The 56,894-nt window shown below is 75.4% G+C and carries 47 protein-coding genes (2 of these 47 running past the window's edge); 25 read left to right on the top strand and 22 right to left on the bottom strand.

Annotated features, from left to right (window positions below):
- A protein-coding gene (locus OH807_RS07745; RefSeq protein WP_406195559.1) for an alpha-ketoglutarate-dependent dioxygenase AlkB crosses the window boundary here: on the bottom strand, positions 1-553 show its 5' portion. It extends 89 nt beyond the left edge of the window; 553 of the gene's 642 nt are visible here — the first part of the coding sequence; the start codon lies at positions 551-553; the stop codon falls past the left edge of the window.
- A 264-nt stretch (positions 554-817) separates the two neighbouring features.
- On the opposite strand from OH807_RS07745, the gene OH807_RS07740 reads away from it, so the two are divergent.
- From OH807_RS07740 to OH807_RS07720, 5 genes are all read left to right on the top strand, one after another.
- On the top strand, positions 818-1,411 hold the full coding sequence (locus OH807_RS07740) for a DinB family protein (protein WP_406195556.1): 594 nt from the start codon (positions 818-820) through the stop codon (positions 1,409-1,411).
- A 735-nt stretch (positions 1,412-2,146) separates the two neighbouring features.
- Positions 2,147-2,530 (top strand): hypothetical protein, encoded by a 384-nt coding sequence (locus tag OH807_RS07735; protein WP_406195553.1) that lies wholly within the window; start codon positions 2,147-2,149, stop codon positions 2,528-2,530.
- A 55-nt stretch (positions 2,531-2,585) separates the two neighbouring features.
- Entirely contained in the window at positions 2,586-3,884 is a 1,299-nt protein-coding gene (locus OH807_RS07730; protein ID WP_406195550.1) for a hypothetical protein, read from the top strand.
- Positions 3,885-3,966: 82 nt separating this feature from the next.
- A complete protein-coding gene (locus OH807_RS07725; RefSeq protein ID WP_406195547.1) occupies positions 3,967-4,353 on the top strand; it encodes a roadblock/LC7 domain-containing protein in 387 nt (128 codons plus the stop codon).
- Between the two features lie 145 nt (positions 4,354-4,498).
- Positions 4,499-4,873, top strand: coding sequence for a hypothetical protein (locus OH807_RS07720; RefSeq protein WP_406195544.1), 375 nt, complete (start codon positions 4,499-4,501; stop codon positions 4,871-4,873).
- Between the two features lie 115 nt (positions 4,874-4,988).
- Here OH807_RS07720 and OH807_RS07715 read toward each other — a convergent pair whose 3' ends face one another.
- From OH807_RS07715 to OH807_RS07690, 6 genes are all read right to left on the bottom strand, one after another.
- Positions 4,989-5,384, bottom strand: coding sequence for a DUF6188 family protein (locus OH807_RS07715; protein WP_406195541.1), 396 nt, complete (start codon positions 5,382-5,384; stop codon positions 4,989-4,991).
- A gap of 143 nt (positions 5,385-5,527) precedes the next feature.
- Positions 5,528-6,655 (bottom strand): NUDIX hydrolase, encoded by a 1,128-nt coding sequence (locus OH807_RS07710; protein ID WP_406195538.1) that lies wholly within the window; start codon positions 6,653-6,655, stop codon positions 5,528-5,530.
- A 126-nt stretch (positions 6,656-6,781) separates the two neighbouring features.
- Positions 6,782-7,840: an SGNH/GDSL hydrolase family protein gene (locus OH807_RS07705; RefSeq protein WP_406195535.1), complete on the bottom strand. Its 1,059-nt coding sequence runs from the start codon at positions 7,838-7,840 to the stop codon at positions 6,782-6,784.
- Between the two features lie 144 nt (positions 7,841-7,984).
- Entirely contained in the window at positions 7,985-9,136 is a 1,152-nt protein-coding gene (locus tag OH807_RS07700) for a glycosyltransferase (RefSeq protein WP_406195532.1), read from the bottom strand.
- Positions 9,133-10,368, bottom strand: coding sequence for a glycosyltransferase family 4 protein (locus tag OH807_RS07695; RefSeq protein ID WP_406195529.1), 1,236 nt, complete (start codon positions 10,366-10,368; stop codon positions 9,133-9,135). Before OH807_RS07695 ends, OH807_RS07700 begins: the two co-directional genes overlap by 4 nt.
- A 134-nt stretch (positions 10,369-10,502) precedes the next feature.
- Positions 10,503-10,694 (bottom strand): YegP family protein, encoded by a 192-nt coding sequence (locus OH807_RS07690; protein WP_406195526.1) that lies wholly within the window; start codon positions 10,692-10,694, stop codon positions 10,503-10,505.
- 247 nt (positions 10,695-10,941) lie between these two features.
- Between OH807_RS07690 and OH807_RS07685 the strand changes: the two genes are divergently transcribed.
- Positions 10,942-13,398 carry a choice-of-anchor A family protein gene (locus tag OH807_RS07685; protein WP_406195523.1) on the top strand — a complete coding sequence of 819 codons (2,457 nt, stop codon included), beginning with the start codon at positions 10,942-10,944 and terminating at the stop codon, positions 13,396-13,398.
- Positions 13,399-13,440: 42 nt separating this feature from the next.
- Here the strand turns inward: OH807_RS07685 and OH807_RS07680 are convergent, their stop codons facing one another.
- On the bottom strand, positions 13,441-14,799 hold the full coding sequence (locus OH807_RS07680) for an MFS transporter (RefSeq protein ID WP_406195520.1): 1,359 nt from the start codon (positions 14,797-14,799) through the stop codon (positions 13,441-13,443).
- Between the two features lie 177 nt (positions 14,800-14,976).
- Positions 14,977-15,885: an aminoglycoside phosphotransferase family protein gene (locus OH807_RS07675; protein WP_406195517.1), complete on the bottom strand. Its 909-nt coding sequence runs from the start codon at positions 15,883-15,885 to the stop codon at positions 14,977-14,979.
- 294 nt (positions 15,886-16,179) lie between these two features.
- Here OH807_RS07675 and OH807_RS07670 point away from each other — a divergent pair, with 294 nt between their 5' ends.
- Positions 16,180-16,797: a HEAT repeat domain-containing protein gene (locus tag OH807_RS07670; protein ID WP_406195514.1), complete on the top strand. Its 618-nt coding sequence runs from the start codon at positions 16,180-16,182 to the stop codon at positions 16,795-16,797.
- Positions 16,798-16,862: 65 nt separating this feature from the next.
- Positions 16,863-17,300: a hypothetical protein gene (locus tag OH807_RS07665; RefSeq protein ID WP_406195511.1), complete on the top strand. Its 438-nt coding sequence runs from the start codon at positions 16,863-16,865 to the stop codon at positions 17,298-17,300.
- A 162-nt stretch (positions 17,301-17,462) separates the two neighbouring features.
- Here OH807_RS07665 and OH807_RS07660 read toward each other — a convergent pair whose 3' ends face one another.
- The gene (locus OH807_RS07660; RefSeq protein WP_406195508.1) at positions 17,463-17,975 is read right to left on the bottom strand and encodes a hypothetical protein; all 513 of its coding nucleotides are present in this window, start codon (positions 17,973-17,975) and stop codon (positions 17,463-17,465) included.
- Positions 17,976-17,981: 6 nt separating this feature from the next.
- Between OH807_RS07660 and OH807_RS07655 the strand changes: the two genes are divergently transcribed.
- The 3 genes from OH807_RS07655 (at position 17,982) to OH807_RS07645 (ending at position 21,730) form a co-directional block, all read left to right on the top strand.
- Positions 17,982-18,233: a hypothetical protein gene (locus tag OH807_RS07655; RefSeq protein ID WP_406195505.1), complete on the top strand. Its 252-nt coding sequence runs from the start codon at positions 17,982-17,984 to the stop codon at positions 18,231-18,233.
- Positions 18,234-18,406: 173 nt separating this feature from the next.
- The gene (locus OH807_RS07650) at positions 18,407-21,523 is read left to right on the top strand and encodes a DEAD/DEAH box helicase (protein WP_406195502.1); all 3,117 of its coding nucleotides are present in this window, start codon (positions 18,407-18,409) and stop codon (positions 21,521-21,523) included.
- A 9-nt stretch (positions 21,524-21,532) separates the two neighbouring features.
- Positions 21,533-21,730 (top strand): hypothetical protein, encoded by a 198-nt coding sequence (locus tag OH807_RS07645; protein WP_406195499.1) that lies wholly within the window; start codon positions 21,533-21,535, stop codon positions 21,728-21,730.
- Between the two features lie 45 nt (positions 21,731-21,775).
- On the opposite strand, the gene sph is transcribed toward OH807_RS07645, so the two are convergent.
- Together sph and OH807_RS07635 are read right to left on the bottom strand one after the other, a co-directional pair.
- Positions 21,776-22,810, bottom strand: a complete 1,035-nt coding sequence (sph, locus tag OH807_RS07640) for a sphingomyelin phosphodiesterase (protein ID WP_406195495.1) — start codon at positions 22,808-22,810, stop codon at positions 21,776-21,778.
- A gap of 72 nt (positions 22,811-22,882) precedes the next feature.
- Positions 22,883-24,979 carry an MMPL family transporter gene (locus OH807_RS07635; RefSeq protein WP_406195492.1) on the bottom strand — a complete coding sequence of 699 codons (2,097 nt, stop codon included), beginning with the start codon at positions 24,977-24,979 and terminating at the stop codon, positions 22,883-22,885.
- A 246-nt stretch (positions 24,980-25,225) separates the two neighbouring features.
- On the opposite strand from OH807_RS07635, the gene OH807_RS07630 reads away from it, so the two are divergent.
- Positions 25,226-26,068, top strand: a complete 843-nt coding sequence (locus OH807_RS07630; RefSeq protein ID WP_406195489.1) for a chitosanase — start codon at positions 25,226-25,228, stop codon at positions 26,066-26,068.
- On the opposite strand, the gene OH807_RS07625 is transcribed toward OH807_RS07630, so the two are convergent.
- Positions 26,053-27,132, bottom strand: coding sequence for a deoxyribonuclease IV (locus OH807_RS07625; protein WP_406195487.1), 1,080 nt, complete (start codon positions 27,130-27,132; stop codon positions 26,053-26,055). The two genes, OH807_RS07630 and OH807_RS07625, sit on opposite strands and share 16 nt — an antisense overlap.
- Before the next feature lie 279 nt (positions 27,133-27,411).
- On the opposite strand from OH807_RS07625, the gene OH807_RS07620 reads away from it, so the two are divergent.
- The 3 genes from OH807_RS07620 (at position 27,412) to OH807_RS07610 (ending at position 31,337) form a co-directional block, all read left to right on the top strand.
- The gene (locus tag OH807_RS07620) at positions 27,412-28,728 is read left to right on the top strand and encodes a cytochrome P450 (RefSeq protein WP_406195484.1); all 1,317 of its coding nucleotides are present in this window, start codon (positions 27,412-27,414) and stop codon (positions 28,726-28,728) included.
- Between the two features lie 354 nt (positions 28,729-29,082).
- A complete protein-coding gene (locus OH807_RS07615) occupies positions 29,083-30,177 on the top strand; it encodes a nitrous oxide reductase family maturation protein NosD (protein ID WP_406195482.1) in 1,095 nt (364 codons plus the stop codon).
- A gap of 128 nt (positions 30,178-30,305) precedes the next feature.
- Positions 30,306-31,337, top strand: a complete 1,032-nt coding sequence (locus OH807_RS07610) for a methyltransferase (protein ID WP_406195480.1) — start codon at positions 30,306-30,308, stop codon at positions 31,335-31,337.
- A gap of 82 nt (positions 31,338-31,419) precedes the next feature.
- Here the strand turns inward: OH807_RS07610 and OH807_RS07605 are convergent, their stop codons facing one another.
- Together OH807_RS07605 and OH807_RS07600 are read right to left on the bottom strand one after the other, a co-directional pair.
- Positions 31,420-32,133 (bottom strand): class F sortase, encoded by a 714-nt coding sequence (locus OH807_RS07605; protein WP_406195478.1) that lies wholly within the window; start codon positions 32,131-32,133, stop codon positions 31,420-31,422.
- Positions 32,134-32,284: 151 nt separating this feature from the next.
- Positions 32,285-32,659: a hypothetical protein gene (locus tag OH807_RS07600; protein WP_406195476.1), complete on the bottom strand. Its 375-nt coding sequence runs from the start codon at positions 32,657-32,659 to the stop codon at positions 32,285-32,287.
- Positions 32,660-32,971: 312 nt separating this feature from the next.
- On the opposite strand from OH807_RS07600, the gene OH807_RS07595 reads away from it, so the two are divergent.
- The 9 genes from OH807_RS07595 (at position 32,972) to OH807_RS07555 (ending at position 49,514) form a co-directional block, all read left to right on the top strand.
- On the top strand, positions 32,972-33,412 hold the full coding sequence (locus OH807_RS07595; protein WP_406195474.1) for a PPOX class F420-dependent oxidoreductase: 441 nt from the start codon (positions 32,972-32,974) through the stop codon (positions 33,410-33,412).
- A gap of 136 nt (positions 33,413-33,548) precedes the next feature.
- Positions 33,549-34,412: a hypothetical protein gene (locus OH807_RS07590; RefSeq protein ID WP_406195470.1), complete on the top strand. Its 864-nt coding sequence runs from the start codon at positions 33,549-33,551 to the stop codon at positions 34,410-34,412.
- 446 nt (positions 34,413-34,858) lie between these two features.
- On the top strand, positions 34,859-36,223 hold the full coding sequence (locus tag OH807_RS07585) for an MFS transporter (protein ID WP_406195468.1): 1,365 nt from the start codon (positions 34,859-34,861) through the stop codon (positions 36,221-36,223).
- A 269-nt stretch (positions 36,224-36,492) separates the two neighbouring features.
- On the top strand, positions 36,493-37,827 hold the full coding sequence (locus OH807_RS07580) for a non-ribosomal peptide synthetase (protein WP_406195465.1): 1,335 nt from the start codon (positions 36,493-36,495) through the stop codon (positions 37,825-37,827).
- Between the two features lie 309 nt (positions 37,828-38,136).
- Positions 38,137-41,271, top strand: coding sequence for a non-ribosomal peptide synthetase (locus tag OH807_RS07575; RefSeq protein WP_406195463.1), 3,135 nt, complete (start codon positions 38,137-38,139; stop codon positions 41,269-41,271).
- 100 nt (positions 41,272-41,371) lie between these two features.
- Positions 41,372-42,553 carry an acyl-CoA dehydrogenase family protein gene (locus tag OH807_RS07570; RefSeq protein ID WP_406195460.1) on the top strand — a complete coding sequence of 394 codons (1,182 nt, stop codon included), beginning with the start codon at positions 41,372-41,374 and terminating at the stop codon, positions 42,551-42,553.
- Positions 42,554-42,593: 40 nt separating this feature from the next.
- Entirely contained in the window at positions 42,594-44,483 is a 1,890-nt protein-coding gene (locus OH807_RS07565) for a non-ribosomal peptide synthetase (RefSeq protein WP_406195458.1), read from the top strand.
- A 73-nt stretch (positions 44,484-44,556) separates the two neighbouring features.
- Positions 44,557-46,587, top strand: coding sequence for a non-ribosomal peptide synthetase (locus tag OH807_RS07560; protein WP_406195456.1), 2,031 nt, complete (start codon positions 44,557-44,559; stop codon positions 46,585-46,587).
- The gene (locus OH807_RS07555) at positions 46,584-49,514 is read left to right on the top strand and encodes a condensation domain-containing protein (RefSeq protein WP_406195453.1); all 2,931 of its coding nucleotides are present in this window, start codon (positions 46,584-46,586) and stop codon (positions 49,512-49,514) included. Before OH807_RS07560 ends, OH807_RS07555 begins: the two co-directional genes overlap by 4 nt.
- A 110-nt stretch (positions 49,515-49,624) precedes the next feature.
- On the opposite strand, the gene OH807_RS07550 is transcribed toward OH807_RS07555, so the two are convergent.
- The 7 genes from OH807_RS07550 to OH807_RS07520 all read right to left on the bottom strand — a co-directional run bounded on the left by OH807_RS07550 (position 49,625) and on the right by OH807_RS07520 (position 54,988).
- Positions 49,625-49,957, bottom strand: coding sequence for a TcmI family type II polyketide cyclase (locus OH807_RS07550; RefSeq protein WP_406195450.1), 333 nt, complete (start codon positions 49,955-49,957; stop codon positions 49,625-49,627).
- 4 nt (positions 49,958-49,961) lie between these two features.
- On the bottom strand, positions 49,962-50,417 hold the full coding sequence (locus OH807_RS07545; protein ID WP_406195448.1) for an SRPBCC family protein: 456 nt from the start codon (positions 50,415-50,417) through the stop codon (positions 49,962-49,964).
- Between the two features lies 1 nt (position 50,418).
- Positions 50,419-50,682, bottom strand: coding sequence for an acyl carrier protein (locus OH807_RS07540; protein ID WP_406195445.1), 264 nt, complete (start codon positions 50,680-50,682; stop codon positions 50,419-50,421).
- 129 nt (positions 50,683-50,811) lie between these two features.
- Positions 50,812-52,053: a beta-ketoacyl synthase N-terminal-like domain-containing protein gene (locus OH807_RS07535; protein WP_406195443.1), complete on the bottom strand. Its 1,242-nt coding sequence runs from the start codon at positions 52,051-52,053 to the stop codon at positions 50,812-50,814.
- Positions 52,054-52,058: 5 nt separating this feature from the next.
- Positions 52,059-53,315, bottom strand: coding sequence for a beta-ketoacyl-[acyl-carrier-protein] synthase family protein (locus OH807_RS07530; protein ID WP_406195441.1), 1,257 nt, complete (start codon positions 53,313-53,315; stop codon positions 52,059-52,061).
- The gene (locus OH807_RS07525; protein WP_406195439.1) at positions 53,312-53,746 is read right to left on the bottom strand and encodes a cupin domain-containing protein; all 435 of its coding nucleotides are present in this window, start codon (positions 53,744-53,746) and stop codon (positions 53,312-53,314) included. Before OH807_RS07525 ends, OH807_RS07530 begins: the two co-directional genes overlap by 4 nt.
- 75 nt (positions 53,747-53,821) lie before the next feature.
- Positions 53,822-54,988 carry a SchA/CurD-like domain-containing protein gene (locus tag OH807_RS07520; RefSeq protein WP_406195437.1) on the bottom strand — a complete coding sequence of 389 codons (1,167 nt, stop codon included), beginning with the start codon at positions 54,986-54,988 and terminating at the stop codon, positions 53,822-53,824.
- A gap of 342 nt (positions 54,989-55,330) precedes the next feature.
- Here OH807_RS07520 and OH807_RS07515 point away from each other — a divergent pair, with 342 nt between their 5' ends.
- On the top strand, positions 55,331-56,894 hold the 5' portion of the coding sequence (locus OH807_RS07515) for an FAD-dependent oxidoreductase (protein ID WP_406195434.1). The gene runs 62 nt beyond the window's last position; the window shows 1,564 of its 1,626 coding nt (coding positions 1-1,564); it begins with the start codon at positions 55,331-55,333; its stop codon lies beyond the right edge, outside the window.

Here is a 56,894-nt window from a genome sequence, read left to right as displayed (position 1 = left end):
GGCACGACCCGCCCATGACCAGCAGGTCCCCGTGCCCGACCAGGTGCCGCACCACCGGCCCGCCGCCGCCCCGGGGCCGCAGCAGCAGCGCCCGCGGCTCGCCCACCGAGAGGATCGCCACCATGGTGTCCTCGCGCGCGCCGCGCCCGATCCGGTCCCCGTGCCAGGCCACGCTGTCCCGGCCGTCCCGGTAGTAGCAGAGCCCCAGCGTGCGGAACGGCTCGCCCAGCTCCGCCGCGTAGTGCGCACTCAGCGCCGTGCGGGCCGTGCCGAGCAGCGGGTGGGGCGGCTCGTCGCCAGCCCCGTACGAGGCGAGCAGCCGCGGGACGGCCACCACCCGCTCGTACATCTCCCGCTGCTCCGCCCGCCAGGGCACCTCGGCGGCGAGGCGGTCGAACAGGAGGTCCGCCCCGGTCACCCACCCGGGCAGCACGTCCACCCAGGCGCCCGCCCCGAGCAGCTGCCGCCGCAGGCCGCCGAGCGGGCCGAGCGCGATCCCGCGCCGGTCGGTGTCGTCGAACAGCGAGGGCTGGAGGTGAACGGTGCCGTGCATGGGGCCAGCCTACGCCTTGAATCGAACACATGCTCGAACGAAGGGGTGGCCGACCGCCGGTTTCCGGTGTCACCGGCCGCGGTGGTTGTCAGCTGGTCGCGCAGACCGTCACCACGACTCGACCAACCGGTGGCAGATGCGGTGACCCGCGCGAGGCGAAGCCCCGGCTCGCGGAGCGTTCTCCGGTGGCGACTGCCGTGGCCGGGCACGTCCGGGCGGGCAAAGGCGGTGCGCGACGACCCCCCGGTCAGCAGACTGGTCCGCATGACAACTGCCAGGGGCCCCAAGGAAGACTTGCGGATCTACCTCCAGGACGCCCGCGACGTGCTGCTCTGGAAGCTCGAAGGGCTTTCGGAGTACGACGTCCGCCGCCCGCTGACCCCGACCGGCACCAACCTGCTGGGCCTGGTCAAACACCTGACCGGGGCCGAGGCCGTCTACTTCGGCGCGACCTTCGGGCGCCCCTTCACCGGCCCGCCGCTCTGGATCACCGGGGACGCCGAGCCCAACGCCGACCTCTGGGCCACCCCCGACGAGAGCCGCGAGGAGATCGTCGGGTGGTACCGGAGGGCGTGGGCGCACTCGGACGGGACGATCGGCTCGCTGCCGCTCGACGCCACCGGCCGGGTGCCCTGGGGCAACCGCAACGAGGTGACTCTGCACGGCTCGCTGGTCCATATGATCTCGGAGACCCAGCGCCACGCCGGCCACGCCGACGTCGTCCGCGAACTCATCGACGGCACCACCGGCCAGCGCCCGGACGGCGAGAACACCGCCCCCGGCGACCGGGCCTGGTGGCAGGCCCACCACGACCGGGTCGAACGGGCCGCCAAGGAGGCCGCCGGCTCCCGGGGGTGAGGTCCGCGGGGTGCCGTTCGATTTCTGACCAGGCGTGATGTGCTGCTACTGTTCTTCCCGTCGAGAGGAAACGTTCTCTCGGCCAGGCGTCAGTGGTGCTACTGGAGCACGTCCTACTTTCAGTAGGAAGAGTCCGTTCGACCCGGGCCTGGCGCTCCACCCGGAGGGGCCGTTCCGCATCGGAACGGCCCCTCCGCCGTTTCCGCATCGTCTCCCGCCGTGTCCCGTCGCGCCCCTCGTCGTTTCCTGTCATGGGCGCCGGCCGTGGTGCTCCCTGTCGTGCCTGCGGGTGCGCCGCCGTCGGGCCGCGGTCGGCGGGCGGTGCGCAACCCCCTCGGTCGCCGTCCGGGCGCGCCGCATGTGCCGGTGTGTTCGCGCGTGCCGAGGTCGCCGGTGCCGGTCGCCCGAACTCCGGCGCAGCTGCTCGCTCCTTAGCGCAGTCGCCGGCCGAAACCTTCCGGCGTGGCCGACAACCGGCCAAGGTCCCGCTCCAGGTGGGCCGATGGTGCCCGGCCGGCCTCGCCTCCGGCCAGTGGGTTTCGGTACACGTCCCAAACTGACGAGTCGTCACAGCTTGGCCGAAAGTAGCTGCCATAGATGTGAATATGCCATTGGAATGTTCGTCATACGGAATCCGCCAGTAGCCTTCCGTGTCGAACCCGCCACTGCTCGTGGTGGTCCGGTCGGCGCCGGCCTCGTGCGCCCGGCTGTCCCGAACCCTCCGAAGGAGCCCGAGTGCCGGGTATCGACGAATGCCTGTCCGGGGCGATGGCGATCGCCGGCGCCCGTGCAGCCAGCCTCATCGACTGGAGCAGCGGACTCGCCCTCGGTAGTGCCGGCGTCAGCCCCACCGGCGACCACGAGACCTCGGCCGCAGAGGCAACGGACTTGGTTCGGGCGGCGGTTGAGAGCGAGACCTTCACCGTGGCGGAGGACCGGCGCTCGCCGTTGCAGGACATCATCCTCACTGCGGGGCGCAGTTACCACCTGATCTGCTTCATCGACACCGTCTTCGACAGTCCGCTCGTCCTGCACCTCTGGCTGGACCGGACGGAGGGCAATCTCGCCGCGGCCCGCTACCGCCTCCAGGCGCTCGCCGAGGAACTGGTGCTCGGATGACGGGCGCCGGGACGAATCCGCGGACGAACGCGCCGGTCGGCCACGGGCGGTCGTGGTGAACGCGGCGGAGGCCGTGACGGCCTGTTCGGTTCAGACGGTCGGGTCTGCCGCCGGCAGCCTCGGCCCCGCCGGGCATCGCGGCCCCGGCGGCGGCAGTGTCCCCGTCGGCGGCAGCGGCCGCGTCGGCGGGAGCAGGCCCGCCGCAGGCGGCCGGCCCGACGGCGCGGCCTGGGCCGCCGCCGCCGGGGCGGCCGGGGTCGTCGAAGCCTGCCGTGCGGTCGAGCAGTTGGCCGCCGAGCGGGCGACCGGTGTGCTCCGGGCCCCCGCCGGCGCGGTCTACCTGGCCGGCGGCCTGGTGGTGCACGCGGAGTCCGACCGGGCGCCCGGCCTGGCCGCGCTGCTCGCCGGCTGCGGGCGGATCGGGGCCGACGCCTGGCGGGAGACCGTCCGCACCTACGGCCCACAGGGCCGGGTCGGCACCGCCCTGGTCGAACAACACCACTTCACCCGGGCGGAGTTGGAGCTCTGCCAGCTCGTGACCCTCTACGACGCCGCGTACTTCGTGTTCGGCGCCGCCCGCGCCTCCGCCGGCCCGTGGTCCTTCGAACCGGGGGCCCGGCACTGGCTCGGACCGGTGGTGGGGGTGAGCGTCCGGCGGCTGCGCGGGGAGGTGGAGCGCCGGCGCCGGCTGCTCGAAGCCATCTGGCCGTGGCCGCAGCTCGACACCGCGCCGGTCCGTCCGCTCGCCGTGCAGGAGCGGTGCGCCGCCGGCCAGGGCGGCCGGTCGGGCCGGGCCAAGCCGCCGAGCCGCCGCCAGCGCGAACTGCTCGACCACGCGGACGGGCGAAGAACCCCGGTGGAGCTGGCCCGGCTGCTCGGCCGGTCGGCGTTCGCGACCACGGCCGACGTCCGCCGCCTCGCCGCGGCAGGACTGCTCGCGACTCCCGGGCGCAGTGCGCCACGGCATGCGGCCCAGGTGCCCGCCCAGGGCCGCCCCGCCGCAGGCCGTCCGCCGGCCGGTCCGCCGCCGACGGGTTCGTCGGCGGTAGGTCTGCCGCCGGTAGGTCTGCCGCCGACGGGTTCGCCGGTGGTCGGTCCGCCGCCGGCCGGTCCGACGGCGGTGGGTCTCCCGGCACCCGGCCGGGCCGGCGGCGGGCTGCACCGCCGGATTCCGGGGGCCGCCCTGGCCGCGCTGCTCCCGTCGGGTGCCCGCTCCACCGGCCCCTCGCCCCCCGTGCGGCCGCCGACCCCGGTCCACCCGCCGACCCCGGCGGCGGCCCACCCGCTGACCGTTCCCGACCCGGACATCGCGCTGCTGACCCGGGTCCGAACCCTTCTGGAGGCCCGACTTTGAACCACTCCCCGCCCGCTACCCCGTTCTCGCGGCCATGAGGCGGGCGCTCAAGCAGCGTGTCGGAAGGAGACAACTGATCGCCTTGGAGACCGAGCTGCTGGCCGAACTGCGTGCTCTCAAGCACCGGGTCCCGCACCTCGCGGGCGGCCTCGTGGCCAGTGTGGACGGCCTGCTGGTCGCGCACGACACCCACGGGGCCGAGCCCACCGGGCTGGCCGCGATGACCGCCGCCTCACTCGGCCTGGCCCAACGGCTCGCCGACACCACCGGGCAGGGGGAGTTCCGGGAGTCGCTGGTGCGCGGCGAGCACGGGTACGTGGCCACCTACGCGGCGGGCGGCAGCTGCGTCCTCACGCTGTTGGCCCACCCCGACGTCAACGTCGGCCGCCTGCACCTGGAGGCCCGCCGCTCCGCCCAGCGCATCACCGCGCTGCTCAGCGACGCGCTGACGCCGAAGGAGTCCCTGTAGAGCCGCCCGCCCCGCCCCGACGACCCAGGCCGACCCGACGGTCCCGACCGTTTCGGCGATCCACCGCACCCCACCGACCGACGTACCCGGCCGATCTCCCGATCGGCCCCTCGACCGACCCTTCCGAAGACACTGGAGAACTGACATGACGGACGCAGCAGGCGCGCTCAAGCAGACCATGACCGCGATCGAGGGCGCCCTCGGCGCCGCCCTCGTCGACTACAACAGCGGGATGGCCCTCGCCACCCTCGACGGCCCCGGCGGATTCGACCTCAACGTGGCCGCCGCCGGGAACACCGACGTCGTCCGGGCGAAGATGCGCACGATGGACATGCTCGGGCTGCAGGACGGCATCGAGGACATCCTCATCACCCTGAGCAGCCAGTACCACCTGATCCGCCCGCTCACCGGCCGCAGCGGCAAGGGCCTGTTCCTCTACCTCGCGCTGGACAAGGGCCGCGCCAACCTGGCGATGGCCCGCCACCAGCTGACGAAGATCGAGAACGATCTGGAGGTCTGACCACGGACCGGACGGCGGCCGGGCTGCCCCCGGCCCGACCGTCCGGTGGACGGGCCCCGCGCCGCGCGGGGCCCGTCCCGCTCCTCCGGCCCTGCCGCCGGGTGGCACGATCCGCTCACTGCCCCGGCGTTGCCGGCTCCGCCGTCCAGGCCACCTCGCCGCCCGCCAGTCCGGCGCAGACGGCGCCCTCGGCCGTGCCCACGCTCCAGGGCGCGACCCGTGCGTGCGGCGGCACCGAGAGCACGGCGCCACCCTCGAACGTCAGCTCCAGGCCGCCCGCCATGGTCACCCGCGCCGCATCGACGGCCCGCCCGACCAGGCCGAGCAGGGCGGGGGAGGGGCGGAAGGTGAGGGCGGGGAAGAAGTGCTCCACCTCGGACGGCGCGGCGAACACGAACGTGTGCGCCGCCCGGACGGTCACCGGCCCGTCGAGGGTGAGGTCGAGCCGGCCGCCGCCGCTGACCGCGACCACACGCCGCCCGGACAGTGCCTCTCCGATCGCGTTCTGCATGGCCCCAGTCTGGACCAGGAAGGCCCGCCCGGTCCGCGGACCGGCCCGTCCGCTCTCGGCCTCTCGGCCTGTCGGCCTGTCGGGGGCCGTCCGGGCCCGTGGGCCGGTCGGGCCCCGCACCGCAGCCGCACCGCAGCCTTGGCTCAGCCGGCCGGCCGTCCGCCGACCAGCTCGGCCGGACCGCCCGGGCGGTCGCGGGCGGCGAGCGCGGCCGCCGTCCGGGCCCAGGACGACGCGGACAGCAGGGCCCGCGCCTCCACCGGTGTGCAGAGCCGCCACTCGACCAGCTCGTCCTCGGCGAGCGCGATCGAGGCGAGCTGCCCGTCCGTCACCGTGCCGCCGTCGAACACGTACACCAGGACGGCCGTGTCCCGCCCGGTCGCCGGTTCGGCCGTCCGCCCGGGCAGCCAGTCGAGGGCCAGCAGCCGGCCCGGTGCACACTCCCAGCCCAGCTCCTCGCGGACCTCCCGCCGGGCCGCCGCCCGCGGCAGCTCCCGGTCCGCCTCGATGCCGCCGCCGGGCAGCACCCAGTACGGCTCCTCGCCGCCGGGGCCGGACCACGGGCGGAGCCGCACCAGCAGCACCCGCCCGTCCGCGTCGGTGAAGAGCGTGCGCGCCTTGGCCCGGATCCGGGGGCGGGTGGCGTAGTAGGTGTCCCGGTCGAGCGGGGGTTCGACGGGCGGTGCGGCCACCGACGGTCCGGCCGCACCGGTGAGCGTGATGCCCGCCAGCCGGGTGTACTCGGGCGCGGGGCCGGCGGTCAGATGGTCGAGCGTGTGCCCGACCGACAGGCTGTCCTCCAGCTCCAGCGGCCCGGCCGCGCGCGGGGCCCGCAGGCAGGCGCTCACCCGGCGCGACAACCGCGGCGGCAGCGCGTGGGCGGCCTCCTCCGGCGTCAGCCAGCTCCAGCCGCCCACCTCCGCGGCGTCCGGGGTGAATGCGGCCGCCTGCTCCGGCGTCAGCGGCTCGGCCCAGTAGAGGAAGGCGGCGATCGGCGGCCGGTCGTCGTCGAGTGTCCAGTCGATGCAGGCCAGCGGCCCGAGCCGGGGCGTGAACCCCAGCTCCTCGGCGATCTCCCGGACGGCCGTCCGGCGCGGGGAGTGGTCCTCCGGCTCCCAGCCGCCGCCCGGGACGGCCACCGGATGCTTCCGGTCGTACGGCAGCCGGACCACCAGCACCCGGCCCCGCCCGTCCGGGAACAGCACCCCGGCCGCGGCCAGCAACGTGCGCCCCGCACGGCCGTCCTGACTACCCGCAGGCGGTGACGACACCACAGCAGCTCCCTCCGACCGGCCGGGCAGTCACCCCGCCCGCTGCCCACGACGACTCTCCCGCCCACCCCGACGGTTCCGCAACACCCGGAGGAGGGGAACCGGCGCGGTATCCGGCGGTGCCGTTCACGGCGAGGCTCCGCCGATTCGTCGCGCCGTCCGTCCGGTCGGTTCTCCGGAGGCCGCGCCGGGGGCGTGACCGCGGTCGTCCGGCCGGGGCGGGGGCACCCGGACGGACCCGAGCGAGCCGAGCGCCACCTCCGTCGCGCGGGCCATCCGTTCGTCCTCGCGGCCGTCGGCGCCGCGGAGCCGTGCGAAGCTCTCGGCGGCGGCCAGCGCGAGCAGACCGGGCAGCAGATCGGTACTGCGCTCGGCCACCCAGCGGGTGCCGCGGGTCGCCATCCACCACAGGTCGGCCGATCGCCCCGGCGGAGGCTCGGCGGGCTCCGCCGCCGGGGCCGGTCCGAGCGGCCGGCCGGCGGTGGCGAGTAGCGCGTGGAAACCGCGGGCGATCAGGTGGTGGCCCTGGGCACTGGGGTGGAGCCGGTCCGCGCTCAGCAGCCGCCGCTGGACCGTCCACGGCAGCTCGGCGACGTGCAGGTGGACGGCGCGGTGCCGGACGGAGAGGGCGTGCACCACCGCGTTCACCGCGCGCATCCGCCGCGCCAGTGGCCGGGCGAGCGGGCGCGGGAGCCGCAGCAGGGAGCCGGGATCCGGCAGACAGGCGGTCAGTACCAGAGCCCCGCTGTGCGACAGTGCACCGAGTGCGGCGTCCAACTCCCTTGCGGTGCGCCCGACATCGAATCCGGTTCGCAACGTGTCGTTGCCGCCGACCACGACGGCCGCCAGCTCCGGGCGCAGTGCCAGCGCGGTGGGCAGCTGCTCCGCGCCGAGCTCGGTGCTGAGCGCACCACTGCGTGCGAGATTGGTGAACTCGACACCTGGGTCGGCCGGCGCCAACGACCGGGCGAGCAGCGCCGCCCAGCCCCGCAGACTCCCGGCCACCTCGTCCCCGACCCCCTCCGTGAGCGAATCCCCGAGGGCCACGAACCGCACCGGCCCGGTCGTCCGCCGGCCACCCGCCTCCCGTTCCCGGCTCGCCTCCCGGCTCGCCTCCCGGCCCGCCTCCCGGTCCCGGACCGGTACCGTCCCGCCGTCCTCGTCCGCCACCGCAACCGTGCTCACTGCCTGCCTCCTGCTCCTCGTACTCCCCGTACTCCCCGTACTCCTCGTTCTCCTGGTCCGCACCGCCGGCGGGGCACGTCGTCGGTGCGGGGCGTCGGCCCGGCGCGGGACGTCGGCCCGGCCGACCTCCCACTCCGGGCGGGGTCATCGCCGAGGGGGCGCCCCGCCGTGGACGGCGAGGAAGGCGGCCACGGCGGCGGGCCAGCCGTACTGCTCGGCCCGCGCCCGGGCCGCGCCGCGGCGGGCGGCCTCGGGGCGGGTCAGCAGGGTGCGGACGGCATCGGCGAAGCCGGCCCCGGTGTCCTCGGCCGCCACCCCGGCCGGGCCGACCAGCCCCGGGAGCGCCGAGGAGCGGCTGACCGCCACCGGGGTGCCACAGGCGAGCGCCTCCATCGCGGCGAGGCCGAAGGTCTCCACCGGCCCGGGCGCGAGCACCACGTCGGCGCAGCCGAGCAGCCGGGCCAGGGCGCCCCGCCCGGCGACGTGACCGAGGAAGTGCACCGGCAGCCGGAGCCGCGCGGCCCGGGCGGCGAGCCGGGCACGCAGCGGTCCCGTCCCGGCCACCACGAGGACGGCCGGCACTTGGCGCGCCCGCAGCACGGCGAGCGCGTCGACGGCCCGTTCGGGGTGCTTCTCGGGCGAGAGCCGCGAGCAGAGCACCAGCAGCACCTGCCCGGGCTCCGCGTACCGGGCCCGGTCGGCGGTGCGTTCGTCGGCGGTCGGCGGCCGCAGGGCGGTGAGGTCCACGCCGAGCGGTGCGCGGGCCAGGTTCCGCACCCCGAGGCGGCGGAACTCCGCCGCCGCCCAGTCCGTCGTGCAGACCACGCTGTCGTAGGACCGCGCCGTGCGGGCGTTGAGCCGGTCGGCCGCGGCGTCGGCGAACGGGGCGGGCAGACCCCAGGTGCGGAGCAGTCCGGCGGCGCTCTCGTGCGACACCATCACCGAGCGGATGCCGTGCCGGCGGGCCCAACCACCGGTCCAGCGCAGGGTGGTGCGGTCCGAGACCTCGATCCGGTCGGGGGCCAGCCTGGTCAGCTCGTGCGCGACCGCCGGCCGGTCGGTGAGCAGCCGGTAGCCGCCGCTGCCGGGCAGTACCGGCCCGGGCAGGGTGACCACCAGGCCCTGCGCGGTCTCCTCCTCGCTGCGCCGCTCGCCGGGCACGACGAGCACCGGGACGTGCCCGGCCGCCCGGTACCCGGCGCCGAGGTGGTGCAGTGCGGTGCGCAGCCCGCCCGAGACCGGGGTGACGAAGTTGGCCACCCGGACGATTCTGAGCGGGTTCCCGTCCCCGGTCATGCGGGCAGCTCCTCCCCGAGGGGAGCGGCCGCGGCCGGGGCCGCCGGCGCCACCCGGGAGGCGTCGGCCGCCACGGGCACGGCGAGCCCGCGGTGCTCGGCCAGCACCTCCGCGTAGTGCTGCAGCAGCGCGTCCCCGACCGCCTCCCAGCTACGGCCGGTCACCTCCGCCCGCCCGGCGCGCCCGTAGGCCGCGCGCAGCGCGGGATCGGCGGCGAGGTCCCGCACCGCCCGGGCGACGGCGGCGCCGTCCCGGGGCGGCACCAGCAGGCCGGTCCGGTGGTGGGCGACGAGGTCCAGCGGCCCGCCGGCGGCCGGTCCGACCACCGGGACGCCGCTGGCCATCGCCTCCTGGATGGTCTGGCAGAACGTCTCCAGCGGGCCGGTGTGCACGAACACGTCCAAGGTGGCGAAGCACCGGGCGAGTTCCTCGCCCGTCCGGCGGCCGAGGAAGACCGCGCCGGGCATCGAGGCCTTCAGCCCGGCGGCGGACGGCCCGTCGCCGATGACCACCACCCGGACGCCGGGCAGCGCCGAGGCGGCGGCCAGCAGGTCGACGCGCTTCTCGGGCGCGAGCCGCCCCACGTAGCCGACCAGCACCTCCCCGCCGGGAGCGAGCGCCCGGTGCAGCGCCTCGTCCCTGTGGCGCGGGTGGAAGCGCGCCGAGTCCACCCCGCGCGGCCAGAGCCGGACCCGCGGCACACCGTGCGCGGTGAGGTCCTGCGCCGCCGGGGTGGACGGCGCGAGGGTGCGGACGGCGGCCCGGTGGATGCCGCGGATCCGGTGCCAGGCGGCGGCCTCGCCGATCCCGCGCCCGGCCCGGTAGGCGTGGGCGTAGCCGGCCAGGTCGGTCTGGTAGACGGCGACGGCCGGCACGCCCAGCCGGGCGGCCGCCTGCATGCCGCGCGCGCCGAGGACGAACGGGCTGGCCAGGTGGACCAGGTCGGGCCGGTGCCCGGCGACGGTGGCGTTGAGCCGCCGGCTCGGCAGGGCGATCCGCACCTGCGGGTAGCCGGGCAGCGGGACGGACGGGATCCGGACGACCGGCAGTTCGGCGGAGCTCGGGCCGGCCCCGAAGGTGTGCGGCGGGCAGTCGGCGCCGCGGGCGGGTGCCGGGGTGACGACGAGCGGCTGGTGCCCCCGGCGGACGAGGTGCTCGGCCGTCCGCAGCACGCTGTGGGCGACTCCGTTGACCTCGGGCGGAAAGGATTCGGTGACGATGACGACGCGCATGCCAGAGTTCTGTCCGGGCCCGGCGTGCACGCGGCCAAAGGGATCTGTCGTACAAACGAACGCGGGTCGGCGATTTGCACCACCGACCCGCGTTCCCGCTGCTACCCCGCCGGACGCGGCGGGCACCCGGCCGCTCAGGCCGGACCGGCCACCGACTCCGTCAGCTCCGCGTACGGCGCGAGCTTGCGCAGCGACTCGATGCTCCGGATGCAGTCGTCCCGGCTCTCCTGCGGATCCCCGGTCACCACGACCGCCCCGTTGCTCGCCTTGAGCCGGAACCGGTGCATGCCGGTGCCGTCGGTGTACAGCTCGAATTTTCCTGCCATGGCAGCGTTCGCCTTTCCTACGGGTGGCCCCCTCGCATCGCAACGTAGGGCCAAAGGTCTTTCGGTGCTTGTCAGATGACCCATCCGGGCGATCGCGGGCCCGGGCGGTCCGGGGCCCGGCGTGCCGGTCGGGGCGCCGGGTCGTCAGGTGACGGGTGGTCTGTGCGGGTGCACTCGGTCACCGCTTCGGCGTAGGCGGGTGCCCGACCGGTGACCGCGTGTGGCCGGGCTGCCGGAGGCTGCGTACATGGCATCCCTCTCTCCCCTGATCTCCCGCGTCCGCCGCCGGGTCGGAGCGCTCGCGCTCCCGTGCGCGGTGGTGTCGGCGCTCGTCCCGGCGCTCGCGCTCGGCCCCGGCGCCGTCCAGGCCTCGGCCGCGCCGCTCCCGGGCGGGCTCGGCCCGTGCGTTCCGGGCGACTGCCCGGACCCCTATCCCTCGATGATCGGCAACGGCCCGTTCGCCGGCCGGGACAACGGCGTCAACGTCTTCGTCGGCGGTGACTTCCTCGTCCGCGGCCGGGCCGCCGAGACCGAGGGCCGTGCGGTCGTCCTCGGCGCCTTCGACCAGGCGAAGGAGGCCGGCGCCAGCGCGCTCTACAACGTCGGCATCGCCGGCGTCGGCTCCCGGGTGCCGCCGCCGGACGGCGCCGACTTCCTCACCACCGGCGGGGGCGTCAGCGTCGCCACCGGCCAGCGGCTGTCCGCCGAGGGCGGGGTGGTCCGGCACGCGGGCCCGGTCAGCGGCACGGTGCTCGGCACCGTCACCCAGGACGACGGCGCCGTCGCCCCGTACAGCGCGCTGCGGGCCCAGCTCGCGGCCGCCTCCGACTGCTACGCCCGGGTCGGCGGCGTCCCCCGCACCCCGACCGGGACGGCCGTCAACCAGGGCGGTCAGACGCTGTTCACCGGGGACGGCAGCTCGCCGCTCCAGGTCTTCACCGTCGACTTCGACCTCACTGGCCCGACCGGCGGCCAGCAGGGCATCGTCTTCGCGAACATCCCCACGGGCGCGACGATCCTCGTCAACGTGCTCGGTGCGACCCGCACCCTGAACACCTACAGCGGGGCGATCAACGACGCCGACGACCCGCTCAACCGCTACCGCGACCACCTGCTGTGGAACTTCCCCGACGCCACCACCGCCACCCTCGCGGGGACGGGGCAATTCCAGGGCAGCTTCCTGCTCGGCGAGCCGGCGTCGCAGACCACCGTCACCCTCTCCGGGATCAACGGCCGCTTCTTCACGACCGGTTCGCTCACCCACACCAGCCTCGCGACGGGCGGTGGCGGGCAGGAGTTCCACTCCTACCCCTTCAACGGCGATCTGCCGGCCTGCGGCACCACCCCGGTGACGGGTGAGGTGCGGGTGTTGAAGACGGATGCGGATACCGGTGTGCCGTTGGCGGGCGGGGTGTTCGAGTTGTGGCGTGAGAGCAACAGCGTTCCGGGGTTGCAGACTTCGGGTGCGTTGCCGGACACGCAGGTGGGTGGGGCGTGCACGACGGCCGTGAGTGGCCTGTGTGCGCGGACGGTGGAGGTGGGCACGTACTACTGGCGTGAGACGGCCGCGCCGGCGGGTTATCAGTTGCCGGTGCCGGCGGTGTTCGGTCCGTTGATGTTGACGGCGGAGAACGCCGCGGCGGGTGTGCAGGTGACGGCCGCCGACAAGAAGAATCCCACGCCGCCGGTGACGGGTGAGGTGCGGGTGTTGAAGACGGATGCGGATTCGGGTGCGGTGTTGGCGGGTGGGGTGTTCGAGTTGTGGGAGGAGACCAATGGGATTCCGGGTCTTCAGACGGCCGGTGTGAATCCGGATACGCAGGTGGGTGGGGCGTGCACGACGGGTGTGAGTGGTCTGTGTGCGCGGACGGTGGAGGTGGGCACGTACTACTGGCGTGAGACGGCCGCGCCGGCGGGCTATCAGTTGCCGGTGCCGGCGGTGTTCGGTCCGTTGGTGCTGACGGCGGAGAACGCTGCGGCGGGTGTGCAGGTGACGGCCGCCGACAAGAAGAATCCCACGCCGCCGGTGACGGGTGAGGTGCGGGTGTTGAAGACGGATGCGGATACCGGAAAGCCGCTGTCGGGCGGGGTGTTCGAGTTGTGGCGTGAGAGCAACAATGTGCCGGGGTTGCAGACTTCGGGTGCGTTGCCGGACACGCAGGTCGGTGGGGCGTGCACGACGGCCGTGAGTGGTCTGTGTGCGCGGACGGTGGAGGTGGGCACGTACTACTGGCGTGAGACGGCCGCGCCTGCGGGCTATGAGCTGCCGGTGCCGGCGGTGTTCGGTCCGCTGGTCCTGACGGCGGAGAACGCTGCGGCGGGTGTGCAGGTGACGGCCGCGGACTGCCCCACGCCGGAGCCGCCCAAGGACGGTGCGATCGACCTGACGAAGAGGGACGCCAAGTCCGGAAAGCCGCTGTCGGGCGGGGTGTTCGAGCTGTGGCGGGAGAGCAACGGCACGCCGGGGCTGCAGACCCGTGGCCCGAACCCCGACACCCGTACGGGCGGGGCGTGCACCACCTCCGCCGCGGGGGCGTGCAAGTTCACCCACCTGGCGAGCGGCCAGTACTACCTTCGGGAGACCGCGGCGCCGCACGGCTACCAGCTGCCGTCCGATCCGGTGACCGGTCCGTACGTGCTGACCGATGCCGACGGCGGGGACTGCGTCACCGTGGAGCTCACGAACAAGCGCGACGACTGCTGAGTCCGGCTCCGCGGGCCTGTCGGCCCGCGGAGCCGACCGCGCTCACCCCGCCCGCCTCCCCGGGGCGGTCGGGGTGGGCGCGGTTCCGCGCGTGCGCTCGCCGGTCCGGTCCTCGGAGGAACCGGCCGCCGGCGTGTCCGTGGCCGACCGCATCGCCGCCAACCGCCCGAGACTGGACCGGCGCTGGACGACGGAGAGCCCGGCCACCACCGCGCCGAGGGTGAGCCAGCCGGCCGGGCCGGCCGGCATCACCGCGCCGGTGAGGAGCAGCGGGCCGGCGGACTTCTGGACGGACTGGGACATGCCGGCGACACCGAGGTAGGAGGCCCGGGCCCGGTCGGGCGCGAGGGAGACGGCCAGCTCCCAGGAGCTGACCGACCGCATCAGTTCGGCGGCCGTCACCACCATGGCCGTGACCAGCAGCGCCGCCGAGGCGGACCAGGCTCCGCCGCCGGTGCCGAACGCCAGGAGCACGCAGCTCGCCAGCATCGCCGCCCCGTACAGCCCGACGGCGCCCGCCGCGCGGTACGGGCCCTCGGCGCGGGCCGAGATGTGGAGTTGGAGCACCACCACGAGCACGGTGTTGACCACCAGGAACGCCGGGACGAAGGCGTGCGGCGCCGTGGTGTGGTTGACCAGCCAGAGCGGTAGGCCGACGTTGAGCACGGAGTCGTCGAGGTTCATCGGGATGTCGAGCAGGACGAAGCGCAGGTAGCCGCCGTCCCGCCAGGGGCTGGGGGCCGGCGTCCGGCTCCGCGGGCCGGGGTCGTCGCCCGCCGCCGCGACGCGCCCGGTGGTCGAGCGCGGCTCCCTCGTCCGCCACACCAGGGCCGCCGCGACGGCGAAGGAGAGGGCGTTGGCCAGGATCAGTGCCCGGTAGGCGTTCTCCGTCCCGACGGCCAGGCCGAGTGCCGAGACCCCTGCGCCGAGTGCGTACCCGGCGTTCGCCGAACTGCGGCTGAGCGCCTGGTAGGTGGAGCGCCGCGCACCGGCGGCCCGGGTGGCGAAGAGCATCTCCATCGTCTTGGCGCCCCGCTCGGCCAGGCAGGTGAGCGCCATCAGGGCCAGCAGCCGGGCGAAGCCGTCGCAGACCAGGAGCAGGCCCATGGTGCCCAGCCTCAGCAGGTGGCACCCGATCAGCAGCCGTCGCACCGGGAGCCGCTCCGCCAGCTGCCCGGTCAGCGGCGACCCGGCGATGCCCGCCACGGCGGCGACGCCGAGCAGCAGGCCCACCTGCCGGGCGTCCAGCCGGGTGACGAAGGTGAAGTACAGCACCGAGGAGGCGGCCCACACGCCGGTGCCGGCCCGGTCGAGGAACTGGGCGATCAGCATGATCCGCCCGTCCCGCCCGCCCGGTGGCCGGCGCAGTTGCGCGAGCAGGCCGTCCCCGTGGTGTCGCATGGCTGTGCCCTCTCTCGCCCCGATGTCCGGGGAGCAGCCTGCCGGACATTAATCTCGACGTCAAGATACTTGATGTCGACATAATTTCTTGCGCGAGGGTGCACCGCGCCGGGGCCCGGCGCGGGCCCGGTCCGGTCCGGGTCCCGGCGCGGCCTCGGGACCCGGCGCGGGCCCGGTTCACCGACCGGCGGCGGCCTCCAGGATCGAGCGGAGCCGCGACACGGATGCGTGGACGAAGGCGGGATACGAGGCCCAGTAGGAGGACACCCCGCTGACGGCGACGGCGATGGCCCACGCCCGGGCCCGCAGCCACGTCGCGTCGTCGAGGCCCACGGCGTCCCAGTACGCCTGGCGAGCCCCGGGTGGGAGGTCCCACAGCGTCGCGTGTTCGGCATCGGGAAAGCCGACCGAGAGGCTTCCGAAGTCGATGACCGCGTACAGCTTTCCCTGCTGGACCAGGACGTTGGTGGGCCTGAGATCGCCGTGGAGCCACACCTGGCGGCCGGTCGGCCCGGGCAGGGCGAGCGCGCGCTCCCACAGCTGCCGCAGGTGCGCGAGGTCCAGGTCGAGGCCCTCGATCGCGTCGCAGTCGTCGAAGCACCCGCGGACCCAGCGGTCGCAGGCTTGCAGGTCACCTCCGCGGTACCAGCTGAGCTCGCCCCGGCGAGCCGCTCCCATGAGGGGGGTGGAGTGCAGGCTCCGCACGATCGCTGCCAGGTCGGTGCCGAAGGCGGGCCAGTCGGTGACCGATCCGGGGCCGGCTTCCTCGCCGTCGATCCAGCGGTACACCGACCAGGCGAGAGGGAAGGCGGACGTCGGGGTGCCGGCGTGCACCGGCTGCGGGACCCGGCAGGGAAGATGCGGCGCCAGCCGCGGCAGCCACGTCTGCTCCTTCTGTACGGCCTCCGCGTTGTCCGGGGTGCGCGGCAGCCGCACGAGCAGGTGGTCGCCGAGCCGGTACATCCTGTTGTCGGTGCCCGCGCCGGCCGGCGAGACGGGCAGGGCGGCCCACTCCGGCCGCTGCATCCGCAGCAGTGACCGGACGACTGTCTCGTCCACGCGGATCTCGTTCTCGTGAAGTGTCACGGTGAGAGCCTTCTGCCTGGGCTTGGCCACCGCCACCGATTTCCCGCGACGGCCGCTGCTGGGCGGGCTGCCACGCGCCGTGGTCCTGGGCTTGTGCTTCGACGTCCCGGCTCAGCAGGGTGTCCTCTGTCAGGCGATCGTGACCGATTGACAGACGAGCCTGACGGGCAGCGGGCCTCTGCCGAAGGATCTTGACCATCGGCGGGACCGTTCAGTGCCGTAACGTCGCGGACTGCCCTGTCAGTGCGAAGACCTACCCTTCACCGGCGTGGAACCGACCGGAATGGACGCGAGATGGCACTGACCCTGGATGAAGCTGTGGCGCAGCTCGGGCACCGGCTCTCACCCAAGCGGCGCTCCGCTGCAGCACGCCTGCGGCGGCTCGCCGATCCCGCTGCGGGCCCGTCGCTGGTGGAAGCCCTGCAACGGGAGGTCCGCGACACCCGTACCTGGGAGACCCAGTACCAGCTGGTCATGGCCCTCGGGGCGTGCGGCCACCGGCCCGCCCTCGGCTTGGTCCGGGAACTCGCCCAACGGCCCTTCGAGGCGACCATGGTGTACACCTCGCTCGGTGACGCCGTCATCCGGTTGAGTACGCCGGACGAGACGCCTCATTCCCTGCGCTGGTGCCTGGAGGCCGGCACGCCGATGCTCGCCGCCGGCGCCCTGCGCGCCGTCGCCATGGAGCGACTCGCTCTGGATTCGGCCACGATCGACTACGTCCTCGACGTCCTCGATCCCCTTGACCCCCACGACGGCCTCCGGTTCTGGGCCGCTGCTGCCGCAGCAGGATGGGCGGCCCCCCGGGTCACGGAGTTCCTCCAGGGATGCGCTGCCGGCCCTCGGGCCGACGTGGCCATGGCAGCCACCGCATCCCTGCAGGGCGAGTACCGGACCTACGCGTTCCTGTAGGGACCCGCCCCTGGGAAACCGGCAGCCAAGATCACTCGGCAATCGGCCAGGACCCCCTGTTGCTGATGGTCACCGCCACCGGCGTCGAGGACTCCGCCGGCGGTCGGCAGGTCCTCGACGTCCTCGCCGACCGGTGGCCGAGCGTGACCGAGGCGTGGGTGGATACCGGGTGCAACCAGGCCGTCGTCAGGCACGGCGCCGCCCTGCCCATCGATGTCGAGGTCGTGGCCCGGGGCAACGAGCAGAAGGGCTTCGTCGTCCAGCCGGTCCGCGGGCGGGTTGAGCGGACCTTCGGGAGCATGTCCCGATACCGGCGGCTCCACCGCGACTACGAGGAACTGCCGGACCGGTCACGCTCGATCCACTGGGCCACGGTCAACTCGATGACCACCCGCCTGACCGCCAGCCCCGACAGCATCGGGCAGTACCTCCGTCCGAAACCGCCTGCGGCAGCCTGGAACAGTATCGAACACCCTCTGACGGTCTTCATGGTGATCCGGTGACTGTCGAGCATCGGCGTTTGCTGCGGGAAATGCTCGGTGTCTTCGCAGTAGTACCTCGGGATCACCAACGGGTCAGGCCGGCCGTCAGAGGTCACACCAGGCCCACATGGGCGGCGACACTGAGGCTCGAACAGCCCGAACTCGCGGGTCGATCGGTGTGCTTCAGGCCGGTGTGTCCGTGGGTTCGGCCTGAACGCGAGGGTGCTGAGCCAGCCGTCGAGCTTCGGCTGTGACCTCGGCGTCGACCTCGGCCGGTGTTCTGCCGCCACCGTAGTCGAGCATGTCGTACTCGTCGTCGAGTTCTGCGAGCCGATCAGCCAGGTCCAGCTCATGCCCAAAACGCTGGTGGATCCGGAAGGCGAGCTCCCGAGGAGTCAGGTCGCCGGCCAGCATCCGGATCGCGAGTGCTCGCGCGGCGGCTTCCTGGCCGGCCTGGCTGCCCACCGGATAGAAGGTGAGGCCGAGTTCGTCGAGTGCTGCGGGAAGGATTCCGGGGACCTCGTAGTCCGCCTCGGCTCGTGTGCACGCGGCCAGGATTCTGAGTGTCGGACTGTCGAGTCCGGCAACGAGCGCGTCACAGGCAGCGCCGACCACCTCGTTTGCTCGGATCTCGCGGATGCTCCAGAGAACGGCGCGGTCCTGCAGGTCACTGGCTGCTGATTCGGTCGAGAGCACTCACACATGATCCCTGCCCGGGAGGGGCCCGTCGAACAGGTTTCACCGGTGCTGCTGCTCGGCGGCCTGTTGCAGGAGCGCGCGGGCGGAGCCGGCGTAGCGGATGGCCGTCTTCTCTGCCGGGCCGAGGACCTCGGCGAGGTGGAGCGGGTCGGGGTCGTGGACGAGGGCTTCTTCGAGCTGGCGGTCGACGCGGATCCGTTCGAGGGTTGCCGGTTGGCCGCGAAGCGCGGCGGAGACGGAGACGCGACTGACTGACCCGTCGCCGACGTACGGCCGTGGCCGCCGTGGGGCGCGGAGTGCCGCGCGGCTCCCCGCGGCGGGGGTGGGCGGTGCCGCCGTCGCCACTGCCCGCGCCGCGTGCACGGTCGGCTGTCAGGGGTCGCGGTTAGGCTGGGAGGCCCGTTGTCCCGCCGTTCGGAAGGCTCCCGATGTACGCCCTGCACGCGCTCTGGCGGGCCGACGGCCGCCTCGCGCTCTGGGCGGAGGACGCGGACGCGTACCTGGGCGGGCGCCCGGCGGCGCGGCGGGCCGGGGGCGGTGCCCATCCGTTCGCCTGTGCCGCGGAGGAGGTCGCGCGGCTGCTGGGGGCGATCGGTCCGGGGCTGGACTGGCTGGCCGGGCAGGCGGCGGAACGCTGGACGGGCCTGCTGCTGCCCACCCTGGGGGACCGGCCCGTCCCCTCGCCGGACCTGCCGGTCGGCGCCGCGCCGCGCGGGATCGCACTCGCCCCGTGGCGGGTGCCGACCCTGTTGTTCGAAGCCGCGGAGGCGGCGCAGCTCCTGGGCGCGCTGTACGACCCGCACTGGCCGGGCGCGACCGTCGAGCTCCCCGGCGGGGAGTCGGTCGAGCTCGGGTACGGCGCCTCGCTGCGCTGGCTGTCCGCCGTGCACGACCTCGCCTGGCGGCTGGTCGGCCGCGGGCGGCTGCTGCCGGCGCTCGCCGAGGAGGCGCCGGGGGAGTGGTACGCGCGGTGGCGGGCGGCGCCGGACGCTCCGGCCCGCCGTGAGCTGGCCGCCCTGGCGGCGGGCTGCCCGCCGGTCTGCCGGGCCGAGCACCGGGGTGAGCAGCGCCCTGCTGTCACGCCGGCCGCCGCCGAGCTCGCCGCCCGGCTGCTCGACACGCTGGCCGACCGGGAGGCCCGGACCGCCCTGGCGGACCTCGAACCGCCCGCCGAACCCTGGCTCGCCGTGCTCTGGTCCGCCGACGGCAGGCTCCCCGGCCCACCGCCGGCCGGACTGGCCGAGCGGCTCGCCGTGTGGTCCGCCGCCCGCCCCGCGGACGGCCCGCTCCGGCTCAACCTGCGCCTGAGCGAGCCACTGGCACCCGACGACCTCACCCCGGACGGCCCCGCCCCCGCCGGCGCCGGCCCGGGCGATCCCGCGTCCACCGGCCCGGCCGACTCCTGGCGGCTCGACCTGCTCGTCCAGGCCGTCGACCGCCCGTCGCTGGTCGTGCCCGCCGCCGATCTCTGGTCCGAGCAGGCCGGCCACACCGCTCTCGCCCGGACCGTCGCCGACCCGACGGGGGCGTTCCTGGCCGAGCTCGACCGTGCCGCCCGCGTCCACCCGCCGCTGCGCGCCGCCCTGTTGGGATCCAACCCGACCGGCATCGACCTCGACCGGGCCGGCGCCCTGCGGTTCCTCCGGGAGGCCGCGCCGACCCTCACCCGGGCCGGCTTCGGCGTGCTGCTCCCGGCGTGGTGGCAGCGGCGCCCCCGGCTCGGGCTCGCCCTCACCGCGGCACCGGTGACCGCACCCGCTGCGGTCGAGCGCACCGACCGGATCGACCGGGACGCCGTGCTGGACTTCCAGTGGCAGCTCTCCCTCGGCGAACTCGTCCTGACCGAGGAGGAGTTGGCCGAGCTGGCGGCGGCCCAGCAGGGCCTGGTCCGGCTGCGCGGCCGGTGGATCGAGGTGGACCAGGCCCAACTGGCTGTCGCCGTCCGCTTCCTGGCCGAGCACGGGCGCGGCACGATGGAGCCCGCCGAGCTGCTGCGGCTGGCCGTGGACGACGGCGCCGCCGTGGACGGGCTGCCCGTCACCGCCGTCCACGCGACCGGGCCGATCGGCGAGCTGCTGGCGGGCCGGCCCGGCCCGGCCGCCCGGTCCGTCGTACTGCCCGCCGGCTTCACCGGGACACTCCGCCCGTACCAGCGCCGCGGGTTGGCCTGGCTGGACGCCCTCGGCCGGCTCGGGCTCGGCGCCGTCCTGGCGGACGACATGGGCCTCGGCAAGACCGTGCAGACGCTGGCCCTGCTCGCGCTGGAGCAGGAGCGCGGCGCGACCGGGCCGACTCTGCTGGTCTGCCCGATGTCGCTGGTCGGCAACTGGCAGCGGGAGGCGGCCCGGTTCGCGCCCGGCCTGCGCGTGCACGTCCACCACGGCGCCGACCGCACCGCGCCCGACCCGACCGCCGACCTGGTGATCACCACCTACGGGCTGGTCCAGCGGGACGTCGCCGAGCTGCGCCCGGTCCGCTGGCGGCGGATCGTCGCGGACGAGGCGCAGCACATCAAGAACCCGGCGGCGCGGCAGTCCCGGGCGCTGCGCTCACTGCGCTCCGGCCCCCGGATCGCGCTCACCGGCACACCGGTGGAGAACCGGCTCGCCGAGCTGCACGCCGTGCTGGAGTTCGCCAATCCCGGGCTGTTCGGCAGCGCGGAGTCCTTCAGGGAGCGGTTCGCGATCCCGGTGGAGCAGTCCGGCAACGCCGAGGTGGCGGCCCGGCTCCGGCGGCTGACCGGCCCCTTTCTGCTGCGCCGGAGCAAGAGCGACCCGCTGGTGGCGCAGGACCTCCCCGCCAAGCAGGAGTTCACCGTCCGCTGCCACCTCACCGCCGAACAGGCGGGCCTGTACCGGGCGGTGGTCGCCGATCTGTGGCAGCGGCTGCAGGGGGCGCGCGGCGTGGAGCGCAAGGGGGCGGTGCTGACGGCGATCGGGCGGCTCAAGCAGGTCTGCAACCACCCGGCCCAACTCCTGCACGACGGAACGGCCGTGGCGGCGCGCTCGGGCAAGGTCGAGCGGCTGGTTGAGCTGCTGGCGGAGGCCCTGGCCGAGGGGGACCGCGCACTGGTCTTCACCCAGTACGCGGAGTTCGGCGCCATGCTCCAGCCCTATCTGCGCGACCGGCTCGGCGAGGAGGTCTCCTACCTGCACGGCGGCGTGCCGCGGGGGCGGCGGGACGCCCTGGTGGAGGAGTTCCAACGGCCGGACGGGCCGCGGGTGTTCCTGCTCTCGCTGCGGGCCGGCGGGACCGGTCTCAACCTCTCCGTCGCCAACCAGGTGATCCACCTCGACCGTTGGTGGAACCCGGCGGTCGAGGACCAGGCCACCGACCGGGCCCACCGGATCGGGCAGCGCCGGGACGTCCAGGTGCGGCGGCTGGTCTGCGTGGGCACCGTCGAGGAGCGAATCGACGGCCTGCTCGCGGCGAAGCGCAGCCTCGCCGACGCCGTGGTCGGCGGTGGCGAGCAGTGGCTGGCCGAACTCTCCACCGAGCGGCTGCGCGAGCTGCTCACCCTGTCCGCCGACTCGATCGGAGAGTGACCCGCCGCCATGACCGCACCCGGTGACCGCCCCCTGGCGGACCTCCTCGACACGTTCTGGCAGGGGCGCGTGCCGGCCGCCCCCGAGGTGGCCGGCCCGGTCGCACCGGCCGTCGACGAGCTGGGGCCGTCCGGCATCACCGTCCGGGGGCGGCCCCTGGAGGCCGCCCTCGAACCGGCGTACCGGCGCTTCACCGGCACCGGCTGAACCGCGGTACCGGCCGAACCGCGGTACCCGCCGCCCGGCCGTCCGCTAGCCCGCCGTCAGCGGGTAGTGGTCGGAGAGGTCGGTGTAGGTGTAGCTGGTGCCCCAACTGCTCACCGTCCACGGGGAGCTGTGGAAGCGGGCCACCGTGTTGGTGTAGCTCGCCGGCCGCGCGTGGTCGGCGCGGTAGAGGACGTAGTCGAGGTCCTCCTTGGGCTCGCCGGGGTAGCGGTACGCGGCGATCGAGTTGTCGACGGTGTCGAAGGAGTTGGCCCAGCCGTCGCGGGTGTCGGCCGGTGCCACGTTGGCGTTGCTCAGCAGCGAGGGGTACTCGGTGCCGTGCGAGTCGATGTTGAGGTCGCCGGCGATCACCACCGGCTCGGCGGCGGGGATGTTCTTGCCGTCGATGAACGCCTTCATCGTCCTGAGCTGCGCCGCGCGGACGGCGGCCGGCTGGCCTGCGGAGCACCCGGTGTCGGTGGACTGGAGGTGGGTGCCGATCACGTGGGTGCGCACGCCGTTGACGTTCAGCACGGCGTAGACGAAGCCCTTGTTCGACCACCAGTCGCTGCCGCAGGCGTCCTTGAAGACGTACTGCTCCTTGCGCAGGATCGGCCACTTGCTGAGCAGCGTGACGCCGCCGTCCTCGGGCGTGGTCGAGCTGAAGCTGCCGCCGGTGGCGTCCCAGCCGCTGGTCGAGCGGCCGACGACCGGGGTGTGGTACGGGTACGCGGCGGAGGCCTGCGAGGTGAGCAGGTCGGAGGCGGCGTTGTCGAAGGCCTCCTGGAGGACGACCACGTCCTGGCCCTGGAAGACGGGTGCGGCGGCGATGGCCCGGGCCCGGTAGTCCTGGCCCCAGTTGGGGTACAGGTTCTTGCTCATCAGGAAGACGTTGTAGCTCAGCACCTTGAGTGCGGGCACCGTACCGGCGGCCACGGCGGGGGCCGTGGCGGGTGCTGCGGCGGGTGCTGCGGGCGCCGCGGAGGCGGTCGCAGCGGTGGCCAGCGGGGCGAGCAGGCCGGCGGCGACGGCACAGGCGGCGGCCAGTCGCGCGCCGCGGCGGAGCGTGGTGGGAGTTGGCATGCCCGCAGTGAACGCGTCGTCGGCCACGTTCGGCAAGACGGTGGACGATAACCATATGAACTCATTGGTAACTTAAAGCTGTCTGCTCAACTCGTCCTCCGGCGAACGAACTTGCCTGGACAACTTGCTCGGCCACCACAGGTGCCGGTCCAGGTCCATGGTGAGTGCGGTGACCAGGACCGACCGCACCACCAGGGTGTCCAGCAGGACGCCGAGCGCGACCGCGAAACCGATCTCGGCGAAGCCCACCACCGGCAGGGTGCCGAGCACCGCGAAGGTGCTCGCGAGGATCAGCCCGGCCGAGGTGATCACCCCGCCGGTCGCCGCGAGCCCCGCCACCGCGCCCTGCCGGGTGCCGTGGTGGACGGACTCCTCCCGCACCCGGGTCATCAGGAAGATGTTGTAGTCGATCCCCAGCGCGACCAGGAACACGAAGACGAACAGCGGGAAGGCGTTGTCCTGGCCCTCGAAGTGGAAGACGTGCTCGAAGAAGAACGCGCTGATCCCGAGCGCGGCCGCGTACGAGAGCACCACCGTGCCGATGAGCACCAGCGGCGCGGTGACGGCCCGCAGCAGCAGCGCGAGGATGACCATCACCACGCCCAGGACCAGCGGGATGATCGTGCGGTTGTCGTGCGTGGCGGCCCGTCCGGCGTCCAGGATCACCGCCGTGCTGCCGCCCACCCGGGCGTCCGCGCCCGGGACGGCGTGGACCGCCGTCCGCACCCGGTCCACGGTGTCCTTGGCGGCCTGACTGTCCGGCGGGTCGGCGAGCGTGGCCTGGAACAGCGCCTGCCCCTCGTGGACCTCCGGCGCCGACGTCCCGGCCACGCCGGGCGTCGCCTGCGTCACCGTCCGGACGGCCTCGACCCCGCCCGCCGTGCTGATCACGGTCAGCGGTGCGCCCGTCCCGCCGGGGAAGTGCTGCTCCAGCACCTGTTGGCCGACCACGGAGTCCGGTGTGCCGGTGAAGCTGCCGGCGGTGCTCAGGCCGGTCGCGTTGAGCGAGACCAGCCCGATGCAGCAGGCGCCCAGCGCCAGCGCGGTGCCGATCCAGACCTTGCGCGGCCGTCGGCCGATCCACGCCCCGACGTGCGCCCAGCGGCCGCTCTTCGTCGGCTCGGCCGTCCCGAAGGCGGGCTTGACCGGCCAGAACACCCAACGGCCGACGATCACCAGCAGCGCCGGCAGCAGCGTCAGCATCGCGGCCAGCGCCACCAGGACGCCGATCGCGCAGACCGGGCCGAGGCCCCGGGTGGAGTTCATCTCGGCGACGAGCAGGCAGAGCATCGAGGCGATCACCGTGGCCGAGGAGGCCAGGATGGCCGGTCCGGCCCGGTGCAGCGCGTACGCCATCGCCTCGTGCCGGTCCTCGTGCCGGCGCAGCTCCTCGCGGTAGCGGGCGGTGAGCAGCAGCGCGTAGTCCGTGCCCGCGCCCAGGACCAGCACGATCAGGATGCCCGCGCTCTGGGCGTTGACGGTCAGCCCGGAGTGCTTCGCCAGCAGGTAGATGACGGCCTGGGAGACCACCAGGGCCCCGGCCGCGGAGATCAGCGGCAGGGCCCAGAGCACGGGGCTGCGGTAGGTGAGTAGCAGCAGGATGATCACGACGCCGATGGTGGCGGTCAGCAGTGTGCCGTCGATGCCGGCGAACGCCTCGGCCTGGTCGGCGCCGACCCCGGCCGGGCCGGTGACGTGGGTGGTCATGCCGTCGCTGTGGTCGGCGGCGGTGGCGCGCAGGCTGTCCACCGCCGGGCGGAGGTCCTGCCAGCCGCCGGTGCCGATGTCGATCGGCACGATGGTCTGCATGGCCTGGCCGTCGGTGGAGATCACCGGACCGGTCACCCGGCCCACCACGTGCGGGGCGCCGGCGAAGGCGGCGGCGTCGCGGGCCGCCTCGACCCGGTCGGCGGGGGTGATCCCGCCGTCCCGCTGGTAGACCACGACGGCCTGGGCGGTGTCCACCGGCTGGAAGGCGCGTTGCTCGTTCAGCACCTGGGTGGATTCGGCGTTGCCGGGCAGCCAGCTGGACGCCTGGTTGTCCTCGGCGTCGGTGAGCTTGCCGGCCAGGGGGCCCGCCACGACGAGCAGGATCAGCCACAGGGCCAGCACCACCCACTTGGTCCGGCGTCCGCAGGGGAGCGCGGCCAGTCTCCGGGTCGAGCTCATCGCAACCCCCAGGGGGTGTGTCTGGTGGATCCCGCCGGGCGTCGTCGGCAGCCCCGGGCATCGGTCGGTCCAGCCTCCCACCGTCGCGCCACTCCGGCAGCCGGAGCGGCGCGACGGTGGGACGCGGGGCCGGGGTCGTGGGCGTTGACGCCCGGGGTCGTCCGGGTGTTGACGCGCGGCCGGCCGGCGCGTAGCTTCCTTTCGAAAGTTAGGAAAGTTTCCTAACTTAATCTCGGAGGAGACCCCATGCGCCCCACCGCACCCTCCCGTCGTGCCCTCCTGGCCGGTGCCGCGGCCGCCGTCGCCGTTGCCCTCGGCCTCGCCGCCGTCCCCTCCGCCGCCGTCCCCTCCGCCGGCGCCGCCGACGGCCTCTCGCCCGACCAGCGCCGCCGCGCCGACCAGCTGATCAGCGTCTTCGAGAACAGCACCACCGAGATCCAGTACGGCTACGCCGAGAACATCAACGACGGCCGCGGCGTCACCGCCGGCCGGGCCGGGTTCACCACCAACGACGGCGATGCCCTCAAGGTGGTCCGCGCGTATACCGCGCAGGTGCCGGACAACCCGCTGGCCCGGTTCGTGCCCGAGCTGGAGCGCCTGGCCGCGGCCGGCAGCGGCGACACCGGCGGTCTGCCCGAGGGCGAGTACATCGCCGCGTGGAAGGAGGCCGCCCAGGACCGGGCGTTCCGGCAGGTCCAGGACGCGCAGGTCGACCAGCGCTACTTCGGCCCGGCGATGAGCCAGGCCGACCGGGCCGGCGTCAGCACCGCGCTGGCCCGCGCCGAGCTCTACGACGCCTCCATCCAGCACGGCAACGGCACCGAGTACGACGCGCTGCCCGCGCTGGTGGCCCGTACCAACGGCAAGGTCGGCACCGCGGGGCAGGCCGGTGAGCAGGTCTGGCTGGACGCCTTCTTCGACGTCCGCATCGACGACCTGACCAACCCCGGCAACCCGGACACCGCCGAGGAGTGGCGCAAGTCCGTCGACCGGGTCGAGGCGCTGCGCCGGATCGCCCGCACCGGCAACTACACCCTGGACGGTCCGTTCACCGTGACGGCCTTCGGCGCCGACTACACCATCGCCTGAGCCGTCGGCTTCGCCGCCCCCGTCGTGGCCGGGGTCACCGGTCGGCCCCGGGTCCGGCCGGCGGCCCGCCGCCCCGGCTCGGGCCGCTGCGCCGGCACCGCGGCCCGCCCGCGCAGCTCCTTCAGGATCGCGATGTCCGCCGCGTGGCCGGTGCCGTCGCCGCCGTGCTTGCGGTCCGGCGTCTCCACCACCAGCGGGACACCGGCCGTCTCCGGGTGCTCGAACAGCTCGCGGAACGGCTCCGCGCCGATCTGCCCGGCGCCGATGTTGGCGTGCCGGTCCTTCCGCGCGCCGACGGCGTCCTCCGAGTCGTTGGCGTGGATCAGCCGCAACCGCCCCGGCCCGGCGGCCGCGACCAGCGCGTCCAGCGCCGCCCGCACGCCGCCCGGGGCCGCCAGGTCGTGGCCGGCGGCGAAGGCGTGGCAGGTGTCCAGGCAGACCCCGACCCGGGGGTGGCCGTCCAGCGCGTCGACGTACGCGGCGAGGTCCTCCATCCGGGAGCAGAGCGAGCTGCCCTGCCCGGCGGTCGGCTCCAGCAGCAGCCAGGGCGCGTCGTCCCCCAGCGCGTCCAGCTCGTCCAGCAGCGGCCGGACGTCCGCCCGGACCTGCGCCATCGCCTCGGCCCGCCGCGAGCCGCCGCCCGGGGCGGAGCCGACCGCCGAACCGGTGTGCAGCACCACGCCCAGCGCGCCGATCGCGTGGCCGCGGAGCAGCGAGTGGCGCAGCGAGGCGGCCGAGCGCTCGCGGGTGGCCGCGGTGTCCGAGCCGAAGTTGATCAGGTAGGGCGCGTGCACGTACGCCGGGATGCCCTGCTCGGCGCAGGCGGCGCGGAACTCCGCGTCCTGCGCCGGGTTGCCCGGGGGAGTGGCCCAGCCGCGGGGGTTGGCCACGAAGACCTGGACGGCCTCGGCGCCCACCCGCCGGGCGTACGCCAGCCCCGTGCCGGCCAGCCCCTTCGCGGCCACCGGCACATGGGCGCCGACCGGGTTGCGCGGAGCGGTGTCCCGCGGTACCGCGGCGCCCGGCGGTACGGCGGCGGACGGGACGGCGGCGGCGGTGTTCATGGCCCCGAGCATGCCACGCGCCGCGCGGCCACCGGTGCACAGGCGAACGTCCGGGCCCCGGTGACCGGCGGACGTGCACCGACGACAGCACGGCCACCGCCACCGTCCGTCCACGATCGAGTGAACTCGCGGCCCGGACCCTGGGCCGGAGCGCCCCGCGTCCGCCACCATCCGTGCTGGAGCGGCGACGGCCTGCGCCGGCGAGGACCTGCGCCGGCGAGGACCCGCGCCGGCGACGAGCCGCGCGCCGGAGCCGCCCGCGAACCGTGGAGGAAGCCCGTGACCACCGCCGAACCCGTCGAGACGGTGGACCTGCGCGCCACACGCCTCGTGCAGGACCCGTTCGCCGCCTTCTCCCGGATCCGCGAACGCGCCCCGCTGGCCCGCGGCACCGTCCCCGGGGTCGACCCGGTCTGGATCGTCACCCGCTACGAGGACGTCCGGACCGTCCTCGCCGACCCGCGCTTCGTCAACGACGCGGAGAACGTGCCCGGCTGCCCGCCCGCCCACCGCACCGAGCAGGTCTGGCGGGCCCGCGGACTCCCGCCCGAGTGCGAGAAGTACCTGCGTGCGGGCGTCTTCGACGCGGACGGCGCCGACCACCGCCGGCTCCGCGGCCTCGTCCACCCCTCCTTCACGGCCGGCACCGTCGGCCGGTTGCGGCCGCGGATCGAGCAGCTCGCGCAGCAGCACGCCCGCGCCCTGCGCGAGCACGCCGACGCGGACGGCGTCGTCGACCTGATCGCGCACTTCGCCTACCCGCTGCCGGTCACCGTCATCTGCGAGCTGCTCGGCATCCCCGAGGGCGACCGGCCGCAGTGGCGCACCTGGAGCTCCTACCTGGGCCGCGGCGCCGGGCCGGGGCTGGACGAGGCGCTCCGCGCCATGGTCGGCGCCGCCGGGGAGCTGATCGACCGCCGCCGCGCCGAGCCCGGCGACGACCTCGTCTCCCGGCTCGCCGCCGCCGAGGGCGGCGCCCTCGACCGGGTCGAGGCGGTGTCCCTGATCCTCAACCTCGTGGTGGCCGGGCACGAGACGACCGCCACCCTGATCGGCAACGGCACGGCCGCCCTGCTCGGCCACCCCGAGCAGCTCGCCCGGCTGCGCGCCGACCCGGCCCTGCTGCCCGCCGCCGTCGACGAGCTGATGCGCTGGTGCGGGCCGACGCTCGGCGCGCTGCCCCGTTACGCCACCGAGGACGTGATGCTCGCCGGCACCCTGATCCGCCGCGGCGAGGCGGTGATGCCGATCCTCGCCGGGGCCAACCACGACCCCCGGGTCTTCGCCGACCCCGAACGGCTCGACATCCACCGGGCCGGCGCACCGCACCACGACGCCCACCTCGGCTTCGGCCACGGCGCCCACCGCTGCATCGGCGCCGCCCTCGCGCACCAGGAGGCCGTGGTGGCCTTCGGCACCCTGCTGCGCAGCTACCCGGACCTCGCCCTCGCCGTCGCTCCCGGGGAGGTCGAGCGCGGGCCGAACCCGGTGGCGTGGCACCTGGCCGCGCTCCCGGTCCGCCTCCGACCACCCGTCCGCCCCACCCGTCCGTCCCGGCCGCTCGCCCTGACTGCTCGCCCTGACCGCTCGTCCTGACCATCCGTCGTCCGTCCGCCCACCCGGCCGTTCCCCGCTCCGTCCTGCGCGCCCGACCGCACCCCGCGGCCGGGCGCGCCGCCGTGTGCGCCGGCCGCGCCGGCGGTTCCGGGCGACCGGCTCACGCGACCGGCCGACGCCCCGTCAGTCCGGCAGCCCAGCCCTGGTGGCGGGGGTACCCGTGCGCCCATAGCGTCGAGTCGGCCGCCCCTACCGGCCGTCGTCCCCCGCACACACCGCGTCACATGCGCCGCGTCACCCGACACCGCGTCACCACGCACCGTCCCGCCCCGCCCCACACCGCGTCCCCGCGCCGGCGTCCCCGCGAGCGCGCCAGAAAGCAGGTCACCACTCATGCCCACGCGACGGGTCCACCACCTCGCCGCGGCCACTGCCGCCGCCACGACCGCCCTCACCACCGCCCTGGCCGCCCTCGGCGCCGCGTCGCCGGCCCACGCCGCCGGGGCCGTGCACGTCGTCCAGCCGGGCGAATCGATTCAGCAGGCCGTGGACGCGGCCCGCCCGGGCGACACCGTCCAGCTGCTCCCCGGCACCTACCGCGGCAGCGTGCGGATCGCCACCGCCGGGCTCACCCTGCGCGGCTCCGGCCCGCTGAGCGTGATCACTCCCGGCGACACCGCCGACGGCAGCGCCGGCGACACCGCCTGTGCCACCGCCGGGCACGGCCTGTGCGTCGTCGGCTCCGACGACCGCCCGCTCGACGGCATCACCGTCGAGGCGCTGGCCGTCACCGGCTTCCGCAAGAACGGCATCAACGCCAGCGCCACCACCGGCATGACCGTGCGCGCCACCCACGTCCACGACAACGGCCAGCAGGGCATCAGCCAGGAGAAGTCCACCCGCGCCGTGATCATCGGCAACGAGTCCAGCCGCAACGGCCAGTCCGGCGTCTTCCTCGCCAACACGGTGGACAGCGAGGGCGGCGCCATCGACACCGACGGCACCGTGGTCAGCGGCAACCTGCTGGCCGACAACCGGATCGGCGTGACCGTCCGCCGCCTGCGCGACCTCAGCGTCGAGGCGAACGAGATCCACGGCAACTGCGGCGGCGTTTTCATCGTCGGGGACGAGGGTGTCCCGCGGGCCGGCGCGCTCACCGTCGCCCGCAACGAGGTCGTCGCCAACAACAAGTACTGCCCGCCCAACCCCCGGCTCGACGCCATCCAGGGCACCGGCATCCTGCTCACCGGCGCCGAGGACACCACGGTGACGGAGAACGAGGTCCGGGACAACGTCGGCGCCTCGCCGATGTCCGGCGGCATCGTGCTCTTCCGCAGCGTGGTCGGTGTGGCCAACGCCCGCAACCTCGTCACCGGGAACCACGCGGTCGGCAACGGCCCGGCCGACCTGGTCGACGCCGACACCGGCACCACCAACTCCTTCGCCCGCAACCACTGCGCGGTCTCCGCGCCGGCCGGTCACTGCTGACCGGTCCGGTGCCGCCGGCCGTACGCGGTCGCTGCCGCGGCCGCAGCCACCGTCGGCCCCCCGAAAGCCCCTGAAGCCTCCGAGGACCTCAGCCCACCTTCCCCTTCCCCCCTGCAGAAAGACGGCTCATGACCACCGCACCCGCCACCACCCCGCAGGCCGCCATGCGTCTGCGGGAGCTCGTCTTCGGCGCCGCCTGCGCCGCCGCCGTCCGCGCGGCCGCCCGGCTCGGCGTCGCCGACGCGCTCGGCGACACCCCGACCACCGTCACCGACCTCGCCGCCGCGCTCGACACCGAGCCCAAGCCGCTGCGCCGCCTGCTGCGCGCCCTCACCTGCTACGGCATCTTCCACGAGACCGGCGACGACCGCTTCGAGCACACCGAGATGTCCCGCCTGCTGCGCGAGGACGCCCCCAACAGCCTGCGCTACATCTCGCTCTGGTGCACCGAGCCGTGGACGTGGGAGGCCTGGCCCAGGCTCGACGAGGCCGTCCGCTCCGGCCGCAACGTCTTCCCCGAGCTGTTCGGCAAGGAGTTCTTCGACTACCTGCACAGCGACGGGGGTGACTCCGCGAAGGTCTTCGACAAGGCGATGACCACGTCCAGCCGGCAGTCCGCCGCCGACTTCGCGGCCTACCTGGACCTGACCGGCATCGACTCGGTGGTCGACATCGGCGGTGGCCAGGGCCATGTGCTGGCCAGCCTGCTGGAGAAGCACCCGGCGCTGCACGGCACGCTGCTCGACCTGCCGAAGGTGGTCGGCGGCGCCGACCCGCGGCTCCGCGAGGGCGGGGTCTTCTCGGCACGCGCCCGGCTGGTACCCGGCGACTGCCGGGTGGCGATCCCCGTCCACGCGGACCTCTACATCATCAAGAACATCCTGGAGTGGGACGACGACAGCACCCGGCGCACCCTCGCCAACGTGGTCGGCGCCGCCCGTCCGGGTGCCCGCGTGGTGGTGGTCGAGAACCTGGTCGACGACAGCCCGTCGATGCGCTTCACCACCGCGATGGACCTGATGCTGCTGCTCAACGTCGGCGGCGCGAAGCACTCGAAGGAGAGCCTGGTGCGGCTGATGGAGGAGGCCGGCCTGGACGTCGCCGACGTCCGCCCGGTCAACCCGTACCTGCATGCCTTCGAGGCCACCGTGCGCGGCTGACCGGCCCACAACCGCGAGCGACCGCCGGCCTCCATTGAGGAGGCCGGCGGTCGCTCGCGGCCGTGCGGTGCCCGGGGGCCGGTCAGGCCTTGCGGGAGGACTCCAGGTGCGCGAAGACCACCACGTTGTCCAGGTAGTCCTTGCGCTTCTTGTCGTAGGTGCCGCCGCAGGTGATCAGGCGCAGCTGGGCGTCCGGCGTCTTCCCGTAGACCTTCTGGTCGGGGAAGGCGTTCTTGGCGAAGGTCTCCACCGAGTCCACCGAGAAGACGGCGACCGTGCCGTCCGCCCGCTGCACCTCGACCTTGTTGCCCGGCAGTATCAGGCTGAGCAGGAGGAACACCGCGGCACCCTTGTTGGTGTCGACGTGCCCGGCCACCACCGCGCTGCCGCGCTCACCGGGGGACGCCCCGTCGCGGTACCAGCCGACCAGGTTCTTGTCGTCCGGCGGCGGCGCGTTGAGCTGCCCGGCCGGGTTCAGCGTCAGCTCGGTGAAAGGCGCGTCCACGCCGATCTGCGGGATCCGCAGTCTGGTCGGCGCGGACCGTTTGAGCGGGGGAACGCCCGGTGCGGTGGCCGCCTTGGCCGGCGCGGCACCCGCCGCGGCGGAGGCGGGCCCGGCACCGGGGGCGGTGCCGGGCGAGGCACTCGCGGTGGCCGCCGGGGGAGCGGCCTGACCCGGCCCCGGCTCGGCAGGGTCCGCCGAGTCCACCGAGTTGTAGATCAGCAGCAGACCGACCGCCGCCGCGCCCATTCCACCGCGCAGCAGCCGGGACGTACCAGGGGCCAGACCGGCCATCACTCACTCCTCGGCCTTCACATCGGCACCATCGCGACGCCGCCCCCGCGGCCCCGCTCCGCGTGCCCCCGCCGTGACCGGCACGGAAGGTGCCGGTCACGGCGGGGAGGCGGACGGAGGGCCGGGGAGCGGTCGGGACCGGAGTCCGGGGTCAGATCGCGGCGCCGACGGAGCGGCGACCCTTGCGGAGCGCGAACGCGCCGGCCCCGAGGCCGCCCAGCAGCAGGACGGCGCCGGAGGCGAGGCCGCCGCCGGACAGCGCCAGGCCGCCGCCACCGGTGTGCACGCCGCCGTGCGGGGTCTTCTCCTCCGCCTTGTGCTCCTCGCCCGAGGAGGAGGAAGAAGAGGAGGAGCCCTTGTCCTGCTTCTCCTCCCAGCTCTTCTGGCCCTCCGCGGTCGAGCCCTTGTCCTGCTTCTCCTGCCAGGTCAGGTTCTTGTCCGTGCCGTCGGCGAAGGCGGCAGGGGCACCGACGGTCAGAGCGGCGGCGACAACGGCCCCGGCGAGCAGCGTGCGTGCAGAACGCATGATGATGATCCTTCCGGCGCGGATCCGCGACTGCCGACACGTCGTCGGGCAAGGGGACTCGCGGGGTGCGCCTGATCCACCGTCAACCACCCTGGCGGCGCCTGCCACCGGAGAACGGCACCGGCGGGCCGGGGGGTGCGCCCCTTCGAGTGGAGTCCCGGGCGTGTTCACCCGACTGGCCCGGCGGTCCGAGTGAACCCGGTATAGGCGTCGCTCCCGCTGCTCCCGCTGCTCCCGCCGGCGCGACCGGGGCGGGCGGTGTGACCGGCGCGGCGTGGCTTGGGACCGGTGGCGGGCGGGCAGGCTCGGCGCATGGTCGAGATGTCGAAGGAACTGCGGGCGCGGATCGAGGCGGGCCACATCTGGTACGTCGCCACCGTCAACGCCGACGGGTCGCCGCACGTGAGCCCGATGTGGGTGGGGACGGAAGGGGGCCTGCTGCTGTTCAACACCTCGGTCGGCCGGGTCAAGGAACGCAATCTGCGGCGCGACCCCCGGGTCTGCCTGTCGCACGCCGACGCGGCGGACCCGTACGACCGGGTGCAGATCCGGGGGCGGGCGGTGCGGTTCGTCGAGGGTGCCGAGGCGGACCGGAACATGGACCGGCTCGCCGGGGTGTACCTGGGGGCGGACCACTACGCGTGGGCGATCCCCGGCGAGCGGCGGGTGGTGGTGCTGGTCGAGCCGAGCCGGATCAGTCACGTGGTCGGGGTCGAGACCCTGCCGCCGGGTGCGCCCGGCGCCGCCGGGTAGCTCCCCGTCGGACCCGTGCGGCCGGGGCCCCGCTGACGGGCCCGCCGCCGGAATCGTGCAGGTGGGACCCCCGGGGAACCGATCGCGGCCGGCCGCGTCTATCTTGATGGTCCACTGACACGAGAGGGAGCGGGCGATGAGCACGGTCGGTCGGAAGGTTGCCGCGGTGGCGGCGACAGGGGTTCTGCTGGGCGTGCTGGCGGCCTGCGGTTCCGGGGGTTCGAAGGCGGCGCAGGACACGGCGAAGGGCGGCGCGAGCACGGCGGCGGGCGCTGCCGCCACCACGCCCGCGAGCCCGGGGGCGACCCCACCCGAGGCCGGGGCCCCGGTGCCGGCCGGTGGCGCGGGTGCCGGCGGTGCGGGCACGGCGGCCGGCGCGAGCGGGACGGCCGCGCCGGGGACGCCCGCCGCCGGCGGCGCGGGTACGGGCGGCGGAGCGGGTGCCGCCACGGGCGGCGGGGCCGCGCAGCCGGCCGGGGCCGACTCCGACACCCTGCTGCTCGACGACAAGCTGCTGCTCCAGCTGCTGCCGGACCAGAAGGCGATGACCGGCTGGGAGGAGGAGAAGCGCAAGGTCGACACCGCCGACCACGTGACCACCTGCACCGGCACCGGATCGTGCAGCGGCAAGCCGCTCAACGGGACGGCCCGGTTCTCCTCCGGCGAGGTGACGGCGCGCTTCTCCGTCGACACGCTGGCGAGCAAGGCGGCGGCCAAGGACCGCCTCGCGGAGACGTACACGGCGTACGCCGACACCAGCAAGTACCACCTGGTCGACCTGGCCGCGCTGGGCAGCGAGAGCCGCATCTACCAGGGCCAGCTGGCCGGCCGGGACGGCGTCAGCATCGTGCTGCGCTCCGGCACGGCGGTCGTCACGGTGACCACCGAGGGCGGCCCCGTCGACCCCGCGGGGACGAGGCGGCTGGCCGCGATGCTGGTGCAGCGGGTCGAGCAGGCCCAGGCCGGCCGGACGCCGGACGCCGTCCTCGGCGCGGCCTGACGTACGGCCCGGCGCGCGGCCCGACGTCCGACGCGGGCGTGGCGCGGGGCCCGGCGGCGTACGGCCCGATGCACGAGGCAGGACCAGGAGCGGGGCTCCGGGCGGGACACCGCCCGGAGCCCCGTATGTCGTTAGCATGCGAAAACCAAGGCCTGATGACAGATCGTCAGCACTTCACCGGATCCGGCCAAGTTGAAGCGGTCCGTCCGTTGGCGAGAACACGCCCGTCCGCATTTCGGACAATGTGACGGAGGTCCGGGTTTGAACTCCGCCGGGGCGGGACGTCGCTGGTCCGGCTCCCGCGCCGGTCCCACGCGGCGCCGAGCCGCCGTAAGGCCGGGATAAGCGCAGGTCGGCAGAGGCGCGGGAACCGGCCGTTGTGCCGGGAGGCCGGAAACGGACCGGCCGCTTGCCCGGTTTCGAATCGGTAACCGAGAGTCGTACTGATGAACGACAAGCTCCCTTCGACACGCAACCGCCTGCTGGGTTTCCGCGACTTCCGGCTCCTCCTGTCGGGCGCCGTCGCTGCCCAGCTGGGCAGCCAGGTGACCCTGGTGGCACTGCCGCTGGTCGCCGTGGTCGAGCTGGACGCCACGCCGTTCCAGGTCGGCCTGCTGACGGCGGCCGAGACCGCCGCCTTCCTGCTCGTCGGGCTCCCCGCGGGCGCCTGGCTGGACCGGATGCGCAAGCTGCCCGTACTCGTCCGCTCCGACGTCGTGCGCTGCCTCGCCGTCGGCTCGATCCCGCCGGCCGCCGCGCTCGGCTGGCTGACCATGGCCCAGCTCTACGCGGTGGCCCTGATCACCGGGGTCGCGACGGTCTTCTTCGACGTGGCCCACCAGTCCTTCCTGCCGACGCTGCTGCCCCGTGACCACCTGGTCGGGGGCAACGGCGCGGTCGAGACCGTACGCTCCTCCAGTCAGATCGCCGGCCCGGGCCTCGGCGGCGTCCTGGTCCAGGTGCTCGGCGCTCCGCTGGCCATCGTCGCCGACGCCGTCGGTTACCTGACCTCGGCGGTGGTGCTCTCCCGGATCCGCGTCGAGGAGGAGGTACCCCGGCCGGAGCCCGGGCGCTCGCTGCGCGCGGACGTCTCCGAGGGCGTCCGGTTCGTGCTCCGGCACCCGCTGCTGCGGGTGATCGCCGCGGCCACCTCGGTGTCCAACCTGTTCGCCGCCGTCCTGATGGCCGTTCAGACGGTCTTCTGGGTGCGGGTGCTGGAGCTCTCGCCCGCGGCGATCGGCCTGCTGCTCTCCGTCTCGGCCGTCGGCGGCCTGGCCGGGGCGCTCTGCGCCGGCCGGCTGGCCCGCCGGTTCGGCCAGGCCCGGCTGATCTGGCTGGCGCCCGTCGTCACCGGGCCGTTCGCCGTGCTCTGGCCGCTGGCCGACGGCGGGGCCGGGGTGGTGCTGTTCGCGCTCGGCTCGGGCACCGTCCTGTTCGGTGCGGTGGCCTACAACGTCGCCCAGGTGAGCTTCCGGCAGAGCATCTGCCCGCCGGGGCTGCTGGGGCGGATGAACGCCACCATGCGGTTCCTGGTCTGGGGGACGCTGCCGCTCGGCGCGCTGATCGGCGGGGCCGTCGCCGACGCGGCCGGCCCGCGGGCCGCGCTCTGGGTCTGCGCCGTCGGCTTCCTGACGGTGCCGGTGCCGCTGCTGCTCTCACCCCTGCGCGGCCTGCGGGACCTCCCGGCCGGGGAGCAGCCCGAGGGTCCGGCGGCCGTGGCCGCGGCCGAGGGCGAGGGCGATACCGACACCGATGCCGGGACGGTCGGGGAGGCCGGCGACGTCGCCGCTCCGGCGAGACCCGCCCGCTGACCGGTCCGTCCCCGGCACCCGTCCCCCCCCCCCGCTCTCACCCCGGTACACCTGCACACCCGCCGTGCCGCCGGGCGCCGCGCGGCCGGTCCGCCCTGCCCGGCCACGCGGCCACCGGCGGCCCGCGCTCCTGCCACGCCCGCTCCTGCCGCGCCCGCTCCTGCCGCGCCCGCTCCTGCCGCGCCCACCCCTGCCACGCCTGCCCGGAACGCCCTGGTCGGATCCACTCCCCGGCCGTTCCGCCCTGAGCCGAAAGCGGAGACCTCCCCGTGCACACCAGCATCACGGCCGGCTACCTGACCCGGTTCCGGTCCGTCACCGCCTCCGCCGACGCGGCGGCGGAGCTGCTCCCGCTCACCGGCGCCCAGCGCCGCTTCCTGATCGCCCGGCGGCGCGCCCCGCAGAGCCGGACCGACGTCGTCCCGCTGTTCTTCGCCTACCCCCGCGGCACCGTCGACCTCACGCAGCTGGGCGCCGCCGCCGGTCGGCTGGCCGCCCACCACCCGGCGCTGCGCGGCGGCTTCACCACCGTCCGGGGCACCCCGGTCCTGCGGCTCGGCACTCCCTCCGTCGAAGCCGTCCGGGTGGCGGTCGCGCCCGGCGGGACGGCCGAGGACGCGCTGCGCGGGGCCCTGCTCGACTGGCCGGCCGACGGACCGGCGCTGCGTCTGCTGCTGGCCGCCGCACCGGACGACGACGAGGAACTGCTCGCCGTCGCCCTGGACCACGCCGCCTGCGACGAGCAGTCGCTCGGCCTCGTCACGGCCGGGCTGAGCGCGGCCTACGCCGGGGACGAACCGACCGGGGAGGCCGGGGAGGGGGACGGACTGGCCGCCTACCGGGAGGCCGTGGAGCTCCAGCTGGCGGCGGAGGCGGCCGCGGCGAGCGCCGCCGCGCACGCCCACTGGGCGGCCCGGCTCGGCGCCCTGGGCCGGTCCGGCGCCACGGGAGAGGCCGGTGACGCGGCGTCCGGAGCGGCGTCCGGGCCGGTGGCCCGCTCCACCGGCATGCTCAGCCACCGCCTGCCACCCGCCGACGGGGCCGCCCGCGGCAGCGTCTTCCCCGCGCTGCTGGACGCCGTGGCGGCCGCCGCCCGCCGGCTGTCCGGCCCGGACCGGGTGCTCGCGCTCGGCTACCCCTGGGGCGGCCGGCCGCCGGGTGCGCCGCCGGTGCTCGGCTGCTTCCTCAACACCTTGGTGCATCCGGCCCCGCCCGGGCCGGCCGCCGGCCTGGACGCGCTGAGCGCCGCTTGGTGGGACGACCTCGACCACGCCGACACCCCGTTCGACGAGGTGGTGCACGCCGCCCGCTCGGCCGGTGCCTCCTGGTCGGGCGACCTCGACGGGCTGCTGACCTTCGAGGACCTGCACCGCCGCCCGCCCCTGGTGCTCGGGGGCACCCACGGCCGGGAGACCCACCTGGCCGGGCGTCCGCTGGCCGCGCCGCTGGCGGTCTCCGCCTCGCACGGCACCGACCTGCTCGTCCGGCTGGCCTGGGACCGCGACCGTCACCCGGATGCCGCGGCCGAGGCCGCGTTCGGGGCGCTGCTGGACACCCTGCGCGCCCACCTGTCCCCGCGGGCCCAGCAGCACCGGGCCGCCTGAGCCGGCCTCCCGTCCCCGTACCTGAACCGCACGTACCTGAACCGCACGTACCTGAACCGCACGTACCTGGGCCTCCCGTACCTGGGCCTCCCGTACCTGATCCGCACCTACCCGAGCGGACCGCACCGAGCGGACCGCACCCGAGCCGTGCACGCCGACGGCCGTGCAGGGCGCCCGCCCTGCTCACCCACCGCTCCACCCCGGGACGGGCGCCACCACCCCCGGCACCCGCCCCGGTCCGGCGGCGGGCCCACCAGGCCCGTCCCGCTGTCCGACCGCACCACCACCTGCCACCGCAAGGGAGTCGCCATGTTCGCCCTCTCCTCCTCGCAGGAGATCGTCTGGCTGCACGAACAGATGCAGCCGGGCAGCCGCGCCTACAACTTCACCGCCGCCCTCGACCTCTGGGGCGCGCTCGACGCCGAGGCCCTGCGCGCCGGCCTGACCGCGGTGCTCGCCCACCACCCGGGCCTGCGGCTCGAACTGGTGCCCCGGCCGGAGGGGTTGCCCGGCCAGCGGGTCGGCACCCGGACCGAGCCCCGGCTGCGGACCTCCGACCTGTCCGGCGAGGCCGATCCGGAGGCCGCGTTCCAGGCCCTGCTGGCCGCCGAGGCGGGCGAGCCGCTGGACACCACCGAGGCGCCGCTGCTGCGCTGGCACCTCGTCCGGCTCGCCGACGACCACCACCGGCTGATCCACGTCGAGCACCACCTGATCCACGACGGGCACTCGTTCGCGATCCTGCTGCGCGACCTCTTCACGGTCTACCGCGCGCACACCCTGGGGGAGACCGCCGTCCTGCCCGAGGCCCCGTCCTACGAGGAGCACGCCCGGCGCGACGCCGAGGCCTCCCGGGCCGAGTCGCGGGCGCGCGGACTGGCCTTCTGGCAGCAGGAGCTGCAGGACGCCTCGCTCGACCTCACGCTGCCCGGGCTGGCCCGGCCGGGGGCCGTGCGCCGCCACCGGGGCGGGCAGCTGCGCCAGTCGATCGGCGCCGACCTGGCCGAGCGGCTGCGCGAGCGCAGCCGCGAGGACGGCCACACCCCGTTCTCCACCCTGCTCGCGCTCTTCGCCGAGCTGCTGCGCCGCCACAGCGGCCACCCGGAGCTGGTGGTCGGCACGGCCGTCGGCAACCGCCCGGCAGGCTTCGAGGGCACCGTCGGCATGTTCGTCAACACGGTGCCGCTGCGGCTGCGGCTGGACCCGGCCGCGCCCGGCACCGAGGCGGTCGACGAGGTGACCGAGGTGCTGTTCCGGGCGCTGCCGTACCAGGACGTGCCCGTCCAGGAGCTGACGCGCTCGCTGGGCCGGCACACCAGTGGTGCCGACAACCCGCTGTTCAGCGTGATGTTCAGCGCGCACGACGCGCGGCTGCCGGACATCCAGGCGCCCGGTCTGGAGGTCTCGCTGTACGAGGGCTTCAACACCGGCACCACCCGCTTCGACCTCGACGTCGTGCTGCTGCCGGACGACCGCCGGGTGGTGGGTGAGAAGCACGGCGCCGCCGGGATGAGCCTGATCTGGGACTACGACGCCGACCTCTTCGGCGAGGCCGTCGCCGGGCTGCTCGCCGACCGGCTGCTGGAGCTGCTGCGCCGCTACCTCGACCGGCCGCAGGCCCCGCTCGCCGAGCTGGCGGCGGCGCTGCCGCAGGCCCTGGCCCGCGCCGCGTCCGACGCGCCCGGGCCCGCCGGGCTCCCGCAGGCCGCCCTCGACCCCGCCGCCGTCCACGACCCCTCGTCGCTGGCGGTGCTGGCCGGCACCGAGCGGCTGACCTACGGCGAGCTCGACCGCCGGGTCGGCGCCCTCGTCGACCGGCTGCGCGCCGCCGGCGTGACGCCCGGCCAGCCCGTCGCCACCGTCCTGCCGCGCGGGGCGGACAGCGTGGTCGCCCTGCTCGCCTGCCTGCGGTACGGCGCCGTGTACGCCCCGCTCTCCAGCGAGGACCCGGCCGCCCGGCTCGGCCTGCTGCTGGAGCGGCTGGCCCCGGCCCTCGTGCTCGCCACCCGGCAGAGCGCCCTCGCGCTCCCGGCCGAGGGCGTCACCCCGGCGCTGCTGGACGGCCCGGCGTTCCCGAAGGCCGAGCCCGCCGCGGTGCTCGACGGCGGCGCGTACCTGATCCACACCTCCGGCTCCACCGGCGTGCCCAAGCCGGTGCTGGTCGGCCGCGAGGCGCTGGCCCACTACACCGGCGCCCTCGCCGCGCGCTACGAGCTGAGCCCCGCCGACCGGGTGCTGCTGTTCGCCCGGCCCTCCTTCGACGTCGCGCTGGAGGAGGTGCTGCCCTCGCTGGCGGCCGGTGCCGCCCTGGTGGTGCCGCAGCGCGAGGTGCCGACCGGGCCCGAGCTGGTCGCGGTGCTGGCCGCCCGCGGCGTCACCGTCGCCAACCTGCCGACCAGCTACTTCCTCGCCGTCCGCGAGGAGCTCGGCGAGGCGCTGCGGGACGGCCGGTGGTCGCCGCGGCTGCTGGTGCTGGGCGGCGAGCGGCTGCCCGCGCGGGCGCTGGCCGGGCTGGCCGACGCCACCGCCGTGACCGTGCTGAACGCCTACGGCGTCACCGAGGCGACCGTCACCTCCACCGTGTACGAGGTGACCGCCGCCGACCTGGCGGAGGACGCCGAGATCCCGCTCGGCGCCGAGCTGCCCGGCGTCCGGGTGCACGTGCTCGACGACGGTCTCCAGCCGCTGCCGGCCGGCGCCGTCGGCGAGCTGGCGATCGGCGGCGACGCGCTCGCCGAGGGCTACCTCGGCCTGCCCGAGGTCACCGCCGCCCGCTTCACGGCCGTCCCCGCACTCGGCGGCGAGCGGGTCTACCGCACCGGCGACCGCGGCTTCCGCGACCTCCAGGGCCGCCTCCGGTTCCTCGGCCGGCAGGACAACCAGGTGAAGCTGCGCGGTTACCGGATCGAGCTGGAGGAGATCGAGGCCGCGGCCTCCGCCGAGCTCGGCGGCCGGTTCTGCGCGGTCGTCCTGCACCAGGACGAGGCGGCCGGCCCCCGGCTGCTCGGCTTCCTGGAAGGGACCGACCGGCCCGACCAGGCCGCGCTGCACACCGCGCTGGCCCGCCGGCTGCCGGCCGGGCTCGTCCCCGCCGTCTGGACGGCGCTGGACGCGATGCCGCTGCTGCCCGGCGGCAAGCCCGACCGTGCCGCGCTGGCCCGGCTCGCCGCCGACGCCCCCGCCGCCGACCGGACGGAGCCGCAGCCGCAGGCGTTCACCGACCCCGGCGAGGCCCTGGTCGCCGAGGCCTGGCAGGAGGTGCTCGGCCACGACCGCTTCACCGCGGACTCGCACTTTTTCGAGGTCGGCGGCCACTCGCTGCTCGCCGCCCGGCTCGCGGCCTGGCTGGAACCGCGCCTCGGCAGCCGCCCGCAGCTGCGCACCCTCTTCCAGCACCCCGTCCTGGCCGACCAGGCCCGCGCCCTGACCGGAGGCGACCAGTGAGCAAGCACAGCGAGCGACCCGTCAAGGCGGCCTGCGCGCGGGCGGCGGCCCCCGCCGACGCGCGGGCGACCGCCCCCGCCGGGCGAAGCGAGGCCCGCGCATGAGCCTCTCCGCCCCCTCCGCCGTCCTGGAAGCCGGCCACCGCGAGCTCGTGGAGGCCTTCGAGAGCTTCGTCCGCCGTGAACTCGTTCCGCTGGCAGCCGAGTTGCCCGAGACCGCCGACCAGTTGCCGGCCGACCTGCGGGCCTACGTCCGCAAGCGCTCGGCGGCCCTCGGCTTCTACGCCGGCGACTACCCGGAGGAGCTCGGCGGCGCCGGCATGCCGTTCACCGCCGTTGTCCTGCTGCACCACGCCGCCGGGCGCAGCGGCTGCCCGCTGGCGCCGTACGCGCTGGCCGGCTCCGACGGGCCCAGCCCGCTGCTGCGGAACGGCACGCCCGAGCAGATCGAACGCCATCTGGTGCCGCTGGTCCGCGGCGAGCGCACCCGCTGCCTCGCGCTCACCGAGCCGCAGGCCGGCTCCGACGCGTTCCGGCTCAGCACCACCGCCGTCCGCGACGGCGACGGCTGGCTGATCAACGGTCGCAAGACCTTCGTCAGCAACGCCGAGCACGCCGACCTCGCCCTGGTGGTCACCGCCACCGACCTCGGCACCGGCGCGGGCCCGACCGCCGGCGCCACCGGCTTCGTGCTGCCGATGGACCACCCGGGCCTGCGGATCGGCCAGCGCTACGAGGGCATGTCCGGCGAGCCGCTGTTCGAGCTGACCCTCGACGGCGTCCGGGCACCGATGGACGCCGTGATCGGCGGCGAGGCGGGCGTCGGCGCCGCCACCGCGCTCGCCATGGACAGCCTCTCCCGGGGCCGGCTGGTGGTCGCCGCGATGTGCAACGGCATCGCCGAGTACGCGCTGCGCCTCGGCGTCGAGTACGCCCGCGAGCGGAAGGCCTTCGGCGAGCCGATCGGGAACTACCAGCACGTCCAGGAGCACCTGGTCGCCACCCGGGCCGAGGTGGAGGCGGCCAAGCTGCTCACCCTGGCCTGCGCCCGGCTGGTGGACGACGGGACCGAGGCGCCCGAGAACGCGGCGCTGGCCAAGCTGACCTCCTCCGAGACCGCCGTCCGCGCGGTGGACCGCTCGCTCCAGGTGCACGGCGCCACCGGCTGGGTGCGCGGGCACCCGCTGGAGTTCCTGTACCGCTACGTCCGGATGACGACGATCATCGAGGGGACCTCCGAGGTCCAGAAGGTGATCGTGGCCCGGGCCATGGGCCTGGGCTGAGCCGCCGCCGCACCGCCAAGAGACGTTCGGAGGAAGTCGCATGACTGTTCATCAGATATCTGACCTCAGCATCGGGTACGGCCGGCCGCACCAGGACGGCGCCGTGCTCGACCTCTTCACCAGCTGGGCCCATCGCACTCCGCAGGCCCCCGCGCTGATCGACGGCGCGCGCAGCTGGAGCTACGCCGAGCTCGACGGGCTGGCCACCGTCCTGGCCGCCCGCCTGGCCGACCGGGTGCGCCCCGGCGACCTCGTCGGCCTCTGCCTGGACCACTCGGTCGCCCTGGTCGCCGCCACCCTGGCCATTGCCCGGCTCGGCGCCGTCCACCTGCCGCTCGGACCGCGCCCCGGCGAGCGCCGCCTCCAGGCCGTCGCCGAGCAGCTCCGCCCGGCCTGCCTGATCGGCGACCCGGCGCTGCTGCCGCCGGCCCACCGGGCGGGCGAGCAGCTGCCGCTGGACCTCCCCGCCGAGGGCGCCAACGCCGCCGCCACCGTGGTGGCCGCGTTCGCCGCGTCCGCCGCCGACGGGGCGGGGGCCGCCGAGCCCGTCCGGGCACCCGCCGGCACCCACTACGCCGTGCTCACCTCCGGCTCCACCGGGACTCCCAAGGCCGTCGCCGTCGGCGAGTCCTCGCTCGGCGCGACGCTGCACTGGTACCGCGAGCTGACCGGCCTCGGCCCCGGCGACCGGCACAGCCTGCTGATCGGCGTCGCCTTCGACCCGCACCTGATGGAGCTGTGGGGCACGCTCACCGCCGGTGCCGCGCTCAGCGTCGCCCCCGACGCCGTCCGCTGGGACCGGACCGCGCTCACCGACTGGTGGCGCGAGGCCGGCATCACCGTCGCCGTGCTGCCCACCCCGCTCGCCGAACCCGTCCTGGACCACCCGTGGCCCGCCGGCCTGCCGCTGCGCCACCTGACCATCGGTGGCGACCGGCTGCGCCGCGTCCCCGGCCCGGACGTCACCGCCACCGTCCACAACGCCTACGGGCCGGCCGAGGCCACCGTCACCACCACCGTGCACACGATGGCGCCGGGCGGCGGCCACGGCACCGGCGCACCGCCGATCGGCCTGCCGATTCCCGGCGCCGCGGTGCTGGTCGCCGACCCGGACGGGCGGCCCGTCCCGCGCGGCGAGGCCGGCGAGCTGCTGATCGGCGGGCGGGGCCTGGCGATCGGGTACCTGGACTCCGAGCTGACCGCCCGCCGCTTCGTCGGCGCGCCGGTCGGCGTCGAGGGCACCGACCGGGTCTACCGCACCGGCGACCGGGTGGTCATGCGCCCCGACGGGGTGCTGGAGTTCCTCGGCCGGCTGGACGACCAGGTGAAGGTGAGCGGCGTCCGGATCGAGCCCGCCGAGGTCGAGGCCGCCTTCGAACGGGACCCCAGGGTGCGCCGCGCCGTCGTCGCCGCCCGGCCGGCCCCGGCCGGCGGCTACCAGCTGGTCGCCTTCGTCCAGTCGGCGCCGGATCAGGGCGGGTCGACCGCGGCGGAGCTGCTGGACGCGGTGCGGCCCTGGCTGCCGGAGCAGGCCGTGCCGGCCGTCGTCCGCCCGGTCGACGACTTCCCGCTGGACGCCAACGGCAAGGTGGACCGGGCGGCACTGCTCGCTGCGTACGCCGATGCGCAGCCCGCAGCCGGGGCAGCGGACGGGGCAGTGGACGGGACGGCGGAGGGGGCGGAGCCGGGCGCGACGCCGGTCGAGCGCACCGTGCTGCGGCTCTGCCGCGAACTGCTCGGCCGCAGCGACCTCGGCCCCGCCGACAACTTCCTCGACGCGGGCGGGAGTTCGATCACGGCCGCCCGGCTGCTGGCCGCCCTGGAGGAGGTGTGCGGCGTCCGGCTGCGCGCGCCGCAGCTGCTGCGCCAGCCCGACCTTCGCGCCGTCGGCCGGCTCGTCGAGGACCGCCTCGCGAGCGCCGCGGCCTGACGCCCCGCCCACCCACCGCCACATGGCCGCAGGGCGCCCCGGCAGCTGCCGGGGCGCCCGGAAGGGACCACTCATGACCGCTCCCACCCCGGGCGGCAGCACGCCGGAGCAGCCCGCCGGCGTCCCCGCCCTGATCGTCCGCCAGGCCGCGCAGCGCCCGCGCGCCCTCGCCGTCACCGACGGCACCACCGCCCTGACCTACCGCGAACTCGTCATGGCCGCGGGCCGGCTGGCCGAGGAGCTGGCCGCCCGCGGCGTCCGCCCCGGCACCGGCGTCGGCCTGCTCAGCGCGCGCTCCACCCGACTGGTGGTGGCCCAGCTCGCCGTCTGGTGGGCCGGCGGCCACGTCGTGCCGCTGGACCAGGCCTACCCGCGGCCGCGCATCGCCGCGATGCTGGACGACGCCGGCGTGCGGCTCACCCTGGGGGACAAGGCCCTGCTCGCCGACGCCGGACTGGCCGACGGGAAGGTCCTGGTGCTGACCGAGACCGGACCGTCCGACACCCCCGTCGACGCCTCCTCCGACACATCCTCCGACGGGCAGGCCGACGCCTCGTCCGACGGCCCGGCCGACCGCCGGGAAGGCGCCGCCCCCGCCCCGGGGCCGCTGGCCCTCGTGCACTACACCTCCGGCTCCACCGGCCGCCCCAAGGGCGTCCAGGTGCCGCACACCGCGGTCGCCGACCTGGTCACCGCCCCCGACGCGGTCGCGCTCCGCCCGGGTGACCGGGTGCTCTTCCACTCGCCCGCCACCTTCGACGCCGCCACCTTCGAGCTCTGGGCCGCGCTGGCCCGGGGCGCCGCCGTCGCCGTGTCGCCCGTCGAGCGGCCCTCCGCCGAGGAGCTCGCCCGGGACATCGAGCGGTTCGGCGTCACCACCGCGTTCCTGACCACGGCGCTCTTCCACCAGCTGGCGGCCCGCCGCTCCCGGGTGTTCGCGGTGCTGCGCACGCTGATCGTCGGTGGGGAGGCGCTCTCCGCCGAGCACGCGGAGGCGGTGCTGCGGGCCTTCCCCTGGCTCGACCTGGTCAACGCCTACGGCCCGACCGAGGCGACCACCTTCACCACGCTGCACCGGCTCGATCTCGCGGACTGCGCGGGCCCGGTGCCGATCGGCCGCCCCTTCGGCGGCGCCCGCACCCACGTCCTGGACGAGCAGCAGGCCCCGGTGCCGGACGGTGTCCGCGGTGAACTCTGGATCTCCGGCGCTCGGTTGGCCCTCGGCTACCTCGGCCGGCCGGAGCTCACCGCCGAGCGCTTCCGCGAGCTGCCCGGCCTCGGCCGGGCCTACCGCACCGGGGATCTCGCCGTCCGCCGCCCGGGCGGCACCCTGGAGTTCCACGGCCGGGCCGACGACCAGGTGAAGGTGCGCGGGTTCCGGATCGAGCCCGGCGAGGTCGAGCACGCGCTGCGGGCCTTCCCCGAGGTGGCCGAGGTGGCCGTGGTGGTCCGCCGGGCCGGGCAGGAGGGCGCCGCGCTCACCGCCTGCCTGGTACCCGCCGAGGGCGCCCGCCCGGTGCCCGAGACGCTCCGCCGCCGGTTGGCCGACCAGCTGCCGGCGCACCTCGTGCCCACCGGCTGGACGCTGCTGGACGCCCTTCCGCTCACCACCTCCGGCAAGGTGGACCGCCGCGCGCTGGCCGCCGAGCCGGGCTCCGCCGCCGAGCCGGGCTCCGTCGGCGAGTCCGGCGCCGGCCGGCCCGGAGGGAGTGCCGCACCGGCCGCCCTGACGCCGATCCAGCAGGTCGTCGCCGAGGCCTGGTCGCGGGCCCTGGAGCGCCCGGTGACCGCGCCGGACGCGGACTTCTTCGCCGAGGGCGGCCACTCGCTGCTCGCGATGTGGGTCGTCGACGACCTGCGCGAGGACCTCGGCGTCGAGCTCCCGCTCGGCGACTTCCTCGACCACCCCACCGTGGCCGGTCAGGCCGCCCTGATCGAGCGCAGCCTGCTGGCCACCGACGACCGCACCCCGGACGGCCACGCCCCGGAGCACCCCGCCCCGGCCGACCACACCTCCGACGACCGCACCCCGGACGGTCCCACCCACGCCGGCGGCGCCCCCGAGGCCGCACCTGCCGCGCACCCCCTGGAGCCGACCCGATGACCGCCACCACTCCCGCCCCCCGCCATGGCGCCGACCCCGTCGCACGCCAGGCCGAGCTGCTCGACCGGGCCCGCCGCCGGGCCGGCACCGAACGCGCCCGCACCGCCGGCCCGTTGTCCCGCACGGACACCCCCGGCCCGGCCCCGCTCTCGCACGCCCAGCACCGGATGTGGCTGATGGACCGGCTCGGCCGGGGCGGCGCCGTCTACCACGTACCGCTCGCCACCCGGCTGCGCGGCCCGCTCGACCACGAGGCCCTCGCCACCGCCCTCACCGCGCTGACCGAGCGCCACGCCGTGCTGCGCACCAGCTACGGCAGCCACGACGACGCGCGCCCGTACCAGGAGGCCGGGCCGGTCGCCCCGGTGCCGCTGCCCGTCGTCCCCGCCGGCCCGGCGGCCGCCCCCGGCCTCCTGCACGCCGAGGCGGCCCGCCCGTTCGACCTGGCCGCCGGCCCGGTGCTCCGTGCCCTTCTGCTGCGGCACGCCCCGGACGACCACACCCTTCTGCTGACGATCCATCACATCGCGGTGGACGGTGGCTCGTTGCCGGTCCTCACGGCCGACCTCGGCGCCCTGTACGCGGCCGCCCGCGAGGGCCGGCCGGCCGAACTGCCGGCGCCCGGCCCGCACTACACCGACTACGCCCGCTGGGAGCGCTCCCGGGACGCCGAGCTCGCGAGCGCGGCCGACGCCCGGGCCGCCCGGCTCGCGGGCGCCCGGCCGCTGCCCCTGCTGCGGCCCGTCCCGGCCGGGGCCCCGGAGCGGCCGGCGGCCCTGCACACCGCCCCGCTGGGCACCGACACCCTGGACGCCCTGCGCCGGCTGGGTGCCCGGCACGGCGCGACGCTCTTCACCGTCGTCCTGGCGGCGGCCTTCGCCACCCTGCGGATCGCCTCCGGCGAGCCCGACCTGACCCTCGGCTGCGCCGGCGGGCACCGGGCCCGGCCCGAACTGCGCCGGCTGGTGGGCCTGAACGTCAACACCCTCCCGATCCGGGCCGACCTCTCCGGTGACCCGGACTTCACCGCCCTGCTGGCGGACGTCCGGACGGCCCTGCTCGACGCGCAGCAGCACCAGGACGTCCCGTTCGACCTCGTCGTCCAGCGGCTGGGCGCCGCCGCCCGGGGCGCGGACGGCACCCCGCTGCTCTCCGTCGGGTGCGACGTCGTCCAGCCGGCCGAGCCGCTCGCCCTGCCGGGGCTCGCCGCCGAGGCCGTCGAGATCGACCTCGGGCTGGCGAAGTTCGGCCTCACGCTGCTGGTCGAGGACGGCCCGCAGCCCCGCTGCCTGCTCCAGCACGACCCGGCGGTCCTCCCGGAGCCGGACGCACGCCGGCTGCTCACCGCCTTCGCCGGGCTGCTCGCGGCCGTCGCCGAGGCCCCGGAGCGCCGCCTCGGCGAGCTGCCCGGCACCCTGCTGGCCGCGCCCGCGCCCGATGCCGACGCCGAACCCGGCCCGGACTCCGCCCACCCGGACTCCGCCCACCCGGCCGCCGCCGCCCTGCTGGCCGACCCCAGGATCGCCGACGCGGCCGTCCTGGCCCCCGCCACCGGGCCCGTCCTCGCCTACGCGGTGGCCCGTGGCACGGCCGCCCCGAGCCCGGGCGCACTGCGCGCCGCACTGCGCCCGCACCTCACGCCGGAGCAACTCCCGTCCGCCGTCACTCTTCTGGACGCGATACCGCGCCACCCCGACGGCTCCCTCGACCCGGCCCGCCTCCCCGGCGCGCCGGCCGCCGTCCCCGACCCGGCCGCCGGCGGCCCGGGCCCGCTCGACACCGTCCGGGCGGCCTTCGCGGAACTGCTCGGCACCCGCCCGCCGGCGGACGGGGACTTCTTCCAGCTGGGCGGCCACTCGCTGGTCGCCGTCCAGCTGGCCGAGCGGCTGCGCACCCGCACCGGTCTGCCGCTGACCGGTCTGGACGTGCTGGAGCAGCGCACCCCGCAGGCCCTCGCCACGTTGCTCGCCGCCCGCGCCGCCGAGCGCCGGGCGGCCCTCGCCCGGCGGACCGGCCCGGCGGTGCGGGACACCCGGGCGGGCACGGTCCTGCTCACCGGCGCCACCGGCGGCGTCGGCGCGGCGGTGCTCCAGGAGCTGACGGCGCAGGGCCGCCCGGTCCGGGCGCTGGTCCGGCCGGAGTCGGCGCACCTGGTGGCGCGCAGCGGCGTCGAGGTCGCCGAGGGCGATCTCGCGGACCTGGACGGTCTGCGCCGCGCGGTCGAGGGTGTGGACGCCGTCATCCACGCCGCCTGCACCTTCACCGAGCACGCCACCGACATCGCGGCGATGCGCGCCCTGGTGGACGGTTGGCGCGGCGGTGCGTTCGTCTTCGTCGGCAGCATCGACGCGTACGGCCGCCCGGACACGACCGACGTCCCCGAGGGCGCGCCGGCCACCGAGCCGGTCAGCCCGTACGGGCGGGCGAAGCTGGAGTGCGAGCGGATCCTGCTGGCCGCGGCCGGCACCGACGGCCGCGGCCCGGGCACGGTGGTGCGCTCCCCGCTGGTCTGGGGCCCGCACCGGCGGCTGCGCGACCAGCTCCGCTGGGGCGCGACCGGCACGCTCTACCAGGCCGCCCTGGCCGGCCGGCCCCTCGTGCTCCCGGAGGAGGCCGGGGATCCCGGCCGGTACGGCGCGGCCTGGGTGCACTCCGCCGCGCTCGCCCGGGCCCTGGCAGGGTGCACGGACGGCTCCGGCCGGGCGGCCGGCCGGGTCGTCAACGCCGTCTCCGGCCACGTGCCCTGGCCCGAGTTCACCGCGGAGCTCGTCCGCCTGCTCGGCTCCCGGAGCCCGGTCGGGCCGGGCCCGGACGCCGATCCGGAGCTCTGCCGCCCGTGGCACTACCGGGCCGACGCGCTCGCCGAGCTGCTCCGCCCGGAGCCGGGGGAGGACTGGCGCACCGTCCTCGCCGCGATGACGGCCTGAGCCGCCGTCCGCGCGGGCCCCTCGCGGGCCCTGCCGCAGGACGCCGGCCCGGGCGCGGACACGCCGGTGCCCCGCAGGTGCACACCTGCGGGGCACCGCACGGCCGGGCGTCAGTTGAGGCCGCCGCGCTCCCAGCGGTAGAACTCGCGCGCCATGGCGTCGGCGGGCCCCCGCCAGGTGGCCGGGTCGTAGGCCTGCACGTACGCGGTGAGGGCGTCGCTGACCGCCCGGAACTCCGGGTGGCCGGTGACCTGGGCGACGGCCGGGCCCGGCGGGCGGTCGGCCTCGATCAGGTGCAGGTAGACGTCACCGAACTGGAAGAGGCTGCGGCCGGTGACGCCGATCAGGTGCGGCAGTTCACCGCGGTCGGACTCGGCGAACACATCGGCGATGCCGGTGGCGGCGTCCGGCTTCATCCGGGCGACGATCAGGGCGCGGTGCATCCGGTCACACCTCCCCGGCCTGCTTCTCGACCTTCTCGCGGATCAGCTGGAGCTGGATGCGCGAGTTGCGGTTGATGTGGTTGACCATGCCGTCGTCGTCGACCGGGGCGGTGGGCTTCATCGCGAAGTCCTGGACCCAGCGCATCCGGGTGCCGGCCGGGACCTCCGCGTACTCCCAGCGGATGTCCATGAACTCGAACGGCCCGGGCTCGACCCGGCGGGCGCGCACCGCGAGCGAGGCCCGGTCGGTGGTGCGCTCGGAGACCCAGCTCCAGATCTGGCCGTTCTCGTCGGGGTGCATGGTGAGCCGGAAGCGCACGCTGTCGCCCGCCCGCTCCAGCACCTCGACGGAGGCGTACTCGCTGAACAGCTGCGGCCAGTTCTCCAGGTCGTTGGTGATCTCCCAGACCAGGTCGAGCGGCGCGGCGATGACGATCTCGTTGTCCGTGTGTCCGGGCATCTCAGGCACCGGCCTTCGTGGTGAACGCGGAGTTCACCAGTTCGAGGAACTCGGCCGGGGTCTTGGCCGACTCCGCGCCGTTGGTGACCTTGACGCCGTGGCGGTTCTCCAGTTCGCCGACCACGCCGAGCAGGCCGAGGGAGTCCACGCCGAACTCGTCGAAGCTGACGCCGGGGCGCTCCAGTTGGACCGGGTCGATCGCGACGCCGGCGCGGGCCTGGATCAGCGCCGCCAGTTCGGGGTGGGTGAGGGTGTTGCTGCTCACGGGGTGTTTCCCTTCGCTAGTGAGCCAGAGGGGGCAGGGGTGGAGGGGGCCGGGGTGGGCCGGGTGGCCGGGGCGGCCCGGCCGGGGACCGCGGCCGGACCGGACCGCGGCCGCACCGGGGTCGTGCGGTCAGGCCGGGTCGTGGCGCCGCAGGACCAGCGCGGCGTTGGATCCCATCAGTCCGCGGCTGAGCACCAGGGCAGTGCGCAGCTCGGCCGGGCGGGCCCGGCCGGTCACCAGGGCGAGGTCGTGGCAGACCTCGGTGACCCTCGGGGTGGGCGGCACGATGCCGTCCTCCATGGCGAGCACGGCCGCCGCCGCGTCCAGCACCGGCGCGCCGCAGTAGGCCCGTCCGGTACCCGCCTTGGGGGCGGTCACCGGGACGCGCTCGGCGTACGGGCCGAGGGCGTCGGCCAGGGCGAGCGCCTCGGCGCGGTCGGCGGCCGGGACGCCGAGGGCGTCCGCGAAGACCACGTCGACCTCCTCCGGGGCGATCCGGGCCTGGTCGAGCGCGATCCGGATCGCGGCGGCCAGGCCCTCCCGGGACTCCTCCCAGCGGGAGGCGCCGGTGAAGGTGGCGCCGTGTCCGGCGACGTGGGCCCGGACGGCGGCGCCGCGCCGGCGGGCCGCCTGTTCGTCCTCCAGCAGCAGCATCGCGCCGCCCTCGGCGGGGGCGAACCCGGCAGCCCGCGGGGAGAACGGCAGGTAGGCGTCCTGCGGGTCCTCGGCGAGGCTGAGCTCGCGGTAGCCGAGCTGGCAGACCATCGAGTACGGCGCCAGCGGTGCCTCGGCGGCGCCGGCCACCACCGCGTCGGTGCCGCGTTCGATGGCGCGGGCCGCGTGGGCGAGGGCGTCCAGGCCACCGGCCTCGTCGCTGGCGACCACGCCGCACGGGCCCTTGTAGCCGCCGCGGATCGACACCTGGCCGGTGCTGGCCGCGTAGAACCAGGCAATCGACTGGTACGGCCCGACGAACTGCGGCCCCTGGCCCCAGAGTTGCTGGAGCTCGCGCTGGCCGAACTCGCCGCCGCCGGATCCGGCCGCGGTCACCACGCCGACGGCGTAGGGCTGTTCCGGGTCCGGGACGAAGCCGGCGTCCGTCACCGCCAGGTCGGCGGCGGCCATCGCGTAGTGCGTGAAGCGGTCGGTCTGCACCAGGTAGCGGCTGTCGATCACGGACTGCGGGTCGAAGTCCCGTACCTGGCCGGCGACGCGCAGCGGGAGGCCGGTGCAGCCCTCGCGGGATATCCGGTCGAGGACGCTCACGCCCTGCCTGGTGGCCTTCCAGAAGGCGTCGGCACCGACGCCGTTCGGCGCCACCACGCCGAGGCCGGTGATCACGGCCCGGCGGCCCTGTTGACGTGACGTCATGGATCTCACCCCGTTCTTCTGAGCACAACGGCGGACTGGAATCCACCGAATCCGCTGCCGACCGACAGGATGTGACGGAGCGGCAGCTCGCGCGCGACGCGCGGCACGTAATCGAGGTCGCACTCCGGGTCCGGAGTCTCGTAGTTGGCGGTCGGCGGGACGACGCCGTGGGCCAGGGCGAGGGTGCAGGCGACCACCTCGATCGCGCCGATCGCGCCGAGCGAGTGCCCGACCATCGACTTGATCGAGCTCATCGGTGTCTCGTAGGCGTGCGGCCCGAGCGAGCGCTTGACGGCCGCCGTCTCGTGCCGGTCGTTCTGCTTGGTGCCCGAGCCGTGCGCGTTGACGTAGTCGACGTCGGTGCGGTCGACCCGGGCGTGGGCGAGGGCGTCGTCGATCGCCCGCGACATCTCCAGCCCCTCCTGGGTGAGGCCGGTCATGTGGTAGGCGTTGCCGTAGGTCGCGAAGCCGCCGATCTCGCCGTAGATCCGGGCGCCGCGCCGGCGGGCGTGCTCCAGCTCCTCCAGCACCAGGACGGCGCCGCCCTCGCCGAGCACGAAGCCGTCCCGGTGGGCGTCGAAGGGGCGGGAGGCGTGCTCCGGGTCGTCGTTGCGTTCGCTGGTGGCCTTGATGGCGTCGAAGCAGGCGACGGTGATCGGCGAGATCGGCGAGTCGGAGGCGCCGGCGAGGCAGATGTCGGCGCGTCCCTCCTCGACCGCCTGGAAGGCGTACCCGATCGCGTCCAGGCCGGAGGTGCACCCGGTGGAGACGGTCTGCACCGGGCCGTGCGCGCCGGTGCGTTCGGCGACCGCCGAGGCCAGCGTGCTGGGTGCGAACGCCCGGTGCAGCTGCGGCTCGGCCTGCCGGTGGTCGACGTCCCAGCGGGCGCCGCCGGCGCTCACCAGGGCGTAGTCGTGCTCCAGCCGGGTGGTGCCGCCGACGGCGGTGCCGAGCGAGACGCCGATCCGCCACGGGTCCTCCGTGGCGAGGTCGAGCCCCGCGTCGGCGATCGCCTCGTCCGTCGCGACCATCGCGAACTGCACGTACCGGTCGGCCCGTTGGACGTCCTCCGGGCCGAGCCCGTGGGCCGCCGGGTCGAAGTCGCACTCGGCGGCGATCCGGGAGCGGAATCCGGTCGGGTCGAAGAGCGTGATGCCCCGGGTCGCGGTCCGGCCGGAGGTGAGCAGCCGCCAGAAGGCCGGCACGCCCACGCCGCCGGGCGCGACGACGCCGATCCCGGTGACGGCGACCCGGCGGGTCACGAAGCCACCTTGGCGTGTTCCGGCGGGCCGGAGGTGGCGGACTCCTCGGTCTCCTCGGTGTCGACGTGGCCGAGCTCCGGGCGCGGGGCGAGCGGGCCGAGGTGGAAGACCATCCGGGCCTCGGTGTCGCCGACGTTGCGGAACCGGTGGCGCATGTTCAGCGGGATCATCAGGCCCTGGTTCGGCTGCAGGGTCCGGGTGACGCCGTCGAGGTCCACCTCCAGGTCACCGCTGACCACGAAGACGAACTCCTCGGAGTACGGGTGGTAGTGCTCGCCGATCCGCTCGCCCGGCTCCACGATGGCCAGGCCCATGAAGCCGCTGGTCGCGCCACAGGTGGTGGGGGTGAGCATGGCGCGCAGGTCACCGCCGCGCCGGCGGTTCTCCGGTGCCTCGTCGACGTGCACGATCCGTGGGTACTGCGTGGACATGTTTCTTCCTCCGAGTCGGGGTGCTGGGTCCGGTCCTGCTGGTCCTGCTGGTGACTGGGGCGGCCTGCCGGCTCCTCAGTCGGTCGGGGAGATGCGGTCGGTGACCGGCCGCATCGCGCGGGCGGCGAGCACGGCGCTCAGCCCTGCGACGGTGCGCAGGTCGCCCTCGGGGCCGAGGTCGAGCAGCCGGCCGAGGACGGTGGCCTCCCGCTCGCCGGCCACGGCGAGCGCCGCCGCGGGGTCGGCCTCGGCCGGCACCCGAAGGTCCACCAGGCGGACGACGACGTCCTCCCGGTGGAAGACGAAGGCCGCCGCGACCGGGCCGGTCGGGTCGGCGGTGGCCAGGTTGTCGTACTCGGCCAGCAGCGCGGCGACGGCCGCGCCGTTGCCGGGCTTCACCGGGTAGAGCACGGCGTGCCGGTGCAGCCGCCCGGAGGCCGGGGAGCCGGCGATCGCCTGGTGCTCGGCGGGCAGCGCGGCCTTGGCGAAGAACGCGCGCGCGGCCTGCGGGTCGCCCAGCCGGCGGTCCTCCTCCAGGTGCGGGTTGATCGCCTCCTCGACGGCCCGGACCTCGGGCTGCATCGCCACGTGGCGCAGCGCGTCACCGAGGCTGCCGATCACCTCGACGGCGCGCACCACCCGGTTGCCGTGCATGAAGAGCGAGGTGCGGCGCAGCCGGGTGTCCTCGTCCACCTCGGCCTGCGGGGAGGCGTAGCCGGAGAGGATCCGGGCCACCTCGTGCTCGGTGCCGGGCTTGACGGTGAAGGTCAGCGCGTGCCGGACGACGCCGTCCGGGCCGGGCGCGGCCTGCGGCGGGCCGACGTGCCCGGCCTGCACGGTCGGCGGCAGGCCCGGCGGTACCGGGGCCGGCGCGCGGGTGCCGCTGGTGCCGGCAGCGGTCGTCTCCCGCAGGATCGAGTAGCGCAGCGAGCGGAAGGTGTCGCTGACGCAGCCGTGCATCGGCTTGACCATCTCGCGGTGCGCCGGGCTGTCCACCCACTCCAGGAAGGTCTCCTGGTCCCGCCACTCGCTGGTGATCAGCCACTGCCGGGGGTCGTTGATGGACTGGCAGAGCTGGTCGCTGACGTGGCCGGGGACCGAGGCCACCTGGTGGCGCAGCTTCTCGTAGACGTCGAGGAAGCGCTGCTGGGCGCCGTCCTTGATCTCCAGCATGAGCATCACGCGCAGCCGGGTGTCGGTCTCGGCGTGCTGCTGTGCCTGCGGTTCGGACAGAGTCGTCATGATCCACTTTCTGCTTCTGGGTGCTGCTTCCGGTGTTCTGCTTCCGGGCCGCCCGCGGAGGGCCGCCGGGGCGTCCTGCGGGCGGAGGCGCCCGGCGGTCGGGGCGGTGCGGTGGGGGCGGTGCGGTGGCGGTCGGCCCGGGCTGTCGGCGCCAGGCCTGAGGTCGATCGTGCGCGGACGCCACGGGCGGCGCGAGATTTGCGGGCCATCCGGGCGAAGAGGCGCAGAACGCCCTCGGCGCGGGGGATGGAGAGACGGGGCCGCCGTCTGTGCGCGCCCCGCCGAGGGCGGCACCGAGCCCCGCAGCCGCTCTGCGAACTCCCGTACAGGCTGGAGTAATTGATGAATCCGAAGGTTGACGACCGGGTCCCGGTGCTGATCGTCGGCGGCTCGCTGGTCGGGTTGTCGGCGTCCCTCTTCCTGGGCCGACTGGGTGTCAGACACCTGCTGGTCGAGAAGCACGCCGACACCTCGCACCACCCGCGTGGCCGAGGCAACAACGTCCGCACGATGGAGCTGTACCGGGTGGCCGGGATCGAGACGGCGATCCGCGAGGCGGCCTCGGTGCTCGCGGCGAACCACGGCATCCTGCAGACGCCCTCGCTGACCGGCGAGGAGCAGGAGTGGCTGTTCCGGGAGATCGACCCCGGGGGCCGGCTGGCCCGGTTCAGCCCGAGCGCGTGGTGCCTGTGCAGCCAGAACGACCTGGAGCCGGTCCTGCTGCGGGCCGCCCGCGAGCTCGGCGGCGACCTGCGCTTCAGCACCGAGCTGATCTCCTTCGAGCAGGACGCCGACGGGGTGACGGCGCTGCTGCGCAGCCGGGAGACCGGTGAGGAGCGGACGGTCCGGGCGCAGTACCTGATCGCGGCGGACGGCCCGCGCAGCCCGGTCCGCGAGCAGCTGGGCATCGGCCAGACCGGCAAGGGTGAGCTGTTCCACAACGTCAGCATCACGTTCCGGGCCAAGCGGCTGGCCGAGGCGGTGGGCGACCGGCACTTCATCGCCTGCTACCTCACCAACCCGGAGGCGGACGGCGCGCTGCTGCCGGTGGACAACCACGAGGAGTGGGTGTTCCACGCCCCCTGGCACCCGGAGCACGGCGAGCCGCTGGAGGCGTTCACCGACGGGCGGTGCGTGCAGCACATCCGGGCCGCCGTCGGCATCCCCGACCTGGAGGTCGAGGTCACCGGGAAGGCCCCCTGGCACGCGGCCGAGCGGGTGGCGGAGCACTACTCCGGCGGGCGGGTCTTCCTCGCCGGGGACTCCGCGCACGAGATGTCGCCGACCGGGGCCTTCGGCTCCAACACCGGCATCCAGGACGCGCACAACCTGGCCTGGAAGCTGGCCGCGGCGCTCGGCGGCTGGGGCGGGCCGGGCCTGCTGGAGACGTACGGGCAGGAGCGGCGGCCGGTCGCGCAGGTGACCGGTGAGCGCGCCTCGGCCCGCTCGGCCGAGCACAGCCACCCGGGGTACGCGGTGGTGCCGGGCGTCGGCCGGCAGGCCGGGGTGCTGGCGGTGGCGCTCGGCTACCGCTACCCGGTCGGCGCGGTGGCCGGGGCGGACGCCGCGGGCCCGGTGGTGCCCGAGGCGTTCGGCTCGACCGGCGAGCCGGGCAGCCGGGCGCCGCACCAGTGGCTGCTGCGGGCGGGCGTGAAGCTCTCCACGCTCGACCTGTACGAGCAGGCGATGGTGCTGCTCACGGGCCCGGAGGGCGGGGCGTGGCACGCGGGCGCCCGCCGGGCGGCGGACGCGCTGGCCGTCCCGCTGGACACCTACCGGATCGGCTCCGGTGCCGAGGACGACCTGGCGCCCGAGCCGGGCGCGGACTTCGCCGAGCTGCACGGCGTCCGGCCGGAGGGTGCGGTGCTCGTCCGTCCGGACGGCTTCGTCGCCTGGCGTTCGGAGG

It is taken from the genome of Kitasatospora sp. NBC_01560 (genome assembly GCF_045208415.1).
In the GTDB taxonomy this organism is placed as follows: Bacteria; Actinomycetota; Actinomycetes; order Streptomycetales; family Streptomycetaceae; genus Kitasatospora.
This window is presented reverse-complemented; position numbering and strand designations above follow the sequence as displayed.

Bases quoted from the DNA above. Each gene is read 5' to 3' on its own strand.
- OH807_RS07740 (WP_406195556.1), top strand. From the start codon at position 818: ATGACAACTGCCAGGGGCCCCAAGGAAGACTTGCGGATCTACCTCCAG.
- OH807_RS07720 (WP_406195544.1), top strand. From the start codon at position 4,499: ATGACGGACGCAGCAGGCGCGCTCAAGCAGACCATGACCGCGATCGAG.
- OH807_RS07715 (WP_406195541.1), bottom strand. From the start codon at position 5,384: ATGCAGAACGCGATCGGAGAGGCACTGTCCGGGCGGCGTGTGGTCGCG.
- OH807_RS07700 (WP_406195532.1), bottom strand. From the start codon at position 9,136: ATGACCGGGGACGGGAACCCGCTCAGAATCGTCCGGGTGGCCAACTTC.
- OH807_RS07695 (WP_406195529.1), bottom strand. From the start codon at position 10,368: ATGCGCGTCGTCATCGTCACCGAATCCTTTCCGCCCGAGGTCAACGGA.
- OH807_RS07690 (WP_406195526.1), bottom strand. From the start codon at position 10,694: ATGGCAGGAAAATTCGAGCTGTACACCGACGGCACCGGCATGCACCGG.
- OH807_RS07685 (WP_406195523.1), top strand. From the start codon at position 10,942: ATGGCATCCCTCTCTCCCCTGATCTCCCGCGTCCGCCGCCGGGTCGGA.
- OH807_RS07680 (WP_406195520.1), bottom strand. From the start codon at position 14,799: ATGCGACACCACGGGGACGGCCTGCTCGCGCAACTGCGCCGGCCACCG.
- OH807_RS07670 (WP_406195514.1), top strand. From the start codon at position 16,180: ATGGCACTGACCCTGGATGAAGCTGTGGCGCAGCTCGGGCACCGGCTC.
- OH807_RS07665 (WP_406195511.1), top strand. From the start codon at position 16,863: ATGGTCACCGCCACCGGCGTCGAGGACTCCGCCGGCGGTCGGCAGGTC.
- OH807_RS07655 (WP_406195505.1), top strand. From the start codon at position 17,982: ATGATCCCTGCCCGGGAGGGGCCCGTCGAACAGGTTTCACCGGTGCTG.
- OH807_RS07650 (WP_406195502.1), top strand. From the start codon at position 18,407: ATGTACGCCCTGCACGCGCTCTGGCGGGCCGACGGCCGCCTCGCGCTC.
- OH807_RS07645 (WP_406195499.1), top strand. From the start codon at position 21,533: ATGACCGCACCCGGTGACCGCCCCCTGGCGGACCTCCTCGACACGTTC.
- sph (WP_406195495.1), bottom strand. From the start codon at position 22,810: ATGCCAACTCCCACCACGCTCCGCCGCGGCGCGCGACTGGCCGCCGCC.
- OH807_RS07635 (WP_406195492.1), bottom strand. From the start codon at position 24,979: ATGAGCTCGACCCGGAGACTGGCCGCGCTCCCCTGCGGACGCCGGACC.
- OH807_RS07630 (WP_406195489.1), top strand. From the start codon at position 25,226: ATGCGCCCCACCGCACCCTCCCGTCGTGCCCTCCTGGCCGGTGCCGCG.
- OH807_RS07625 (WP_406195487.1), bottom strand. From the start codon at position 27,132: ATGAACACCGCCGCCGCCGTCCCGTCCGCCGCCGTACCGCCGGGCGCC.
- OH807_RS07615 (WP_406195482.1), top strand. From the start codon at position 29,083: ATGCCCACGCGACGGGTCCACCACCTCGCCGCGGCCACTGCCGCCGCC.
- OH807_RS07610 (WP_406195480.1), top strand. From the start codon at position 30,306: ATGACCACCGCACCCGCCACCACCCCGCAGGCCGCCATGCGTCTGCGG.
- OH807_RS07605 (WP_406195478.1), bottom strand. From the start codon at position 32,133: ATGGCCGGTCTGGCCCCTGGTACGTCCCGGCTGCTGCGCGGTGGAATG.
- OH807_RS07600 (WP_406195476.1), bottom strand. From the start codon at position 32,659: ATGCGTTCTGCACGCACGCTGCTCGCCGGGGCCGTTGTCGCCGCCGCT.
- OH807_RS07595 (WP_406195474.1), top strand. From the start codon at position 32,972: ATGGTCGAGATGTCGAAGGAACTGCGGGCGCGGATCGAGGCGGGCCAC.
- OH807_RS07590 (WP_406195470.1), top strand. From the start codon at position 33,549: ATGAGCACGGTCGGTCGGAAGGTTGCCGCGGTGGCGGCGACAGGGGTT.
- OH807_RS07585 (WP_406195468.1), top strand. From the start codon at position 34,859: ATGAACGACAAGCTCCCTTCGACACGCAACCGCCTGCTGGGTTTCCGC.
- OH807_RS07575 (WP_406195463.1), top strand. From the start codon at position 38,137: ATGTTCGCCCTCTCCTCCTCGCAGGAGATCGTCTGGCTGCACGAACAG.
- OH807_RS07570 (WP_406195460.1), top strand. From the start codon at position 41,372: ATGAGCCTCTCCGCCCCCTCCGCCGTCCTGGAAGCCGGCCACCGCGAG.
- OH807_RS07565 (WP_406195458.1), top strand. From the start codon at position 42,594: ATGACTGTTCATCAGATATCTGACCTCAGCATCGGGTACGGCCGGCCG.
- OH807_RS07560 (WP_406195456.1), top strand. From the start codon at position 44,557: ATGACCGCTCCCACCCCGGGCGGCAGCACGCCGGAGCAGCCCGCCGGC.
- OH807_RS07555 (WP_406195453.1), top strand. From the start codon at position 46,584: ATGACCGCCACCACTCCCGCCCCCCGCCATGGCGCCGACCCCGTCGCA.
- OH807_RS07550 (WP_406195450.1), bottom strand. From the start codon at position 49,957: ATGCACCGCGCCCTGATCGTCGCCCGGATGAAGCCGGACGCCGCCACC.
- OH807_RS07545 (WP_406195448.1), bottom strand. From the start codon at position 50,417: ATGCCCGGACACACGGACAACGAGATCGTCATCGCCGCGCCGCTCGAC.
- OH807_RS07535 (WP_406195443.1), bottom strand. From the start codon at position 52,053: ATGACGTCACGTCAACAGGGCCGCCGGGCCGTGATCACCGGCCTCGGC.
- OH807_RS07525 (WP_406195439.1), bottom strand. From the start codon at position 53,746: ATGTCCACGCAGTACCCACGGATCGTGCACGTCGACGAGGCACCGGAG.
- OH807_RS07520 (WP_406195437.1), bottom strand. From the start codon at position 54,988: ATGACGACTCTGTCCGAACCGCAGGCACAGCAGCACGCCGAGACCGAC.